This window comes from Chromohalobacter beijerinckii (assembly GCF_023061185.1).
Lineage (GTDB): Bacteria > Pseudomonadota > Gammaproteobacteria > Pseudomonadales > Halomonadaceae > Chromohalobacter > Chromohalobacter beijerinckii.
Window position 1 is genome coordinate 57525 of record NZ_JAKGAK010000007.1, and the last position, 57671, is coordinate 115195.

A 57671-nucleotide genomic window follows, 5' to 3' on the forward strand; every position below is an offset into this window, starting at 1 on the left:
AATCGGCTACCGTCCGGCACGCGTGTTGATGCAAGACTTCACCGGTGTTCCCGGGGTCGTGGACTTGGCCGCCATGCGCGACGCCGTCAAGCGTCTTGGCGAATCGGCCGACCGCATCAATCCGCTTTCCCCTGTGGATCTGGTCATCGATCACTCAGTCATGGTCGATCACTACGGCGATCCGTCATCGTTCAAGGACAACGTCGCCATCGAGATGGAGCGCAACCGCGAACGTTACGAATTCCTGCGCTGGGGCCAGCAGGCGTTCGATAATTTCCGCGTCGTGCCGCCGGGTACCGGTATCTGCCACCAGGTCAACCTGGAGTATCTCGGCAAGACGGTGTGGACGAAGGAAGAAAACGGCAAGACGTTCGCCTATCCGGACACGCTCGTGGGCACCGATTCCCACACCACCATGATCAACGGCCTGGGCGTGCTTGGCTGGGGCGTGGGCGGTATCGAGGCCGAGGCCGCAATGCTTGGCCAGCCGGTCTCGATGCTGATCCCCGAGGTCATCGGCTTCAAACTGACCGGCAAGCTGCGCGAAGGCATCACTGCCACCGACCTGGTGCTGACGGTCACTCAAATGCTGCGCCAGAAAGGCGTGGTCGGTAAATTCGTCGAATTCTACGGCGATGGCCTCAAGGATCTACCGCTGGCGGATCGTGCCACCATCGGCAACATGGCTCCCGAATACGGTGCCACCTGCGGGTTCTTCCCGGTCGACGAGGAAACCCTCAACTACATGCGCCTCACCGGCCGTGACGAGCATCAGATCGAGCTCGTCGAGGCGTATACCAAGGCGCAGGGGCTGTGGCGCGAACCCGGTGCCGAGCCGGTCTTCAGCGATGTCCTGCACCTCGACATGAACGAAGTCGAGTCCAGCCTGGCCGGGCCCAAGCGTCCGCAGGATCGTGTCGCGCTGACCGACATGAAGTCTACCTTCGAGAAGATCCTCAGTGATCGCAAGCCGGACGCTGCGCCCACCGAGCAGGGCAAGTGGCTCTCCGAAGGCGGCCAGACCGCCGTGGGCACCGACGAAAGCGTGGAGAACGAAGACAGCCAGCACTGCGAGGTCGATGGCGAAAACTTCAAGCTCAACCACGGCGCCGTGGTCATCGCTGCCATTACCTCGTGCACCAATACCTCCAACCCCAGCGTGATGCTGGCCGCTGGGTTGTTGGCGCGCAAGGCCGTCGAGAAGGGCCTCACCACCAAGCCTTGGGTCAAGACCTCACTGGCACCGGGCTCCAAGGTGGTCACCGACTACCTCGACGCCAGCGGCACCCAGAGCGACCTCAACGAACTCGGCTTCAACCTGGTCGGCTATGGCTGCACCACCTGCATCGGTAACTCCGGCCCCTTGCACGAGCCGATCGAGAAAGCCATCGACGAAGGCGATCTGACGGTGGCCTCGGTGCTCTCCGGCAACCGCAACTTCGAAGGCCGTATCCATCCGCTGGTGCCCACCAACTGGCTGGCATCACCGCCCTTGGTCGTGGCGTATGCCTTGGCCGGCAACATGCGCATCGATCTTTCCAAGGATCCGCTGGGCAATGACAAGGATGGCAACCCGGTGTACCTGAAGGATGTCTGGCCCAGCCAGGCGGAAATCGCCGAAGCCGTCGAACAGGTCCGGACCGAGATGTATCGCAAGGAGTACAGCGAGGTCTTCGAGGGTGATGAGATCTGGAAGTCGCTCGAGGTACCGGAAAGCGATGTCTATGCGTGGAACAACAAGTCCACCTACATCCAGCATCCGCCGTTCTTCGAAGGCATGGGCAAGGAGCCTGCGCCGTTGGAAGACGTCAAAGATGCCAACGTGTTGGCCATGTTCGGCGACTCGGTGACCACCGACCACATCTCGCCCGCCGGCGCGATCAAGCCGGACAGCCCCGCCGGCCGTTATCTGCAGGAAAACGGCGTCAAGCCCATGGATTTCAACTCCTATGGCTCACGGCGCGGCAATCACGAAGTGATGATGCGCGGCACCTTCGCCAACGTACGCATCAAAAACGAGATGCTCGATGACGTCGTCGGCGGCTATACCCGCCATGTGCCCAGCGGCGAGCAGATGGCGATCTACGATGCGGCGATGAAATACGTCGAGCAAGACACGCCGCTGGTAGTGGTCGCCGGCAAGGAATACGGCACCGGCTCGAGCCGCGACTGGGCGGCCAAGGGCACGCGCCTGCTGGGCGTGCGCGCCGTACTCGCCGAATCCTACGAGCGCATCCACCGCTCCAACCTGATCGGTATGGGCGTGTTGCCGCTGCAGTTCCCCGAGGGCGAGGACCGCAAGTCGCTCGGCATGACAGGCGACGAAACGATCTCCATCGAGGGCATCGCCGATATCGAGCCCGGCGCCAAGGTCAAGGTGACCATCGCCTCCGATAAAGGTGAGAAGAAGATCGAAGCGCTGTGCCGCATCGATACCGCCAACGAGATGGCCTATTACCGTCACGGCGGCATCCTGCACTACGTGCTGCGTAGCATGCTCTGATCGCCTCGCGCTGAGTTAGCGCCATGAGAAACACCCCGTCGGCATTGCCGGCGGGGTGTTTTTTGTCGATGGGTCGAGAGGCGTGCGTTTAGAAGGCGCGGCGCCGATAGGCGCGATAACGCGGATACCAGAAGTGACGTTCGATGGCATCCCACAGCGCCTCGTCACTAGAGGACAGCGCGACTTCTTCCTCCTGAGCCTGCTTGGCGACGGCGAAGGCGATGTCCTTGCTGATCTCGCGGATGTCACCCAGCGAGGGCAACAGAGCGCCCTTGCCGGTCTTGACGATGGGCGCGCCCTGGGCCAACGCATTGGAAGCCGCCATCAGCATCTTGTCGGTGACACGGGACGCATTGGTCGCCACGACCCCAAGGCCAATACCTGGGAAGATATAGGCGTTGTTGCACTGAGCGATCGCCACGTCGCGCTCGCCGACGCGCACCGGCGGGAAGGGGCTGCCCGTCGCCACCAGCGCTTCGCCCTGGGTCCAGTCGAGAAGATCTTGGGGGACAGCCTCGACCTTGGAGGTCGGGTTGGAAAGCGGCATCACCAGCGGCTGGGCACAACCGGCGTGCAGCGTCTTGATCACCTCTTCGGTGAACAGGCCGCTCTGACCGGAGACCCCGATCAACACGCTGGGCTTGGCATTGCGCACCACGTCGAGCAGGTCACGGGCCTGGGTATCCCAATCGCTCAAGGTGGCGGTCTCATGCGCCAGGCGCTGCTGGAAGTCGTAGAGCCCTTCCATGTCGCTGGTCAACAATCCGAAACGGTCGACCATGTAGACACGACGGCGCGCCTCGGCCTCACTCAGGCCTTCCATGGTCATCGCCACGACGATCTGCTCGGCGATACCGCAGCCCGCCGAGCCGGCCCCGAGAAACGCGATGGTCTGATCCTTGAGCGCCTCGCCCTTGGTCTTGCAGGCCGCCAGCAGCGTGCCTACGCACACCGCCGCCGTGCCCTGGATGTCGTCGTTGAAGCAGCACAGCTGGTCGCGATAACGCTCGAGCAACGGCATGGCGTTGGTCTGGGCGAAGTCCTCGAACTGCAACAGCACGTTGGGCCAGCGACGCTGCAACGCCTCCATGAACATGCCGATGAACTCGTCGTACTCTTCCTGACTGACCCGCGGGTGGCGCCAGCCCATGTACATGGGATCGTCGAGCAGTTTCTGATTGTTGGTGCCCACATCGAGCACGATGGGCAATGTGTAAGCCGGGCTGATGCCGCCACAGGCGGTATAAAGCGACAGTTTGCCGATGGGAATGCCCATGCCACCGATGCCCTGATCGCCCAGTCCCAGGATGCGCTCACCGTCGGTGGCTACGATCACGCGCACCTTGTCTTTGGTAGCGCTACGCAGGATGTCGTCCATGCGGTGACGATCGGGATAAGAGATGAAGAGCCCGCGGTGGTTACGGTAAATATTGGAGAACTCTTCGCATGCCTCCCCCACCGTGGGGGTATAAATGATCGGCAGCATTTCCTCGAGATGCTCTTCCAGTAGACGGAAGAACAGCGTCTCGTTGTCGTCCTGAATCGCCCGCAGATAAATGTGCTTGTCGAGGTTGTTCTGACAAAGAGTGTATTGGTGATAAGCGCGCTCGAGTTGCTCTTCGATGCTCTCGACATTCTGCGGCAACAGGCCCACCAAATTGAACTCGACACGCTCTTCACTGGTAAAGGCGCTGCCCTTGTTGAGTAGCGGCATCTCCAGCAGTGAGGGGCCGGCATAAGGAATATAAAGGGGACGCTTGGATGTTTCGCTCATCGTTTGCCTCACGCAGGTGACGGAACTCGGAGCTCTAGGGCTCCGCACGGCTCGAGCTTAACTATATCACGCCGCCTTGCCACCCGCGCACGCCACAAAGACGCACGGCGTCCCGAAGGACGCCGTGCATCATTTGCGCGTATCGATTCTATGGCTCAGCCACTGCGCGTTACGGGACGTGAAGGACCTGAGAAGAACAACGGGCGCAATTTGACGCCCAGCATGTTGCCGGCAAACGCCGCGACCAACCACAGCCAGCCGTGCAAGCTGCCCGACGAAATGCCCCCGAAATAGGCGCCGATGTTGCACCCGAACGCGAGGCGCGCCCCATAACCCAGCAGGAACCCGCCGATGGCTGCCGCTACTACGGAGCGTAACGGAATATTGAATTTCGGCGCGAAACGGCCCGCCAGCGCCGCGGCGGCCATCGCCCCCAGAATGATGCCCACGTTCATGACCGTGGTGATATCGCTCCAGACATTGGCGTTCAAGGCCGCCTCATTGCCGGCCGCCTGCCAATACCCCCAACCGCTGACATCGCCGCCCAAGGCTTCGAAGCCCTTGGCGCCCCACAGCGCGAATGCCGAGGTAATGCCCCATGGGCGTCCGGCGAGCGCCAGCGTGATGAAATTGAGCACCGCCAGTCCCACTGCGCCGGCCAATAGCGGCCAAGGGCCTTGCAGCCAGCGCGAGCGACCGGCCTCGACTTTAGGCGCGCGTTCGAGCTGACCGTGCCGGCGCTTCTCCATGGCCACCGTCAACGCCGCGATCGCGGCGAACAACGTCAGGCTGACGACGATACCGCCGCCCACGCCGAACAAGCCATGCAGCGACGTCGGCTGGAACGCCGGCAACGTCTGCCACCAGGCAAAATGCGCCGTGCCGACCAAGGAGCCGATAATGAAGAAAACCAGGGTAATCACCATGCGCGCATTACCGCCGCCCACCGTGAACAAGGTGCCCGAGGCGCAACCACCGCCCAATTGCATGCCCAGACCGAACAGGAAGGCCCCCACTAGAACCGAGACCCCGATGGGCGAGATATAACCAGAGACCGGTGTACCGAACAGCGTGCCCGCGCCGAGAGCAGGAAAGAACAGCACCACCGCCAAGGCCAACATGACCATCTGCGCGCGTAGGCCTCGCCCGCGCTGCTCGGTGATGAACACGCGCCACGCGGAAGTAAAGCCGAACGCGGCATGATAGAGCACCATGCCCAAGGCGCCCCCTACGATCATGAGCAGCCCCTTGGCCACCCCGAAAGCCGTGCCTACGGCCAGAGCGCCCAGGAGCAAGACTATCGCCGCCGCCAATGCCAACGGTGGCACGCCGCGACGAGACGTCAGCGAAGCGGACGAAACGCTAGATGCGTCAGGCATCACACCCTCCTGTCATCGTTTGAATGGAAATTGTTGTCTATCTTAGCGTCTGCCCAGACCTTTTAAAAATTCATAAAACGCATTCACGCTATAGCGTTTGGCAATATAAAAGGCCCATGTCTCACGACACGGGCCTTGGCAGCGCGCAAGATGCGCCGATAAGAAAAGCAGATGTGGCGTTACACGAAACGCCCCAGGCCAGCGACCTCTCGCACACGCTCCATGAGGGGTTGCGCCTCGGCGCGTGCCTTTTCGGCGCCCTGCTTGAGCACGTTCTCGATATGCCCGGGGTCCTCGAGCAGGGCGTTATACCGCTCGCGAGGTTCACGCAGGTGTGCGTTGAGGTATTCGAAGACCCGGTCCTTGGCTTCGCCCCAGCCGATGCCGTTCTCGTAGTCGGCCCGCATGGTGGCGGTTTCTTCGGCGGAGGCAAACGCCGAGAAGATCTGGAACAGCGTGCAGCTGTCGGGATCCTTGGGCTCGCCGGGCTCTAGGGAGTTGGTCTTGATCTTGCGCACCAGCTTCTGGAGCTTCTTCTCCGAGACGAACAACGGGATGGTGTTGTTGTAACTCTTGGACATCTTGCGGCCATCGAGCCCGTTCAATACCTCCATCTTGTCGTCGACCACCGCTTCGGGCAGCGTGAAATACTGGCCCTTGTAGAGATGGTTGAAGCGCCCGCCCATATCGCGCGCCATCTCGATATGCTGGATCTGGTCGCGCCCCACCGGGACTTTATTGGCATTGAACATCAAGATATCCGCCGCCATCAGCACCGGGTAACCGAACAGCCCCATGCTCACGCCTTTATCCATATCCTGATGGCCGAGCTCTTCGTTCTCGGCCACCGCCGCCTTGTAGGCATGGGCGCGGTTCATCAGCCCCTTGGCGCAGACGCAGGACAGCATCCAGGTCAGCTCGGGGATTTCGGGAATGTCCGATTGACGATAGAAAACGGCGTTGTCGGTATCCAGGCCCAGCGCCAGCCAGGTGGCGGCGATTTCCAGGCGCGATTGCTGCACGCGCTTAGGATCCTGACACTTGATCAACGCATGCAGGTCAGCAAGAAAGTAGAAGGAATCCACATCGGGACGCTGGCTGGCCTCGATGGCCGGTTTGATGGCCCCGACATAGTTGCCGAGATGCGGGGTACCGGTGGTGGTGATGCCGGTCAGAACGCGTGTCTTGGTCATGAAATTGGGCTGATCGCAACGAAATGTGAGAATCCGCCCAGTGTACAACGACGTCCCGGCCAAGGCGACCGGGCCTAGCCGGAACGTCCTGGTCCATCGCTATGCCATCAGGCTCTTGGGGTCGACCGCCTCCAGACCGAATGCCTGGGCCACCGCCGGATGCGTGATGTGTCCGGCATGCACGTTGAGCCCCTTGAGGAAGTGAGGATCTTCCGCCAGGGCGCCTTGCCAGCCTTTGTCGGCCAATGCCAGTACGAACGGCAAGGTGGCATTGGTCAACGCTTGAGTGGAAGTGCGCGCCACGGCGCCGGGCATGTTGGCGACGCAGTAATGCACCACACCATCCACGACATAGGTAGGATCGGCGTGGGTCGTCGCGCGGCTCGTCTCGAAGCAGCCGCCCTGATCGATGGCAACGTCCACCAACACACTGCCTGGACGCATATCGCCGAGCATCTTACGGGTGATTAGCTTAGGCGCCTGCGCGCCCGGCACTAGCACCGCTCCGACGACGATATCCGACTCGCGGGCCGCCGTTTCCAAGGCATCCGCCGTCGAGTACACGGTATTCAGACGCCCTTGATAGCGATGGTCGAGCACTTCCAGCCGCTCCAGCGACTTATCGAGCACGGTGACATCCGCGCCCAACCCCAGCGCCATGCGCGCGGCGTTCTCCCCGACCACGCCACCGCCGATCACGGTGACCTTGGCCGGCGCCACGCCGGGCACCCCTGGAATCAGAATACCCGCACCGCCTTGTGCTTTTTCCAGGCTATGCGCACCGGCCTGGACGGCCATGCGGCCGGCGACGCGACTCATCGGTGCCAACAGCGGCAAACCGCCTTCTTCGTCGGTGATCGTTTCATAGGCGATGCAGGTCGCTTCGCTGTCCATCAGCCCCCGTGTCAGCGACTCCTCGGCGGCCAAATGCAGGTAGGTGAATAGCGTATGGCTCGGCTTGAGGCGCTTGACCTCTTCCGGCTGCGGCTCCTTCACCTTGACGATCAACTCGGCGTTGTCCCAGAGCGCATCGAGATCTTGCTCGATATGGGCTCCCGCCGCTTCATACTCAGCGTCAGGGAAGCCGGCCCCCTCGCCCGCCGATGCCTGCACTGCCACGCGATGCCCGCGTGCCACAAGTTCGCGCACCACGCTTGGCGTCAAGGCGACACGATACTCATGGTTCTTGATTTCCTTAGGTACGGCGATTTTCATGGCGCCTCCGCTTAATGACGTGATCGAAATAGGCTCAACAACTATTCATTACAGCACACGCACAGGAATCGGAGGGAGAAGACAAAACGGGATGACGTGCTATAAAGCACCGCTTTTATAGAAAACTTTACGCTGACAGCGTACATGGCCGGACGATTTGCGCCGGCCATGCCGTGCACACCCTTCGCGCCTCAGACGGGACGTGCCTGGCCACATTGCCAGCAGGTATCGAAGACGCCTTCCAGCCATTCACCACAGGCAGGGCAGCACCAGTTCGGGCAATCCTCGGCGGGGCCGTTGAGAGCCTCATCGACCAACGCCTCGGCGCGTTGACGATGCCCCACCGGTACCCAGACCTCCGGCTCACACTCACCGGGGGGCAATTCACCGGCGCCACCGCCGAGGGTCATGTTGCGCAACACGGGCACCAGCCCGGCGCTGACCAGCACGTTGTGCACGTGGTTGACCAGCAACGCGTTGGGATGGCGAAAGACGCGAACGCTATCCAACGTCATGCTCAGTTGCGGAAAACCCGCACACCCATGGCCTTGAGGTAAGCGGTTTCGGGAATCGCGGGATGCACGGGATGATCAGGCCCCTGGTGGCCCTGATAGATGACCTGCCCGTGACGGTCCTGATGGCGCACCGCGCCCCGCACGCACTCCATCAAGCGCTCCGGCGCCAGGTGCATCGAGCACGACGCTGAAAGCAGCATGCCATCGCGCCCCAGCAGCCGAATCGCCTCACGATTGAGCCGCGAATAGGCGCGCTCGCCGTTGGGAATGTCCTTACGCCGCTTGATGAAGGCCGGCGGGTCGAGCACGATCACATCGAACTGCTCACCTTCCGCCTTGAGGGCTGCCAATGCCTCGAAAGCCTCACCCTCACCGACGGCCACCTGCTCGGCCAAACCATTAAGAGCGGCGTTCTCGGCCACACGCTCCAAGGCCTGGGCGGAACTATCCACGCACAGCACCTCGCTAGCGCCATGCGCGGCCGCCTGAACGCCCCAACCGCCCACGTAGCTGAACACGTCCAGCACGCGCTTGCCGGCAACCAGGCCATTGAGCCATGCCCGGTTAGCGCGATGGTCGAAAAACCAACCGGTTTTCTGGCCATCCAGCACCGGCACCACGAAGCGCACGCCGTTTTCCTCGAGCAGCACCTGGTCAGGCAACTCACCATAGGCCACCTCGACCTCATCGCCGAGCTGCTCCTGACGGCGCCCGGAGGAATCGTTCTTGAACACGATGGCGCGCGGCGCCAGCACCTTCTCGAGCGCGGCGACGATTTCTTCACGCAACCGGTCCATGCCCACGGTATTGAGTTGCACGACCAACACGTCATCGAAACGATCGACGATGAGCCCCGGTAACAGATCGCCCTCGCCATACACCAGGCGATAGAACGGCTTGGCGAACATCCGCTCGCGCAGGCTCAACGCCTGTTTGAAACGGTGGACAAATAGTGAACGATCAAGACGCACATCGACGTCCCGCGAGACGATACGCGCGCAGATCAGCGAGTGCGGATTGACGTAGGCGATGCCCATCGGCTTGCCATTGGCGGCCTCGATGACCGCCTGGGCACCCGGTTCGAAATCCTTCAGCGGCGTAGTCGCGATGTCGATCTCATTGGAATAGAGCCATAAATGGCCCGCCTTGAGACGACGATCGGCGTTTTTCTTGAGGCGTAGACGTTCGGTCACGGAAAACCTCTTGGCAAAGATATCGCGCGGCGCGAAGCGCTCAGCGCTGACAGTGGGGACAAAAAACGCTGGCCCGCTGTCCCAGCGTAGCCAAGCGTAGAAGCTCGCCGCAACGCCGGCAGGGCGCTTCTTGCCGCCCATAGACGTTGAGGCGCTGAGCGAAATAACCGGGCTCGCCGGTGCCGCTGACGAAGTCGCGAAGCGTCGTACCGCCCTGCGTGATCGCCGCCGCCAGCACCTCGCGTGCCGCCTCGGCCAGGCGCTCATAGCGCTCACGAGAGATACGTCCCGCCGCACGCCGAGGGTCGATCCCTGCCAGGAACAACGCTTCGCTGGCGTAGATATTGCCAACACCCACCACCACGGCGTTATCCATCAGAAACGGCTTGACGGCAATGCGCCGTTTGCGTGAAAGCCGATAGAGGCGATCGCCGTCGAAATCCGGCGACAACGGCTCAGGGCCCAGACGCGCCAAGCGCGGATCGTCGCCAAGCGAGCCCTGCAGCCAATCGACGATGCCGAAACGCCGAGGGTCGTGATAACGCAGGATCGCGCCATCCTCCATGACCAGATCGACATGATCGTGCTTTCTGGGCATATCGCCGAGACGCGCCACGCGCAGGCTACCGGACATGCCAAGATGCCATAACAAGGTACGCTCGCCGACAGGCATGAGCAGGTACTTGGCGCGCCGCCCTAGCGTGCCGACTCGCTGACCGACGAGCGTATCCGCCAGGTCATCCGGCACCGGGGTGCGCAGGCGCGGCTGGCGCACGATGACTTCACGGACCTCGTGCCCCTCTATATAGGGCGCAATACCGCGACGCGTCGTCTCGACTTCAGGGAGTTCGGGCATGCTGGTCTCCCGCCACTTTTCTTGCTGGCATAAAAAAACCCGGAGCGACCCGGGTTTTTCTGACAGGTGAACGTCACCTGAGGCGAAGGAGGGCCAAGATCACTTGATCTTGGCTTCCTTGTACATCACGTGCTTGCGGACGACCGGGTCGAATTTTTTCATTTCGAGCTTATCCGGCGTGTTCCGCTTGTTCTTGTCGGTGGTGTAGAAATGGCCGGTTCCGGCGCTGGACACCATCTTGATCTTGTCACGCATGACTCGTTACTCCCTGTTTGGACGCGCTGTTTAGACGCGATCACCACGCTTGCGGATATCGCTGAGCACTTCTTCAATGCCCTTCTTATCGATGATGCGCATGCCCTTGGAGGAAACGCGCAGCTTGACGAAGCGCTTTTCGGCTTCCACCCAGAAACGATGGGTGTGCAAGTTCGGCAAGAAGCGACGACGTGTTCTCCGCTGGGAGTGAGAAACATTGTTACCAGTCACCGGGCGCTTGCCGGTAACCTGACATACTTGGGACATGGAAGCCTCCAACCACTGGCGAGTTGTTCAAAACCTGTCGGGCAAACCGGGAATGGCAGGCTACCGCCTTCTGCCCTGATTCAAAGGGCGTACTTTATACCAGACGTCAAGCCTTGCCGCAAGCTTGCGGAGGCTCGACGGACGGCCAGCCTGGCATCGCAGAAACGGCCTTAAAGCCATCCGCGTTCGGCAAACGATATTACCTCACCATCGCCGACGACGAAATGATCCAGCACACGGATCTCGAACAGCCCCAATGCTTCCTTGAGCCGCTGGGTGATTCGACGATCGGCGTCGCTCGGCTCGGCCACGCCCGAAGGGTGGTTATGAGCAAAGATCAACGCCCCGGCATTGAGCGCCAGCGCCCGGCGCGACACCTCACGCGGGTAGACAGATGCACTGTCGAGCGTGCCTTCCGAGAGCGTCTCGAAGCGAATCACGCGGTGCTGCGTATCCAGAAACAATGCCGCGAATGCCTCGTGGGGCAGGTGACGCAACTGCGAGGTCAAGAACTGGCGCACCAAGGCCGGCGAAGTCAGAGCGCCGCCACGCTCCAACAAGCTCCCCAGGTGGCGCCGGGAAAGTTCCAGCGAGGCTTGAAGCTGCACATACTTGGCCTCGCCCAGGCCATGCTCCGCGCAAAAGCGCGCCTGATCGGCCTCCAGCAACGGCCGCAGACCTCCGAAAGCGACCAGCAGGTCACGTGCAAGGTCCACCGCCGAACGCCCCTTCACGCCCACACGTAGAAAAATCGCCAGCAACTCGGCATCCGACAGCACCGGCGCCCCCAGAGTGAGCAACTTTTCACGCGGGCGTTCGCCTTCCGGCCAATCGCGTATTCCCATCGCCAGTTCCCCTCAGATTGCGGATGTCACGGCATACCCAGACACAATATCAGCAATATCTCATTAATGAGCAATATCGCACACCGATCACCCCCAACCAAAGTTGCATCGCATGATTATCTAACCTGACTACCATACTAGTCAGACAACGAAACGAGGCAGGATCTTCACATGACGCCATCGCTGCTCGCGCTCTGGGACGAACAACCCGACGGTAATGTCCGTCAACGCCTCTATGCGGTCCTGCGCCAATCGATCATTCGCATGACGTTGGCGCCCAGCCAGGCACTGTCGGAGAAAGAAATCGCCGAGACCTTCGCGGTCAGCCGGCAACCCGTACGCGAAGCTTTTATTCGACTCTCGGAGTCGGGTCTGATCGAGGTACGTCCCCAGCGCGGTACTTACGTCGTGCACATTTCTCAAGCCGATGTCATGGAGGCACGTTTCGTGCGCGAAGCCATCGAGATCGCGGTCGCACGAGACGCCGCCGAACAGGGGCTCGCTCCAGTGGTACGCGATGAGCTTCATGAGCTCATCGACCGCCAGCAACGCTGCATCGAAACGCAGGACCATGACCGTTTCTACCGTCTCGACGAAGCATTCCACCGTACCCTCGCGCTAGAGACCGGACACGACGCCGCTTGGCGCGTGACACAAGAGGTCAAGGCCCAACTCGACCGCGTGCGCTACCTGAGCGTGCCGGACGCCACGCCGATCAAGAAGCTGATCGATCAGCATACCCACATTCTCGAAAGCATCATGGCGCACGATCCCGAGGCTGCTGAAAAGGCCGTGAGGGAACACCTGCGCGAAATACTCAGCTCGCTACCGGACCTGGTCGAACGCTTTCCCGAACTCTTCACGTCCACCTCGACGGGTGGTCGTCGAACCTCGCTGCTGTCTGGAGCCAGTGCATGAAGATTCAAGACGCCTATACCATCGTCACCTGCCCCGGGCGCAACTTCGTGACGCTCAAGATCGTCACCGAGTCCGGCACCTACGGCATCGGCGATGCCACCCTGAACGGCCGCGAGATGGCGGTGACGGCCTACCTCGACGAACACGTCGTGCCGACATTGATCGGCCGCGATGCCAGCCGCATCGAAGATACCTGGCAGTATCTCTATCGCGGTGCCTACTGGCGGCGTGGCCCAGTGACCATGACCGCCATTGCCGCCGTCGACATGGCGCTATGGGACATCAAGGCCAAGGCCGCGGGCATGCCGCTTTATCAGTTACTCGGCGGCAAAAGCCGTGAGCGCGTCATGACCTACGCCCACTGCACCGGCCAGGAAATCGATGACTGCCTCGAGGAAGTCGCCCGTCATGTCGAGATGGGCTATCGCGCAGTGCGCGTCCAGTCCGGCGTGCCGGGGATCAAGACCACCTACGGCGTGGCCAAGAACCCCGGCGAGCGCTACGAGCCGGCCGACTCATCACTGCCTGCCGAGCACGTCTGGAGCACCGAAAAGTACCTTAATCATGCGCCCAAGCTGTTCGCCGCAGTACGCGAGCGCTTCGGCGACGAACTGCACGTCCTGCACGACGTCCATCATCGCCTGACGCCGATCGAGGCAGCGCGATTGGGCAAGGCCGTTGAACCCTATCACTTGTTCTGGTTGGAAGACTGCGTGCCGGCCGAGAACCAGGAGAGCCTGCGCTTGATCCGCGAACACACCACCACGCCGCTGGCAATCGGTGAGGTGTTCAATTCGATCCACGACTGCCGAGAGATGATCCAGAACCAGTGGATCGACTATATCCGCATGCCGCTCACCCACGGCGGCGGCATCACCGCGATGCGCCGCGTCGCCGATTTGGCTGCGCTTTATCATGTACGTACCGGCTTCCATGGCCCCACCGACCTATCGCCGGTATGTCTGGGCGCGGCGATTCACTTCGACACCTGGGTACCCAATTTCGGCATTCAGGAACACATGCCCCACGACCCACTCACCGATGAGGTCTTCCCCCACGACTATCGCTTCGAGGACGGCCATTTCCTGGTGGGCGAGTCTCCGGGACACGGTGTCGATATCGATGAGGAGCTCGCGGCCAAGTACCCCTACAAACGCGCCAGTCTGCCGGTCAACCGTCTTGAAGACGGCACGCTCTGGCACTGGTAATCCCGTTTCCCTTTCATAGAGCGGAGTCCGTCATGAAAGCCTTTGAGGTTCGCGCCCCCCACGATTTCAGCATCGTTGACATCGATGCCCCGCAAGCCGCCGCTGGCGAGGTGAGCGTCGGCGTCGCCTTCGCCGGTATCTGCGGCTCGGACATGCACATCATTCACGGCGACAACGCCTTCGTGCGCTTCCCGCGGATTACCGGCCACGAGTTCGCCGGCGTCGTCGAAGCAGTAGGCGAGGGCGTCGAGAACGTGTCGGTGGGTGACCGAGTATGCATCGACCCGGTCATCAACTGCGGCGAGTGCTACCCGTGCCGTATCGGTCGGCCCAACGTCTGCAGCGCCATGCAGGTGATCGGTGTGCACCGCAACGGCGGCTTCGCCAACCAGGTCAGCGTTCCCGCCGCTAACGCTCATCGGCTGCCCGAGAACATCGCTCTCGATCAGGCCGCGCTGGTCGAGCCCTACACCATCGCGGCCAACGTGCTGGAGCGCATGCAGCCTCACGACGGCGATGCCCTGTTGATCCTCGGCGCCGGCGTCATCGGCCTGACGATCCTCCAGGTCGCTCGAGCCCAAGGGCTCACTGACATCACCGTTTGCGACGTCATCGACGACCGGTTGGACGTCGCCCGCTCACTGGGCGCCAGCCACACGGTGAACGGTCAGCGGGAAGATCTCGAAGCCGTGATGGCCGAGCGCACTAGCGGCGAGGGCGTGCCGTTGATCGCCGACGCCGCCTGCGTACCGGCGCTGTTCCCTCAGCTCGCACGGATCGCCTCGCCGGCCGGACGTATTGGCTTACTGGGTTTCAACACGACGCCCAGCGACCTGGTTCAACTCGAGGTTATCAAGAAGGAGCTGACGATCGTCGGCTCACGACTCAACAACCGCAAGTTCCCCGAAGTCATCGAGATGCTCGCCAGCGGGCGGCTCGATGCCACGGCGCTGGTCAGCCACCGGCTGCCCTTCGCCGAGATGGGTGAGGCGATCCATATGATCGACCATCACCCGGAACGCGTGTGCAAGGTACTCATCGAACTCGAGGCCTGAAACGCTAGGCGATTCGATCCCTCGCACGCGCCAACCATCGACTGCAAACCATTACTCAACGCTCAACAACAACAGCCATCAACAGAGTCAGGAGTGAACGTCATGCTCAAACAGCTACTCGCCAGCGCCGTCATCGGCTCAAGCATACTCGCCGCCCCGTTCGCCACAGCCACGGATTACACCCTCAAGTTCGGCCACCTGGCCAACGAAGAAAACATCTGGAACAAAGCCGCCGAGCGCTTCAAAAAAGTCGTCGAAGAGGAATCCGACGGCCGCATCGACGTACAGATATTTCCCAACGAGCAGTTGGGCACCGAGATGGAAGTCATCAACAGCATTCAACTCGGCACCGCTGATATGACCATCACCGGGGAAAGTTTGCAGAACTGGGCCCCCAAGGCAGCGATGATGGCCGTGCCCTACGCCTTCCGCGATTCCGAACATCTGCGCAAGGCAGTCGAGGGCGATATCGGCAAGCAGATCGAACAACAGATCGAGGAGAAAGCCGGCCTGGTACCGATCGCTTGGTTCGAACGTGGTCCGCGTGAGCTGACGTCCAACCAGCCGATCAAGAAGCCCTCTGATCTTGACGGCTTGCGTTTACGCGTACCCAACGTGCCACTGTTCGTCGATACCTGGCAGGCGCTCGGCGCCAAGCCCACGCCGATGGCCTTTAGCGAGGTCTTCACGTCGCTGCAGCAGGGCACCATCGACGGCCAGGAGAACCCGCTTTCGCTGATCGAGAGCGCCAGCTTCAACGAGGTTCAGGACTACGTGAACATGACCGATCACGTGCATAGCTGGATCTACGTGGTGATTGGCAAGAACAAACTCGAGTCAATGCCGGAGGACCTGCAAGAGGTAGTCCTCGATGCGGCTCAGCAGATGCAGTCCTATGAGGCGAAACTCTTCGACGAGGACCAGAAGCGTCTGCGTAATGCGCTCGAAGAAGCCGGCATGGAGTTCGTCGAAGTCGATCAAAAAGCCTTCGCCGACGAGGCCGAACCGGCTGTCAAAGCGTCGCTCAATGACGAACAACAAAAGCTCTATGAGGCGATCCAGGACCTCTGATCGGGCACTTCCCCCCACGCCGGGGCTGAGCATGACGGCCCCGGCACTCTGCCGACTCGCCGAGGAACATTCCTGATGAGCGATTCCGATTCCATATCGAGCGATCCGCTGCACGACATCGCCGAGATTCCCCCCCTCGGTGGTCTCTGGGGGCGGTTGGTCAGCGGGCTCGACCGCCTGTTCGCCCTACTCGCATCGCTGGCGCTGATAGCCATCGCCGCCGTGGTGATCCTGCAAATCGTCTCCCGAGTGGCGCTGCCTAGCTCCCCGGCCTGGACCGAGGAGCTGTCGCGCTACCTATTCATCTACATGGTGGCGCTGTCGTCCGGCCTCGTCCTTCGCCGTAATCGTCACGTCAACGTCGAACTTTTCCAGCATCTGTTAGGCCGGCGCAGCCAGTTGGTCTACCGAGCACTATGTTGTTTGGTCGTGGGTGTCTTCTCCGCATGGATGATCCCCTACGCCATGCAATTCGCGCAGGTGGGCGCCTTCCAGACCTCGCCGACGCTTGAGGTCCATATGCACTATATCTTCTTCTCGACCGTCGCCCTGTTCGGCCTATCCGCCCTGTATGCGGCGATCGGCCTGATCGAGGCCAGCGTGGCCATTGCTCGCGGCGGATCGACCCATACCGGGGAGACGCCGTAATGGAAGTCGCTGTCCTGTTCTGCGTATTTCTGGTCCTACTGCTAGTGGGTATTCCCATCGCCTTCTCGCTGGGCATCGCTTCGCTTTCGTACCTACTGCTATCGGACATCTCGCTGACCATCGTCCCGCAGCGCATGTACGGGGGTATCGACACCTTCGTGCTGCTATGCATTCCCGGTTTCGTGCTTGCCGGCAACCTGATGAATGTCGGCAACATCACCGATCACATCGTGCGTTTCGCGAACGCCCTGATGGGGCATATCCGCGGTGGACTGGGGCTCGCCAACGTGGGGGGCTCGATGATCTTCGGCGGCATCTCCGGTACCGCCGTGGCCGATGCGGCAAGCATCGGTTCGGTGATGATCCCCGGCATGTCCCGAGCCGGCTACGACAAGCCCTTCGCCGCCGCAGTGACCGCCGCCTCGTCGACAGTGGGGCCGATCATTCCCCCCAGCGTGCCGATGATCATCGCCGGGTCGCTATCCGGCGTTTCGGTCGGCCGGATGTTTCTGGCCGGCGCCATTCCGGGCTTGTTGCTGGGTCTGGCGATGATGATCACCGTGTACATCCTGGCCGTGAAGCGCGGCTACCCGCGCGAGAAGCGTTCGACCTTCAAGGAACTGATCAAGGAAGGACGCAGTGCATTCTGGGCACTGATGATGACCTTCATCATTCTCTACGGCATCATCGGCGGCTTCTTTACGCCCACCGAGGCGTCCATCGTCGCCAGCCTGTACGCCTTGGTGATCGGCATGTTCGTCTATAAGGGCATCACCTGGCGCAACCTGCCGCAGATCGTCGTCGATACGGTACTGACTTCGGGCTCGCTGATGCTGCTGGTGGGCTTGGCCAACCTGTTCGGCTGGATTCTCACCAGCCAGCAGATCCCGCAGATGATCGCCGACCAGATCCTAGGCTTTAGCGCGAATCCCATCGTCGTCATCCTGATACTCAACCTGATCCTGCTGGTGGTCGGCACCTTCATGGAGACCATCGCCGCACTGATCATTCTGTTCCCCGCGCTACTGGGAGTAGCCACCGGCGTGGGCATGGACCCAGTGCATTTCGGCCTGATGGCGGTACTTAACCTGATGATCGGACTGACCACACCACCCCTCGGGGTCTGCCTTTTCGTTGTCTCGGGTATCGGCAAGCTGCCGATGCTGCGTGTGGCGCGAGCCATCGTGCCGTTTCTGATCTGCAACCTGGTGGTGCTGCTACTGGTGTCCTATGTGCCGGCCCTTTCGCTGTGGCTGCCCAACCTGCTGATGGGAGACTGATCGACCATGACCCCGACATCGATACCCAGCACGCACGCGCCGGCCCCGGTGGGCATCGTCCATCTCGGCCTGGGCGCCTTTCACCGCGCCCACCAAGCGGTCTATCTGGAGCGTAACCTGGCCCGCCATGATGGCGGCCCGTGGGGTATCGCCAGCGCCAACCTGCGTTCCAACCGCCAGCTCGTCGAACTGATGCGCGAACGCGATCAGCGCTATCATGTCGCCGAATACACCGACAGCGACACCCTGACCCTGCGCGAAATCGCGGCGATCCGTGAGACGCTCTATGCCGGCTCCGGAGGCGAGGATCTCGAGGCCCTGCTGGCCCGCATGAGCGAACCAGGCGTGCGCATCGTCACGCTGACCGTGACCGAGAAGGGCTACCACCTCGACCCGGCGGACGGACGGCTGCTGCTCGACGCCGAGCCGATTCGCCACGACATCACCAATCCCACGCAACCGCGGACCGCACCGGGCATGCTGGTCGAAGCGCTAGCTCGACGATTCACGGCCGGCACCCCAGCGTTCACGGTGCTGTGCTGCGACAACATGCCCGATAATGGCAAGCGCACTCGCCGCGCAGTGATCGAGCTGGCCCGTCGGCGCGACGAGAAGCTCGCCGAATGGATCGCCGATGCCGTGGCCTTTCCCTCGAGCATGGTCGACCGCATCGTCCCGGCGATGAGCGAAGCCGAGTTCGAGCGCCTACGCACACTGGGTATCGACGACCCCGTCGCAGTGGCCTGCGAGTCTTTCAGCCAATGGGTGATCGAAGACGACTTCCCGCAGGGTCGCCCCGACTGGCAGCACGACGGCGTGCAGATGGTCGCCGATGTCGCACCCTTCGAGGCCATGAAGCTACGCATGCTCAACGGCAGCCATTCGCTGCTCGCCTATCTCGGCGCGCTGGCGGGTATCGAGACAGTGGCAGAAGCCGTCGGTCGTCCGGAATTCGCCGCCCTGCTGCGCGGCTACATGCGCCGCGAAGCCGCACCGACATTGGCCATGCCGGCAGACATCGATCTCGGGGCCTACGCTGACCGCCTGATCGAGCGCTTCACCAATGACAGCCTGCATCATCGCCTGCAACAGATCGCCATGGATGGGTCTCAGAAACTGCCCCAGCGCTGGCTCACCGGTGCCCAGAAACAGCTCGAAGCCGACGGCGAGATCGCCTGCACGGCGCTCGGCGTGGCGGCCTGGATCCGCTATACCGCCGCCAGCAACCTGGCAGGCGAGAGCCACCCGGTCGACGACCCAATGGCCGAAACCTTCGCTGCGTTGCATGCCAACCACGACAAGCCCGAGCCACTGATCGCCGCCTTTCTCGCCCTCGACAGCGTTTTTCCAAGCGAGCTGGCCGACGATGCCCGCTTCTCTCGCGCGGTGCTCGACGCCTACCGCACGCTGAACGAATGTGGCGTCGAGGAGGCCCTGACCATTCTCGACGTACCGATACGATAGGATACGACCATGGAACACACCTGGCGCTGGTTCGGGCCCGACGACCCGATCACCCTCGACGACATCCGCCAGACCGGAGCTACCGGCATCGTCACCGCCCTGCACGAGATCCCCAACGGCGAAACCTGGCCTTGCGAGGCAATCGCCGAGCGCAAAGCGTTGATCGAAGCCTCGGGGCTCACTTGGTCGGTGGTCGAAAGCGTGCCGGTCCACGAGGACATCAAAAAGGGGCGCGGCGACTGCGAGACCTACATCGCCCACTACCAGCAGACATTGCGTAATCTGGCGGCCTGCGGTATCGACGTGGTCTGCTACAACTTCATGCCCGTTCTCGACTGGACACGCACCGACCTGGCCTGGCCGCTACCCGGCGGTGGCACCGCGCTGCGCTTCGAGCAAACCGCCTTCGCGGCCTTCGACCTGTACCTGCTCGAACGCCCCGGCGCCGAACGCGACTACGATACCGCCGAACGCGAGGCCGCACGCCGCTATCTCGAAACGCTCGACGAAACGGCGCGCCAGCGACTGATCGACACCATCATCGCCGGGCTACCCGGCGCCGAGGAACACTACACTCTGGCGCGCTTTCGCCAGGTGATCGCCGAGTATGCCGAGATCGACGCCGCCCGCTTGCGCGCCAATCTCGGCCATTTCCTGAGCGCCATCGTGCCGGTGGCCGAGGAGGTCGGCATTCGCCTGGCGATCCATCCCGACGACCCGCCCCGCTCGCTGTTCGGCCTGCCGCGCGTGGTCTCGACGCCCGACGACGTTCAATGGATCCTCGATGCCGTGCCCAGCCCTGCCAACGGCCTGACCTTCTGCACGGGTTCTTATGGTGTCAGCGACGCCATCGATCTCGTGGCGATGGGCGAGCGCTTCGCTTCGCGCATCTACTTCGCCCACCTGCGCGCCACGAAGCGCGAGGCCGACCCGCGAACTTTCCATGAGGCGGCTCATCTCGATGGTGATGTCGACATGGTCGGCGTGATCAAGACCCTGCTCGACGAGGAACGTCGCCGCGAGGGTGACGGCGATCCACGACTGCCGCTACGCCCCGATCATGGCCATCACCTGCTGGATGACCTATCGCGCGAAACACGCCCGGGTTATCCGTTGATCGGGCGTCTCAAGGGGCTGGCAGAATTGCGAGGAATAGAGATCGCCATCAAACAGCTATGCGCTTGAAGCGGCGTCCGCTACGCAAAGCCGGGGCACGATGGTAAGGTGGAAGGCCTGCAAAACGGTCAGGATTCCCGCCATGCCAACACTCTTCGGCAAGCGCGTGTTACTCGGCATCAGTGCCGGTATCGCCGCTTACAAAAGCGCTCAGCTCGCCCGTCTATTGAAGAAGGCGGGCTGCGAGGTGCGCGTGGTCATGACCGAAGGCGCGCAGACGTTCATTACCCCGCTGACGCTTCAGGCACTCACCGGCGAAGCGGTGCGCACGTCACTGCTCGACCCCGAGGCGGAAGCTGGCATGGGGCATATCGAACTGGCGCGCTGGGCGGACGTGATCCTCGTCGCGCCGGCTACCGCCGATCTCATGGCGCGCCTGGCGCATGGCCATGCCGACGACCTGCTCACCACCCTGTGCCTGGCCAGTGAGGCGGAATGCGTCATGGCACCGGCGATGAATCAGGCCATGTGGCGCCATCCCGCGACCCAAGCCAATGCCGCGACGTTGCGCACCCTGGGTTGGCGCCTGCTGGGCCCGGATGGAGGCGAGCAGGCATGTGGCGATGTCGGCCCCGGCCGCATGCGCGAGCCGGAAGCGCTGGTCGCCGAGCTTTCGATGGCGCCCGAGGATGCGCCTAGCTCCACGGCGCCCGACGTCGCGCCGGCTGTGCGCGATGCCGAGGCGTTGCGGGTGACGATCACCGCCGGGCCGACCCATGAGGCGCTCGATCCGGTGCGTTATCTTTCCAACCATAGCTCCGGCAAGATGGGCTATGCCCTGGCCGAGGCGTGGGCCCGACGTGGCGCCCGCGTGCGCTTGATCAGCGGGCCGGTCGCCTTGGCGACGCCCCTGGAAGTCGAGCGCATCGATGTGACATCGGCCAGCGAAATGCTTGCCGCCGCCGAACACGTCGCCACCGAGAGCGATATTTTCATCGGCTGCGCGGCGGTCGCCGACTACCGCGCCGAACACGTCGCCGACCATAAGCTCAAGAAGACCGATGCCAACGAGACAATGACGCTCACGCTGGTCAAGAATCCCGATATCGTGGCCGAGATCGCCGCACGTTCATCGCGCCCGTTGGTAGTAGGCTTTGCCGCCGAGACCCGTGATGTGGAACGCTATGCACGCGATAAGCTGACCCGCAAGGGCCTGGATATGATCGTCGCCAACGATGTGTCCCAGGCCGGGCTCGGTTTCGGCGCCGACGACAACGCCGCTTTATTGCTGTGGCGTGACGGCGATGACACCGACAGCCAAGCATTGCCGCCACAGCCCAAGACCACCCTGGCCGATGCCATCGTCGACCGGGTATTGACGCTTTACGCCCACCGCGCCCCCGCGGCGCACGACTGACGGACCCACTCTCATGTCAGATGCCTCGTTGTCTGCCGACACGACCTTGTCGGTGAAGATTCTGGACGAACGCGTACACGACTTCCCGCTTCCCGGTTACGCCACCACCGGCAGCGCCGGTATGGATTTGCGCGCCTTGCTCGATGGCCCGCTGACGCTGGCCCCGGGCGACTGCGAGCTGGTGCGCACCGGCCTCGCCGTGCACATCGGCGATCCGGGACTTGCCGGCATGATCCTGCCGCGCTCCGGCTTGGGGCATAAGCATGGCATCGTGCTGGGCAATCTCGTCGGCCTGATCGACTCCGACTATCAAGGCGAGCTGATGATCTCGGTCTGGAACCGCGGCAACCAGACGTTCGTTCTGGAACCGGGCGAGCGCTTGGCACAATATGTACTTGTGCCCGTGATACAGGCCAAGCTCGACATCGTCGAGGACTTCGCCGCCAGCGAGCGCGCTGGAGGTGGCTTCGGTCACTCCGGCCGTCATTGAGTTCGGGCGGGCGACGCTGACGGTCGCCCCGATGTTCAAGGCCACACGGCCATCGACTTGAAGGGATTCACCATGAGCCAACAAGCTCCCAATACATCCATCAGCGCGTCCATTTTCCGCGCCTATGACATTCGCGGCATCGTCGACGACAGCCTGACCGAGGACGGCGTCGAGTTGATCGGTCGTGCCATCGGGGCCGAAGCCGCCAACCGCGACGAAGCCACCGTGGTCGTCGCCCGCGACGGCCGCCACTCGGGTAAGCGCCTGCAAGCGGCCCTGATCCGTGGCCTGCGCGACGCGGGACGCGATGTGATCGACATCGGCATGGTGCCCACGCCGGTGCTCTACTTCGCCACGCACACGCTGGAGGGCACCAGCTCCGGCGTCATGGTCACGGGCAGCCACAACCCGCCCGACTACAACGGCTTCAAGATCGTGCTAGGCGGCGAAACGCTCTCCGGCGACGCCATCACCGCGCTTTATCAGCGCATTCAGGACGACGCGCTCGGGGAAGGTGAAGGTAGCCTGCGGGAAATGGATGTGCGCGAGGCATATCTCGAACGCATCCTCGGCGATATCAGTCTGAGCGGGAAGATCAAGGCCGTGGTCGACTGCGGCAACGGCGTGGCTGGCGAGCTCGGCCCGCAACTGATCGAGCGCCTGGGAGCGGAAACGATACCGCTGTTCGCCGAAATCGACGGCGATTTCCCCAATCACCACCCCGATCCCGGTAAGCTGGAAAACCTCGAGGACTTGATCCGCACCGTCAAGGAAACCGGCGCGGACATTGGCCTGGCCTTCGACGGCGATGGCGACCGTCTCGGCGTGGTCACGCCCAAGGGCGAGGTAATCTACCCTGACCGCCTGATGATGGCCTTCGCCGAGGACCTGCTGCAACGTAGTCCCGGTGCGCGCATCATCTTCGACGTCAAGTGCACCGGCAACCTGGCCCAGGTGGTCGAGAATGCCGGCGGCACGCCCGAGATGTGGCGCACCGGGCACTCGCTGATCAAGGCGCGCATGAAGGAAACCGGCGCGGCGCTGGCCGGCGAAATGAGCGGCCATATCTTCTTCAAGGAACGCTGGTACGGTTTCGACGACGGCCTGTATGGCGCCGCGCGGCTGCTGGAAATCCTTGCCAAGCAACGCGCCACGCAGGGTCTGGACGCCGACGCCTTCTTTGAGCGCTTCCCGCAGGACCTCAGCACGCCAGAGCTCAATGCCAAGGTCAGCGACGAGAACAAGTTCGCCATCGTCGACAAGCTCGCTCGGGAAGGCGACTTCGGCGACGACGGCGTGAAGACCACCCTCGACGGCATCCGGGTCGACTATGCCGACGGCTGGGGCCTGTGCCGCGCGTCCAATACCACGCCCATGCTGGTGCTGCGCTTCGAGGGCAAGAGCGAGGAAGCCCTGGCACGCATTCAAGGCCAATTCCGCGACGCCCTCAAGCAGGTCGCCCCCGAGGCCGATCTCCCCTTCTGATGCTCGGCGGCCGGTGCCTGAGCACCGGCCGCTTCCAAGGAGACAACCTTCATGAATGAACACGCACGCGACCCGCGTCTAGTGGTCGAGATCCTGTCGGAGGCGCTGCCTTACATCCAGCGCTTCTCCGGCAAGACAGTGGTAGTGAAGTACGGCGGCAACGCCATGACCGAAGACACCCTGATCGACTCCTTCGCCCGTGACATGGTGCTGATGAAGGAAGTCGGCATCAATCCGGTGGTGGTGCATGGCGGCGGCCCGCAGATCGGCGACCTTCTCAAGCGTCTGAACATCGAGTCGCGCTTCGTCGGCGGCATGCGTGTCACCGATGCCGAGACCATGGACGTGGTCGAGATGGTGCTCGGTGGGCTGGTCAACAAGAGCATCGTCAACCTGATCAACCGCAGCGGCGGCAAGGCCATCGGCTTGACCGGCAAGGACGGCGCACAGATCACCGCACGCCAGTTGCGCGTCGAGCATCAAAGTCCAGAGATGACCGCCCCGGAGATCATCGACATCGGCCATGTCGGTGAGGTCGAGCACATCGCCACTGACCTCATCGAGATGCTCACCGCACGCGATTTCATTCCCGTGATCGCGCCGATCGGCGTCGATGCGGAAGGTCATAGCTACAATATCAACGCCGACCTGGTCGCCGGTAAGGTCGCCGAAGCACTGAGTGCCGAGAAGCTGATGCTACTGACCAACGTCGCCGGGCTGATGAATGCCGAGGGCGAGGTCATGACCGGCCTTTCCACCGCCCAGGTGGACGCCATGATTGGCGATGGCACCATCCATGGCGGCATGCTGCCCAAGATTCGCTGCGCGTTGGATGCCGTCAAAGGCGGCGTGGCCAGTTCGCATATCATCGACGGCCGCGTGCCGCATGCCACGCTACTGGAGATTTTCACCAACGCCGGTGTCGGCACGCTGATCACCGACATCGAAAGCACCACGGACTGACACTCTCCTCGCACCCGGGACGGTGCGCCGCGATGCGCGACGATTTGTCGGCATCCCGGCAGCCCATTAGGATGGGCTAACACGATTCCAATAGAAGAATATCGATGACGCAGGAAACACCTAAGCAAACTCGCCGGGAGCAGATCCTCCAGGCGCTGGCGCTGATGTTGCAGGAGGACAGCGGCAAGCGGATCACCACCGCCGCGCTGGCCCGCCAGGTCGGCGTCAGCGAAGCCGCCCTCTACCGGCATTTCCCCAGCAAGGCGCGGATGTTCGAAGGGCTGATCGAATTCATAGAGGAGACGCTGTTCGAGCGCATCCGTCGCATTCTCGATGAAGAGCCGCAGGCACTGGCGCGCTGTCATCATATTCTGACACTGCTGCTGGGCTTCGCCGAAAAGAACCCCGGCCTGTGTCGGCTACTCGGTGGCGATGCCTTGACCGGCGAGACCGCGCGCTTGCGCGTGCGCATGACGCAGCTCTTCGACCGCCTGGAAACCCAGCTCAAGCAGATCCTGCGCGAAGCCGAGATTCACGAAGGCTTGCGCACCACGCTACAGGTCTCGGCCGCTGCCAACCTGCTGCTGGCCACCGCCGATGGGCGCATCACGCAATACGTGCGCAGCGACTTCCGGCGCCTGCCCACCGAGCACTGGGAAGATCAGTGGCAGATGCTCTCCGCCCGCCTGCTGGTCGCTATACCGCACCCTGCCCACGTGTAGACGCTGCATACGATAATGCCCGGCACATGGCCGGGCATTATCGCTTTCGCGGACTGATCGTCTCGCGTCTATCTTTTCGAATTAGCGCTCAAACTCAGGCAGCGAAGGAGTCACCGAGCTGCTGCTTGATCTTCTTCATGGCGTTCTTCTCGAGCTGGCGAATACGCTCGGCTGAGACGCCGTACACGTCGGCCAGCTCATGCAGCGTGGACTTGGACTCGGAAAGCCAGCGACGCTTGAGGATATCCTGCGAACGCTCGTCGAGCTCACCCAGCGCCGACTGCAAGCGGTGCGAGGAATCCTCTTCCCAGTCCGCAGCTTCGAGCTGCGCGGCAGGATCGTAGCGCTCATCATCGAGGTAATGGACCGGCGCCTGATAGCCCTGATCTTCATCTTCAGAAGGCGAGGCATCGTAGCCGGCATCGAACGACGAGAGACGGCCTTCCATCTCACGCACCACCTGCGGCTTGACGTCGAGATCCTTGGCGATGGCATCGACCTCATCATTGTTGAGCCACGCCAAGCGCTTCTTGGCACCACGCAGATTGAAGAACAGCTTGCGTTGGGCCTTGGTGGTGGCGATCTTCACGATGCGCCAGTTGCGCAGCACGTATTCGTGAATCTCGGCCTTGATCCAGTGCACGGCAAACGATACCAGGCGCACTCCCTGATTCGGATCGAAACGCTTGACGGCTTTCATCAAGCCGACGTTGCCTTCCTGAATCAGGTCGGCCTGAGGCAGACCGTAGCCGGAATAGCTGCGTGCGATGTGCACCACGAAACGCAGGTGCGACATGACAAGCCGCCGCGCCGCTTCGAGATCCCCCTGTTCGTACAGACGGAAGCCCAGCTCTCGCTCCTCGTCTGATGACAGCACAGCAATACGATTGACGGCCTGAATGTAACCATTCAGGTCATGGCCGGGAGAAAGATGACCCACGGGCTGAAGACTGTTGCTCATGCAGATGTCTCCATCGGTTGTTCACCCTGCGTGCGTGGCGTATCCAACATCCACGGCTGCACGGCGAAGGAATCATGTGCCTGATAACACGTATGACCCATTAGAAGGCTAACTTGAACGAAAGTTCAATACATGCCATCAGGCTTGTCAAGCCTAGCGGGGTTTGATGTCGGCAAGATGACGGCCGACGGCTAACCAAGCACCCAGCCAGCCAAGCAGTGTACTACAAAAACATAGCAAAACCGATCCCCCGAGGCCTAGTCGCGGCAACGTGAAGTGTGCCCCGTAACTCTCGGCCAAGGCGGTGACCGGCGCTGACAACCAATGCCCCCCAGGACCAGTAGTACGATTGCCAGCACGCCTCCCCCCAGGCCGTACCAGGCACCGCTATACAGGAACGGGCGGCGTACGAACGCATGCGTAGCCCCGATCAAGGTCACCACCTCGATCTCCTGACGACGGCTCTCCACCGCCAAGCGAATGGTGTTGCCAACCACTAGCAGCACGCCCAACCCGAACAACCCCGCCAGCGCCAGCGCCAAACGCTGCCCCAATTCAGCCAGCCGCCGCAGACGCTCCAGCCAAGCGAGATCGACACGCGCCTCGTCGACGCCATCGACCGCTTCGAGGTTACTCGCCAGCACACGCACCGCATCGGGGTCGGTATCGGCCGGAGTAACCACCACCGCTGCGGGTAGCGGATTGTCTTCCAACGAAGCCAATGCATCCTCGAGTCCGACGCCTTGCTGGAATTCGGCCAGGCCTTCGGCGGCAGTCACCAGGCGCGCTCCCGCCACAGGGGTCTGATCGCGCAGTCGCGCAGCGACATCCATCGCCGCGCGCTCATCGAGGCGCGTATCGAGATAGACGGTCACGGTCGCGCTTTCATCGAGCTCGGCATCCAGCAATCGGGCGCTGTCCAGCGCCAGCCATAGCCCGCTGGGCAACACCAGAGCGATGGCGATCGCCAGCATGGTCAACAGGCTGCTCAGCGGGCGTTTGGCGAGCCGCTGAGCACTATCGAGCCACATCGCGCGATGATGACGCAGCCAGGCTCGCGTGCGACTTTCCAGACCTACCTGAGAGGCTCGGGCGCCACGACGCGCGGGACGCTGGCTTTCAGAAGACGTCGTGCGTCGGGTCATGCCGCCTCCTCGTCGCCGACCAACCGCCCCTCACGCAGACGCAGGACACGGTGCCGTAGGCGCGTGATCAGGGCCAGGTCGTGGCTTGCAACCATCACCGTGGTACCGATTCGGTTGAAATCCTCGAACAGCCGCATGATATCGGCCGAGAGCTGTGGGTCGAGGTTGCCGGTAGGCTCGTCGGCGAGCAGCAACGACGGCTTGTTGACCACCGCTCGCGCAATACCGATGCGTTGGCGTTCACCGCTCGAGAGTTCGATGGGCAGCGCCGTTTCCCGATACAGTAGACCGACCTTGTCCAATGCCGCCCGTACACGGCGCGCCGACTCGCGGGGCTCCACGCCCTGAATCTCCAACGGCAGCGCCACGTTGGCGAAAACGCTGCGGTCGAACAGCAACTGGTGGTCCTGGAACACCACCCCGATTTGGCGGCGATAGTAAGGGATTTGGCTGAGATGAAAGCGGTCGAGGTCGTGACCGGCCACTAGTACGCGACCCCGTGAAGGCTTTTCCAGGCGCATGATCAAGCGCAGCAGCGAGCTCTTGCCGGCCCCCGAATGCCCGGTGAGGAACAACATTTCGCCCCGCCCCACCCGGAAGTTGATATCGGCGAGGGCCTCGGAGCGCCCGCCGTAACGTTTGCCGACATGCTCGAAGACGATCATACCGCTACGCGTCTCCGCCCGTGTCGCGCTCGAACAGCGCTGAGACGAAGTCCTCGGCGGCGAACGGTCGCAAGTCGTCGAGGGTCTCGCCCACACCGATGAAACGAATCGGCGTGCCCAACTGCTTGGCCAGGGCGAAGATGATGCCGCCCTTGGCGGTGCCATCGAGCTTGGTCAAGGTGATGCCGGTCACCGGCACCGCTTCGTTGAAGGTCGAGGCCTGGGACAACGCGTTCTGTCCGGTGCCCGCATCCAGCACCAGCATTACCTCGTGGGGCGCCTGTTCGTCGAGCTTGGCCATCACGCGACGCACCTTCTTGAGCTCTTCCATCAGGTGGCTCTTGTTGTGCAGGCGTCCAGCGGTATCGGCGATCAACACGTCGACACCACGCGCCTTGGCGGCGGAGAGCGCATCGTAGATGACCGAAGCGCTATCGGCGCCGGTGTGCTGCGCCACTACCGGCACCTGGTTGCGCTCGCCCCATACCTTGAGCTGCTCTACCGCCGCCGCGCGAAAGGTATCACCCGCCGCCAGCATCACACTGCGTCCTTCGTTCTGGAAACGCTGAGTCAGTTTGCCGATGGTAGTGGTCTTGCCAACGCCATTGACGCCGACCATCAGGATCACGAACGGCCCTTCACCCTTGGGCGGCAACGCCAGCGGCTGGGCAACCGGGTCGAGCAGATCCTGGAGTTCTTCTTGCAAGGCTGAGTAAAGCGCCTGCGGATCCTTCAATTCCTTACGCGAGACGCGCTCAGTCAGGCGGTCGATGATCTCGGTGGTCGCCTCGATCCCCACATCCGCCATCAGCAGTTGGGTCTCGAGATCCTCCATCAATTCATCGTCGATCTGCTTCTTGCCCAGAAACAGCCCTGCCAGACCCTCGGTGAAATTGGCCCGCGTCTTGCCGAGCCCCGACTTGATGCGTGCGAACCAACTCTTCTTCTTGGGACGCTCGCGGGGTTGCGCCACGCTGGCCGACTCGTCGATCTGCGTCGAAGTTGGTGCCTGCGGCGCTGTATCGGCCGCGTCGGTGCGCGTCTCACCCTCGTCGGGCTCGGGCTCGGGCTCGGGCTCGGGCTCGGGCTCGGCAATCGTCTCCGGCTCGGCAGCCGCCTGAGAAGATTCTGGCGATGCCTCGGCGGGGGCGACGTCCTCGGCGAGTGCCTCGGCATTGGGATCGAGCGGCCGGGCATCGCCCATGGCACCATCGCGGGGCGTTACCTCGGGGTCGTCCAAGGCTTCGCGTGCGGCCTGGGTTTCATACGGCTCGGGGACAATCTCGGCCGCCTCGCCCGAGTCGGGATCGACCGTTCCAACGGCGCGACGCGCCTCATCGTCGGTCGATTCCTCGTGACCGGTGCCGTCCTCTTCCTTGTCGAGCGCCGCCGCATCCTCTTGCGACTCATCGACGTCCTGGGCAGGAGACTCTTGCTTCTTCTTACGCTTTAAAAAACCGAACATGGGCGTGATCTACGTCTACGCGGACGACGCGCGCCACGCTCCCCGCGACACGGCGGGAATGACGCCCGGCGTCCTGAAGTGTCTGAATCGCCACATCCTATCACTGTGCGGCGGGTGGCGGTACAATCCGCTCATCATGAATCGACGTCGTTCCTCCTCCTCCAAGCGCCCTGCCCGTGGCACACGCCGCGCATCGCCGTCACGCGCAAACGGACGCTTGCGCCTCATCGGCGGCGACTACCGTCGTCGCCAGCTGCCCGTGCTCGAGCGGCCCGGCCTGCGCCCCACGCCGGACCGCATCCGCGAGACGCTGTTCAACTGGCTGGCCTTCGAGCTCGCCGGCGCACACGTTCTGGACTTGTACGCCGGTACCGGTGCGCTAGGGCTAGAGGCACTCTCGCGCGGCGCCGCTCAGGCCCTTTTCGTGGAGACCGAAAGCGATGTCGCCGCCAGCCTGAGCACCAATATCGACACGCTGGGCGCCAATGGCCATGTGCAGCGCCAACCCGCCATGGCATTTCTCGCCGGCCCCGTCACGCCCTTCGATATCGTGTTCCTCGATCCGCCCTTTCGTCAGGGCCACGCCGTCGATGCCTGCCAAGCGCTAGAGGAGCACGGTTGGCTCAGTGAGGAGGCATTGATCTATCTGGAAATAGAGCACGAGAGCGTGCCTCAGGTGCCCGCTAACTGGCAACTGCATCGCGAGGTGCGCGCCGGCGATGGCATCGGGCGTCTTTATCGCCGCCACCGCGCTACCTGACGCCCTGTCGGGGCCTGGAGACGCTTGTCGCGCGCGCCGCGCGCGCGTACGCTAGCCGCCAACGGCTCGGCAAGATTCGCCCGTGCCACTCGCATCGCCCCATCCAACGTGTAGGAGAAGTCCATGAGCCTCGAACTCTTCAACCAGCTCGAGCAGAAGGTGCAGAACGCTGTCGAGACCATCGAGATGCTGAAAATGGAGGCGGAAGAGCTGCGCGAGGAGAACACGCGCCTCAAGCAGGAGCGTGATGAATGGGAGCGCCGTCTTAACGGACTGTTAGGCAAGTTCCAGGATATCGAAGACGACACCAGCGACAACGCGCAAAGCCAGTAACCCAGAACCAATACTTCAAAACGGGAAGCGTCGTCAGTCGACCGCTCGTGCTTGGAGCGACACCGACATCAGGACCGCCGCTTCCCGTTCGCTGCCTCTCGCCTCTACGGGAGGATAGTAACCACGCCGACGCCCATCTTCGCTGAAACCGTATCGACGGTACAGCGCCAGGGCGGGCGCGTTGCTTTCGCGCACTTCCAGCAGTAAGCGCTCGGCACCGCCTTGTCGGGAGCGCGTCACGAGATGTGCGAGCAACATGCCTGCTACGCCCTGACGACGCGCGTGTGGCACCACGGTGATCGCTTGCAGCTCGGCTTCGAAGGGCAACCAGGCAAGCACCGCATACCCTAGTAGGACCGCATCACGCCACGCCCCCCAGACTTCCAGGGTGTCGTCGGCGAGTGCCTGCGCGAGGGTCGCTCGCCTCCAAGGGTGTACCTGCCCTGCTTCCTCGAGCGCCGCCACGGATTCCAGATGCGCCACAGCGAGACGCTCAAGATGCATCGTCATGTCCGGCCCAGGCCTCGCGCCATGACGCAAGCTGCGGCCACAAAGCGCGCTTGGCAGCGGCGGACGACTTAAGCTCCGACAACGACGGCAGCGTCCAGCATGGCAAGCTTAAGGTCTCGCTGCGTGCTTCCTCGAGAGCCAGTACCGCGTCCAGGGTCGTATTCTGGCCGAACACCAACAGCCGCTCGGGGCGCCAGCCGCGCCGCGCCTGGCCAGCGAGATAGGCACGCAAGCCATCGCGCGCCTCGTCCAGGGGCGCTGTCGCCGGCGCGTTATCGACGAGCGGCCATTGAAAGCTGCGGAACTCGAGCGCCACATCCACGGCAATGCCGGCCGCGCGCAGCAGGTTGCCAAGCAGTTCATGCGCCACTCGATCGGGTGCGCTAGCCTCGGGCACCAGCAGCAACCAGCGCCCCTCCAAGGCCGCGACTTGCAGGTCGTAGCGCAGCGCCGTGTGCGCCTCGGTCTCGCCGACATCCGCGGTCGGCGTCGCTGGTTCGGCTTCGGTGGCAGGCTCCGGTGCCGAAGACGACGACGCGGGCGGCGCATCACCCAGCAACAATGCCCGTGCAGATGCATTCACGACCGGCTTGCCGGTATCTCGCGACGGCGTTGCTCCCGAAGACGCCTCGCTCGAAGATGGCGTCGACGGTACCTTCGCCGCGTCGTCGAGCAGCGCTTGCAAGCGCGCACCGTGGCTCGTCGGCGCTTCGACCGGTGCCGCTTCCCATTCGCACGCAGGCGTAGGCAGCGCATTGGGCAGCCGATAACGGCTGGTCCAAGCACCAAGCCCCATAGCCTCGAGATATTGCAACCGCTGGACGTCGCCTACCATGTCAGCCTGCGCCGCCGCCTCGACAATTGGGAGAATCCGGACGCGTCGCGGCACGCTGGTGCCATTCCTCGGGCGTATAGAGGTGCAAGGCCAAAGCGTGCACCGGACCGGAAAGCTCGTCGGCGAGCAACGCGTAGACCTGCTGATGGCGCTTGACCGGCATCAGGCCCGCGAAGCGCTCGGCGACCAACGTCACCTTGAAGTGCGTTTCGGAGTCCGGCGGCACATTGTGCATGTGGCTTTCGTTCTCGACCGCCGCATGCTCGGGGTCGAGTGACTGCAGCTTCTCTTCGATACGTGCCTGAACACTCATGACACCTTCCTCCTCTGTCGGATACGCGTCATTGTAACGTTTCCCGCGGTGGGGAATAAGCATCGCTCACGCCTTGGCGCGCGCCAGCGGAATCCGCCACACACTGAGTGCCAATGCCACCACCACACTGGCACAGCCCAGCCACAGCGCATACGACAGCGAGCCCCAGGAAAGTGCCAGCATCAACCCCACGGAGGCGGTCCCCAAGGCTTGGCCGAAGGTCCGTACCGAGGCCAGCACGCCCGAGGCATTGGCGCTATAGGTCAACGCCACGCTGCCGATCATCTCGCGATTGTTAGGCGCCTGGAAAAGCCCATAGCCAACCCCGCATAACACTGCCCGCCAAGCAATCGACACGGCGCCAGACTCGGCCGTCAGCGTTACCAGGCTCAGCATCCCGAGTAGGAAGATCGCCAGGCCGAGCGACGAGATCAATGTCGGATTGAAGCGGTCGGCGAGCCGCCCCGAGAGCGGCCCTATCAGCATCAGCGCTAGTGGCCAGGGGGTGAATAGCAAGGCCGCCTCGAGCGGCGTCGCGCCCATCACCGTCTGAAACATGAACGGCAGCCCTACGAAGGTGATTCCCTGGGCAACGAAGGCCATCAGCGAGATCATCGCGGCGATGCTAAAGCGCGTGGCACGAAACATGGGCAACGGCACCAAGGGCGCATTCGCGCTTCGTTGGCGCCACACGAACAGCACCAGGCACAGCACGCTGAGCAGCAACGGCAACCAGGCACTCGTACCGCGCGCACCGTGGCCGATATGATCGAGCGAAAACACGAAACCGCTGAGCATCGAGGCCGAGAGCAGTGCCCCTAGCCAATCGAATCCCCGGGACTCGATCGTCTCGCTGGGTAGCGCGCGAATCCCCAGGATCAAGGCAAGCAGCCCCAGCGGCACGTTGATCGCGAACAGCCACGGCCAACTCGCGAAATGCAGGATGATGCCGCCCAGCGATGGGCCGAAGGCGATGCCGAAGGCCACCACCAAGGCACCCATACCGATTGCCGAGCCCAACAGCCGCGAGGGAAAGATCAAGCGATACATGGATGGGCCAATGCTCAACATCGCCGCAGCGCCGATGCCTTGCAACATGCGCGATGCTACCAGCCATTCGAAACTGCGCGACAACGCACAACATAGCGAGGCCAACACGAACAACGCCAGGCCGCCCAAGTACAGGTGTCGCCGCCCAATAAGCCGACTCAAGGCAGCAAATCCCAGCAACAGGGCCGCGCATACCAGCTGATAGACGTTAGTGACCCACACCGCGCGCGACTCGCTCACCGTCAACTCTTGCGCCAGAGTGGGCAACGCGATATTGACGATGCCGTTATCAAGCACCGACATCAACGTTCCCAACACCATCACCAGCATCGCCAAGCGGCGCTGGGGGCCGGGTAGCCCTTCGTCGCCGGGACGTGTCACGAAAAGACGCCGCATCAGCACGTCAACATACCCTTGACCTTCACCGACGCTCTCATCCCGCGACACACCGGCGGCTCAATAGCCGCCGCGCACCGGTTCTCTACACTACTCACCGAACGCGTCAATCCTCGTCGGTTTCAAGCAGCAGGCTATCGTCGATCTCGGAAATCTCGAGCGGCACTTCATCATCGAGATCCAACGCCAGATAGCTGTGTTCGACAACGAGGAACTGCTCGAACAGCGCCCAGTCGAGCGGTTCCGGCCACTGGCGCGCGTCTTCTTCCCAAGCGCTCAACTCGTTCTCGAGCAGATCGAGGTGGCGCTCGCGTACGTAAGCGGCCAGAACCTCGGGCGAGTCCATTTCCGGGATCAGGTAGACGGTGCTTTCACGCTCGACATCATCGAGGGTCAAATCGTCCTCACCGACGGTGGGCTCCAGCGAGTTGATCCAGTCAACGAACGCCTGGGTCGGCTTGACGCTCAGCGCGGAGCGGTTAAGCAGTTTCATCGGGATTCTCCTGGACAGACGGGGCACGACGCCAAAACGCCGCCATTATGGGCGCTCGAAGCGCCCCTTACCAATAATTTCCGCCCCGGCCGAACAGCACCGCCATGGGCGCCTATCGCCCACCCGTGCGGAGCGCGCAGATGACGCACCATGGCCAAACGAGCAAAGCACCTTCACTCGGCGGAAGGACGCATCGCCGGGAACAACAGCACATCACGAATCGACGGGCTATCGGTCAGCAACATGACCAGGCGGTCGATACCAATGCCCTCACCCGCCGTCGGCGGCAGGCCGTATTCCAGCGCGCGGACGTAATCGGCATCGTAATACATCGCCTCTAGATCGCCGGCGTCCTTTTCGGCCGCCTGCTCAGCAAAGCGCTCGGCCTGGTCCTCGGCATCGTTGAGCTCGGAGAAGCCGTTGGCGATCTCGCGGCCGCCGACGAAGAACTCGAAGCGATCGGTGACGTGCGGATTGGTATCGTTGCGCCGCGCCAGCGGACTGACCTCGGCCGGGTATTCGGTAATGAACGTCGGACGATCGAGCTTGTCTTCCGCAACAGCCTCGAAGATCTCGGTCTGCAGCTTGCCCAAGCCCCAGTTCGGCTTGACGGGAATTCTCAAACGCTCGCAGGTCGCCTGAGCGCCGTCAAAGGTATCGATATCGCCTTCGCCGATGCCCTCGCCGTATTCCAGAATCGACTGGCGTAGGGTAAGCCGCTGGAAAGGCTCGCCGAGTTCATAGTTCGTGCCTTGATACTCAACCGTCGTCGTGCCCAGCACGTCGTGGGCGACGTCGCGAATCATCGCCTCGGTCAGGTCGAGCAGGTCACGGTAATCGGCATAGGCCCAGTAGAACTCGAGCATGGTGAACTCGGGGTTATGACGCGTCGATAACCCCTCGTTACGGAAGTTGCGGTTGATCTCGAATACCCGCTCAAAGCCGCCGACGACCAGCCGCTTGAGATACAGCTCCGGCGCAACGCGCAGGTACATGTCGATATCCAGCGCGTTGTGATGCGTGACGAACGGCCGTGCCGTGGCGCCGCCGGGAATCTGCTGCAGCATCGGCGTTTCGACTTCCATGAAACCGCGCTCGACCAAAAAGCGCCGAATGCCGCTGATCACCCGCGAGCGCACCTCGAAGACACGCCGCGACTCGGGGTTCATGATCAGGTCGACGTAGCGCTGGCGATAGCGCGCTTCGGTGTCGGTCAAGCCATGAAACTTATCAGGCAGGGGCCGCAGGCTCTTGGTCAGCAAGCGCGCCTCGCCCATCATCACGTACAGATCGCCCTTGCCGGACTTATGCACCGGACCGCGCGCCGCGACGATATCGCCGATATCCCAGCTTTTGACGTCCTCCAGCACCTCGGCGGGCAGGCCTTTCTTATCGACATAGAGTTGAATCTGGTCGGAAACGTCCTGGATGACGATGAACGGCCCGCGCTGGCGCATGATGCGCCCGGCAACGGACGCCTGACGGTCGAGCGTTTCCAGCTCGCCCTTGTCCTTGTCGCCCAGCTCGGCCTGCAGTTCAGCCGCGAGACTGTCACGGCGAAAATCGCTAGGAAAGGCGCTACCGCCCTCTTCTGCGGCTTGGGCGCGACGTGCCGCCAACTTGGCGCGGCGTTCCGCGATCAGGTGATTCTCGTCGTGCTGAGGGGAGTCTTGGTTGGCCATATCGTTACCTGTGAAGAATAAAAGAAAGCTGGAAGCTAGAAGCTAGAAGCCAAGATCAAACCACCACTCCACAACCACTCCACGGCTTTTGAAGTTTGACTTTTGATCTTTCTTCCCTCTTACAGCTTCCAGGCACGAAGTGCCGCTCTTCAGGCTTTCTTAAAGCCCTTGTTTCAGGCTCGCCTCGATGAACTGATCCAGATCGCCGTCGAGCACTTTCTCGCAGTTGCTGGACTGCACGCCGGTGCGCAAATCCTTGATACGCTGGTCATCGAGCACATAGGAGCGGATCTGGCTGCCCCAGCCGATATCCGACTTGTTGTCCTCGGCTTCCTGTTTGGCGGCATTACGCTTGTCCATTTCCAGCTCCCACAACTTCGCCCTGAGCTGCTTCATGGCGAAGTCACGGTTGGCATGCTGGCTGCGCTGGCCTTGACATGCCACCACGATCCCCGTGGGTTCGTGGGTGATACGCACCGCCGAGTCGGTGGTGTTGACGTGCTGGCCGCCGGCACCGCTGGAACGATAGGTATCGACGCGCAGATCGGACGGGTTGACCTCGATCTCGAAGTTGTCGTCGATTTCCGGCGATAGAAACACCGAGGCAAACGAGGTATGCCGACGCCCACCCGAGTCGAACGGGCTCTTGCGTACCAAGCGATGCACGCCGGTCTCGGTGCGTAGCCAACCGAAGGCGTAATCGCCTTGAATGTGCAAGGTCGCGGACTTGATACCCGCCACATCGCCGCTGGACAACTCGATAATATCGGTCTTGAAGCCGTGATGTTCGCACCAGCGCAAGTACATACGCAGCAGTATATTGGCCCAGTCCTGGGCCTCGGTGCCGCCGGAGCCGGCCTGGATATCGAGATAGGCGTTATTGGTGTCCATCTCGCCGGAAAACATACGCCGGAACTCGAGCTTGGCGAGCTGGGACTCGAGCTTGTCGAGTTCGCTTCGCACTTCGTCGATGGTGGCGTCGTCTTCTTCCATCACCGCCAGCTCAAGCAATTCCTGATGATCTGTCAGGCCTTGATCCAACGCATCGAAAGTCTCGACGACGGCCTCCAGAGTGGCGCGCTCCTTGCCCAGTTTCTGCGCGTAGTCCGGATCGCTCCACACGTCCGGGTTCTCCAGCTCGCGGGTAACTTCCTCTAGCCGTTCTTTCTTGGTGGCATAGTCAAAGATACCCCCTCAGGACGTCTGTCCGTTCGGACAGGTCCTTGAGGAGGTGGTTGATCGGGTTGATCTCTTGCATGGGAATCCTTTTCAGGCGCGCTGATTCGCACCGCAACGGCGCGCTTGCCGGTACGCGGTGAAGAAAAGAGACACATTGTAGCCAATGCACCCGCGAGCGGCTATCCCATGCCACGTTTCGCGGCATTCGCAAGCGCCCTATCGAATATGTGAAAAAGCATATACGAAATTTGCAATGGACACGTTTTGCCAAGCGGAGAGATGGTAATCCCACGATGTGGCGCCTTTCGCGGCATCCGGCACAACAACAAGCGGAATAGACAATATGCTTCGACACTCGCATACCCTACTCAGCGCCATGGCGCTGTCTTCCCTAGTCCTGGCAACACCGGCTCAGGCCGAGACCCTCAACATCGGCGTCATGGGCGAACTGGCCTCGTTCGATACTTCGCAGGTCTCCGGCGGCGTCTGGGAATCCCAAGTCCTGATGGATGTCTACGAAGGGCTGGTCAAGAAAAATCCCGAGGGCGAGGCCATCCCCGGCATGGCCACCGACTGGGACATTTCCGAGGACGGCAAGACCTACACCTTTCATCTGCGCGACGACGCCAAATGGTCCGATGGCGAACCGGTCACCGCAGCGGACTTCGTGTTCGGCTGGCAGCACCTCATCGACCCGGCCAGCGCTTCGAAATACGCGTACCTGCTCTACCCGATCCAGAACGCCGAAGTCGTCAACAGCGGCGAGAAGCCGCTCGACGCCTTGGGCGTAGAATCACTCGACGACGGCAAGACGCTCAAGGTGACGCTCAACGCGCCGACGCCTTATTTTCCGCAGTTGCTGACCCACTACACCGCTTACCCCCTGCCCAAGCATGCCGTCGAGGAATACGGCAAGCAGTGGGTCAAGATGGACAACATCGTTACCAACGGCGCCTTCACGCCGACGGAATGGGTCTCGCAATCGCGTATTTCCGTCGCGAAGAACCCCGAATACTACGAGGCCGACGAAGTCAGCCTCGATGGTGTCAACTACTTCAATACCGAGGACCGTAACGCCGGTATCTCGCGCTTTCGCGCCGGTGAACTGGATGTGCTGCGCGAGTATCCGTCGAGCCGTTACCAGTGGCTCAAGGACAATCTACCCGAGGCAACTCACCTGAGCCCGATGCTGGGCTCTTACTACTACGTGCTCAATACCCGCGACGGCCGCCCGACCGCCGACAAGCGCGTCCGCGAAGCGTTGAATCTGGTCGCGCGGCGCAAGGTACTCTCCGAGCAGATCATGGCCGGCAGTTTCAAGGACGCCTCTTCGTTAGTTCCCCCGGGCACTAGCCACTACGACGTCCAGCACATGGATGATGTCGATGGTGACTACGCCAAGCGTCTAGCCAAAGCCAAGCAACTGATCAAAGACGCCGGGTATGGCCCCGATCATCCGTTGCATCTGGAACTTCGCTACAACACCTCCGACGAGCACAAGAAGATCGCCATCGCCCTGGCGGCAATGTGGAAGCCATTGGGGGTCGAGGTCGAGATGACCAACGCCGAGGCTACCGTCCACTACCAGACGCTTCAGCAGGGAGACTTCGACATCGCCCGCGCCGGCTGGATCGCCGACTACAACGATGCCGAAAACTTCCTGACCCTGCTGCGTAGCGGTGTCGGCAATAACTACGGCGGCTACGACAATGCCGAATACGACAAGCTGCTCGACCAAGCCGCCAACACTCTGAATCTCGATAAGCGCGAGGCGCTTCTCGAGAAAGCCGAGAATGTCGCCCTCGACGACTACGCCTTGGTGCCGTTGCTCTACTACGTGACACGCAATCTGGTAAATCCCGAGATCACCGGTTGGCAAGACAACGCCGAGGATGACCATCCCTCCCGCTGGGTGGAATTTCACGACGGCGACTGAGCACTGGATGTCGAAACCGCCGCACTCGGGCACCTTCCATGGTTTGAGTGCGGCACTGCCTGATATCGATGAAGACGGCTTTCCAACACAGTGATCTGCCATGTTGAGTTATACCCTGAAGCGCCTGCTCACCGCGGTTCCTACCCTGCTGATCGTGATCACGATCTCGTTTTTCCTGATGCGCGTCGCACCGGGAGGACCGTTCGACGGCGAACGCCAATTGCCTCCGGAAATCGAGGCCAACCTCAAGGCGGCCTATCATCTGGATGAGCCCCTGCCCCAGCAATACCTGCGCTACATGGGCAACCTGCTGCAGGGCGATTTCGGACCGTCGTTCAAGTACAAGGATTTCTCGGTCACCGAGCTGATCGCCCAAGGCTTTCCGGTGAGTCTCGAGATCGGTGGCCTAGCCATTCTTGTCGCACTTTTGCTCGGACTCCCGCTGGGCATCATCGCCGCCCTACGACGCAACACGATGATCGATTACACGGTCATGGGCACGGCGCTGGCAGGTATCGCGGTGCCCAACTTCGTGATCGCGCCGATCCTGGCGCTGGTCTTCGGCGTGCTGCTCGCCTGGCTGCCGGCCGGTGGCTGGAATGGCGGTGCCCTACCCAATCTGGTGTTACCGGTGATCGCGCTGTCGATTCAGCAGATCGCCTACATCGCGCGGATGATGCGCGCCAGCATGATCGAGGTTCTGGGCAGCCATTACATTCGCACGGCACGCGCCAAGGGACTTTCCGAGCGTCAGGTGATCTGGCGCCACGCCATCCGCCCGGCGCTGCTCCCCGTCACTTCCTACCTGGGGCCGGCGATCGCCGGGATCATCACCGGTTCGGTGGTGATCGAGCAGATTTTCGGCATTCCCGGCATCGGACGTTACTTCGTTCAGGCCGCGCTCAACCGCGACTACACCCTGGTGATGGGCACGGTGGTGTTCTACGGCGCGCTGATCGTGCTGATGAACCTGCTCGTCGACCTGCTCTATTCCGCGCTCGATCCGCAAATCCGTTACGACGACTGACCGGACCTCATGCCATGACCACCGATACGCTTTCCGATAACCGTCTTTCCCTGTCAGACGCCACGGCCGGCGAGAGCCTCGGCCGCGATGCTTGGCGACGCCTCAAGCAGAACAGGGCGGCGATGGTCAGCCTGGTGCTACTGGTCGTGATCGCTGTCACCTGCCTAATCGGCCCCTACCTGCTTCCATGGGGACTGGCCGACGTCGACTGGAACGCCTTCAGCGCCGCGCCGAGCCTCGAGAGTGGCCACTTCTTGGGTACCGATGCCAACGGTCGCGACCTCTTGACCCGCACTCTCTATGGCGGCCGCGTGTCACTTTCGGTGGCCTTGGTGGCTACCTTCGTCAGCCTGGTGATCGGGGTGCTCTACGGCGCCATCTCCGGCTATGTCGGCGGGCGCCTGGACAGCCTCATGATGCGCTTCGTCGACATCATGTACTCACTGCCATTCATGTTCCTGGTCATCCTTTTGATGGTGGTCTTCGGGCGCAATATCTTCCTGATCTACGCTGCCATCGGCGCGGTCGAGTGGCTCGACATGGCACGCATCGTGCGCGGCCAGACGCTGGCGCTCAAGCAGCGCGAATTCATCGAAGCCGCCCACGCATTGGGGGTACGCGATCGCAAGATCGTCACCCGCCACCTGATCCCCAACGCCATCGGTCCGGTGATCATCTACGTCACACTCACCGTCCCCAAGGTCATCCTGCTGGAGAGCTTTTTGTCGTTTCTCGGTCTTGGCGTGCAAGAGCCGCTGACCAGTTGGGGCGTATTGATCTCCGAAGGCACCGACATGATGCAAAGCGCGCCGTGGCTGCTGCTCGTGCCATCGCTATTCCTCGCGGTGACGCTGTTCTGTCTCAACTTCCTGGGCGATGGGCTGAGAGACGCCCTGGACCCGAAAACACGCTGAGGTGACCGTGGCTGATAACCTGCTTGAAATCGACAACTTGAGCGTCGACTTCCAACTGCCCAACGGTACCGTCTCGGCCGTCAAGGAAGTGAGCTTTTCCATCCAGCCCGGCGAGACGCTGGCACTGGTCGGCGAGTCGGGCTCCGGCAAGTCGGTATCATCGACCGCCGCGATGCGGCTCTTGCCTGAGTTGGCTCAAACGTCTGGCGCCATCCGCTTCAAGGGCGAGGATCTCTTGAGCGTCACGCCCAAACGCATGCGCCGTATCCGCGGCAACGCCATCTCGATGATCTTCCAGGAGCCGATGACCTCGCTCAATCCCTTGCAACGCATCGGGGCACAGATCGCCGAGGTGCTGGAAAAGCACCTCGGTCTCAATAGACGTCAAGCGCGCCCCAAGGTCATCGAATTGCTCGAGCAGGTGGGTATCCCCGAGCCTTCTCGGCGCATCGACAGTTACCCCTACGAACTCTCCGGTGGCCAGCGCCAGCGGGTGATGATCGCCATGGCGCTGGCCTGCGAGCCGGAGTTGTTGATCGCCGACGAGCCCACCACCGCGCTCGACGTCACCGTCCAGGCGCAGATTCTGGCGCTGCTCAAGGACCTTCAGTCGCGCTACGGCATGGCGATCCTGTTCATCACCCACGACCTGGGCATTGTGCGCCACTTCGCCGACCGGGTATGCGTGATGCGCCACGGTGAGCTCGTCGAATCTGGCACCACGGGCGAGGTATTCGGCAACCCGCAACACGATTACACACGCATGCTGATCGATGCCAACCCCCGAGGTCGCAAAGCGCCCATCGATACGACGATGCCAATGCTGCTGGAGGCGGAAGACGTGCGCGTACGCTTCGCGCTCAAGAAGCGTCTATTCCGTGCCAGCGAGTACTTCGAGGCGGTACGCGGCATCGACCTGAGCATTCGCCGCGGCCAGACCGTGGGCATCGTCGGTGAGTCCGGCTCGGGCAAGTCGACGCTGGGCCGGGCGCTGTTACGACTGCTCAAGAGTCGCGGCGAGATTCGCTTCGACGGCCACGATATCGCCACGCTCGATACTGGCAGCATGCGTCCCCTGCGCTCGCGCATGCAGGTAGTCTTTCAAGACCCTTTCGGCTCACTGTCGCCACGCATGACCGTCGGCGAGGTCATCAGCGAAGGCCTGCGCGTACACCACCCCGAGCTCAATCGCCGCCAACGCGAGGCGCAGGTGATCGAGGCGCTCGAAGAAGTCGCACTGGACCCAGCGATGCGCAATCGCTACCCGCATGAATTCTCCGGTGGTCAGCGCCAGCGCATTGCCATCGCCCGGGCGCTGGTGCTCAAGCCGGAATTCCTGCTGCTCGACGAACCCACCTCGGCGCTCGACCGCTCGGTGCAGGTCACGGTAATCGACCTGCTGCGCGACCTGCAGCAAAAGCATGACCTGACCTATCTGTTCATCAGTCACGATCTCGCGGTTGTGCGTGCGCTGGCCGATACCGTACTGGTGATGAAGGAGGGTGAAGTCGTCGAACAGGGCAATACCGAGGAGATCTTCGCCAATCCGCGCGAACGCTATACCCAGGAACTGATGAGGGCCGCCTTCGTCGACGCCGCCGCTTGACCCTGACCTCCCCCATCTTCGTCTAGTCCGCTGCAAGCGTCAGTATTTGCAGCGGCAAGGAATGGGCCTGCCTTAACACATGCTAAATACACGCTCTCAGCAGAGGCGTAGCCTCAGCGCGTTCGCCTAGCAAATCTGGCGAGCTACAAAGACATACACGGCTGTGTTTGTCGGTGCCAGCCTCTCCGACTACGTTTACACGGGGGATGGCAGCAATACCGTTCCCAGCAGACTAATGGAGGAGTTTGCGATGAAAGAGACTCAAGATCTATTCCCGACGCGCCTGGAACGCAAACTGGGGATGTTCGAGCGCATCGACCCGGTGGTGCATAGCGAGGGCGAGCAACGCAAAGGGCCGCTCAGCGAAGCCGAGCTCGACGAGTTCGAACGCAAAGGCTTCCTCTCCTTCGAAGGATTCTTCGATGAAGACGAGATGGCCGCGTTCCTCGAGGAGTTGGGCGACTACGAGAACGACGATGACCTCAAGCTCTCGGAAGGTACTATCCTCGAGCCCAGCAAGCAGGAAATTCGTTCGATCTTCGGTATCCATGAGGTATCCGAGCGTTTCAGCCGCCTGACTCGCGACCCGCGCCTACTGGCGATGGTCCAGCAGATCCTCGGTGGCGATGCCTATATTCATCAGTCGCGGATCAACTACAAGCCCGGCTTCAAGGGCAAGGGCTTCGACTGGCATTCCGATTTCGAGACGTGGCACAGCGAAGATGGCATGCCACGCATGCGCTCAGTGAGCTGTTCGATCATTCTCACCGAAAACGGTGAATTCAATGGCCCACTGATGCTGGTGCCCGGCTCGCACAATTACTTCGTTCCCTGCGTGGGCCGCACGCCGGAGAACAACTATAAAGAGTCGCTGAAGAGTCAGGAAATCGGCGTACCGGATGACGCCAGCCTGCGCGACCTGATGATCCAAGGCGATATCGAGGCGCCCAAAGGGCCTGTCGGCTCGCTGGTGATGTTCGAGTGCAATACCCTGCATGGTTCGAACATCAACATGTCGTGCTGGCCACGCAGCAACCTGTTCTTCGTCTACAACAGTGTCGAGAACACGCTGCACGATCCGTACTGCGGCAACCGGCCTCGGCCCGAGTTCCTGGCCAACCGCAAGGACTGGAGCCCCCTGAAACCTGCCAAATAAGGCATCGTCAGGGAAGAAATAGCACGTGCTTCATTGGCGTTGTCACGGAAGCATCAGACGCAAGAACCCGGCCCACAGGGCCGGGTTCTTGTTCATGCGAAGGTAACGTTTAGAAGCGGTAGGTCAGTTGGGCGCCGACGCCATGGGCCGTGTTTTTATAATCACCACTGAAGGAGGTGCCCTTTTCCTCATCGACCTGTTCCACCGAGGCAGTGTCTTCCCAGAGGTAGGTGTACGCCAGATCAACAGTCATGTTGGGTATCGGCGACCAACCAGCCCCCAACGAAAAAATGGTGCGGTCGCCGGAGGGCACGCGCACAGTACGTACGTCGTCACTGATCGGTGAGTCATCATATGCCAAGCCAGAACGCAGCACCCAATCGCGATTGAGCTGGTAGGAAAGCCCCGCAGCGTATTGCCATGCATCGTCGTAGTCCTGGGCTTCGTTGATATCGACACCCGGGATGTCGTTTTCCACAACCAGCTTGTCGAAGCGACTCCAGCGTACATATGCCGCACCTGCCATGATTGTCCAGCGGTCATCCAGCTCATGAGTCACCGAGAAGTCAACCGTTTCAGGCAGCGTGATAGATAGTCCCGCCGCTGAGCTATCACTAAACGTCGATAGCGTTTGCGAATTGAAGACATCGGATGCTTTGACATCCCCTTCCAAATCGTAATCGACCTTGGAGCGATAGGTCAGGCCCAAGGTGGTGGACTCGACCGGCCGATAGAGCACGCCGACGTTGTAGCCCCAGGCCTCGTCATCACCTTGCACATTGACCGTACCGTCACTACCGCCGGGGATCGGATTCGGTGTTTTGCTCTCCAACTCGCCGTCGATCATGTTGTAGGTGATACCCAGGCCCACAGAAAGTTTGTCATTGAACTTGTAGGAAAGCGTCGGCTGCGCTGTCACCACTTCGACATCGCTGTAGTTACCGAAGTAACGTCCCTGGGATTGATTGTCGTAATCCGTGATGACACCGAAAGGCGCATATACCCCGAAACCAAAGGTCCAACGCTCATCGATAGGCTGCACGTAATAGCCGAACGGAATCGTGGTTCCCGGTACGACATCGCTATCGGAAATCCCCGGCGTTGATGCAGGACCACTAAGCGTGGGACTCATCCCTTGAGTGTTCTCTATATCGGTACTCACATCCAGATAGGTTGCCCCAGCCGTGATCTGAGCGCGGTCGAGAAACGACATGCCCGCCGGGTTGCCATACACAATGGAGGCATCAGTGACATTGGAGGTCCGTCCGGCAAAGGCGTTGCCCTGGCCACTGACACTTTGTTCGTTGAGCTGAAAGGCACCGCCCAGTGCCTGCCCCGATAGCGTGGCACTGGCGACGGCAACCGCGAGTGTGAGCTTGTTGATCTTGTTATGCATGAAAACGTCCTCTTCTGCGGAGACGTGGAGGCGAAAATTGTCTTAGGTTTTTTTACCCTTGCCCGAATAATGGCGTGCCTCTTCGTTTTGGCCGATGGGCGTTTTCAAGTCAAGAGCAAACGTTTGTTTTAATCTTAGAAACGCTCATTCTTTAGTCTTATAAGCAGTCCCTCATCTGATCTATTTCAGGGCATGAGGAATACTTCTTCAAGAATTTCAGCTTTTTATCGTAGGGCAGTGAAAATAGGCTAGGATCGACTTGACCTTTGTGTAACACACAGGTTTTAGACTTTTCTCACCATTCAGGAGAGTGCCATGAAAGTCAGCGATCTGGCCCGCACCGCTGGCGTTACCGGCGAAACGGTACGCCATTACACACGCGAGGGATTACTGCATCCGCAACGCGATCCCGACAACGGCTATCAACTCTATGATGCCGACGACCTCAATCGACTGCGTTTCATACAACGCGCTCGCACGCTGGGGTTCAGTCTTCGTGAGGTGCGCGAGATTCTCGAGCATGCCGACCATGGCGACTCTCCATGCCCCATGGTGCGCGACCTACTGGCCGAACGCTTGCCGGAAATTCGGTCGCGCATCCGTGAGTTACAGGCCCTGGCGACACGCATGGAACACGCCCTGGAGACCTGGCGCGATATGCCGGATGGCACGCCCGACGGCCACAGTTTGTGCCGGCTGATCGAGAGCCTGCCAATGGAAAGTGACGACGATTTCTCACGCCAGGCGCCATGAGCTCAGCCGAAGGAGAACGCAAGATGCGCACAACGGCTCCCCATTCTTTCACCGTGCCCGGCATGAACTGCCAGGGCTGCGTCAAACGCATGCGCGAGGCGATCCAAGCCGAAGACACGCAGGCCGAAGTCACCGGCGAGCCCGGTGAAAAGCGTCTCAGTGTCGAATCATCCCTGGACACGGCACGCCTGGGCGCGTTGCTCGAGCAGGCAGGTTACCCTCCGACAACGCATGCACCGGAAACGACGACGAGTACCACTGACGACAGCGCATCAGCGGTGACTTCGACTGCCTCAAGCGGCGACCGGCACGATGCCCAAGCAACGCGCGACGGGGCGCCAGTCCGTCTATCGTTGTCCGGGATGACCTGCGCCGGCTGCGTCAACACCATTACCCAGGCCTTGAACGCCACGCCCGGGGTGCGCTCGGCCAGCGTCAACTTCGGCTCGCACACCGCCGAGGTCTTCGGCGACGCGCGCCCCCAGCAGCTGATCGATGCCGTCGAAGCGGTCGGCTACGGCGCCGAACGCATCGAGGATCTCGGCCAGGCGGCGCGCACCCGCGAGCAAAACGAGGCGCACGAGTACCGTCAACGGCTCCGCGACACCGCATTGGGGCTTATCCCCGGTGTGCTGCTGATGGGCAGCATGCTGTTCCACCATCCACAGTTGAGCGGTCCGGAACGCTGGGTCTGGCTGCTGATCGGCGTGGCCACGCTAGGCATCATGGCCACGGCGGGCCGGCGTTTCTTCGTCAATGCCTGGAAAACCTTCCGTCATCATCAGGCCAACATGGATACCCTGATCGCTGTCGGCACTGGCACCGCCTGGCTCTATTCGATGACGGTGGTGCTGATCCCCGAGGCGATTCCAGTCGCGGCGCGCGGGCTCTATTTCGAAGCCTCGGTGATGATCATCGGCCTGATCAGCCTCGGCAATGCCATGGAGTTGCGTGCCCGGGGACGCACATCCCGGGCGCTCAATCGTCTGCTCGACCTGCAGGCGCCCACCGCCCGGGTGATTCGCGACGGTGATGAACACGATGTCCCCCTCGAGGACGTCGCCGTCGACGAGCGGATTCGCGTGCGTCCCGGCGAACGCCTGGCCGTGGATGGCCGTGTCGAGGAAGGCGACAGCCATGTCGACGAATCAATGCTGACCGGCGAGCCGCTGCCCGCCGCCAAGCATGCCGGCGACGAAGTCAGTGCGGGGACGGTCAATGGCCGTGGCACGCTGGTCTATATTGCCACCCGTATCGGCGCCGACAGTCGCCTGGGGCGTATCGTCGAGCAAGTGGCCAGCGCCCAGAACTCTCGCCCTCCCATCGGCGCCCTGGCCGACCGAATTTCCGCCATTTTCGTGCCCAGTGTGTTGATCATCGCCGTACTCACGGCACTGGTCTGGTTCAATTTCGGCCCCGCGCCGCAGTTGGTCCACATGCTGGTCACTGCCACCACCGTACTGATCATTGCCTGCCCCTGCGCTCTGGGGCTGGCAACACCGATGTCGACCATGATCGGCGTCGGCAAGGCCGCCGAGTACGGCATCCTGGTGCGCGATGGTGATGCACTGCAGACCGCCAGCAAGCTGACCACGCTGGTCGTCGACAAAACCGGCACGCTGACCGAGGGCCGCCCTCGCGTGACCACCGCTCAGTGGGCCACCGAGGATGCCCGCACCGCCTTGAGCTGGGTGGCGGCCCTCGAGCGTGGCTCCGAGCACCCCCTCGCCGAGGCTCTCGGCGACTACGCCGACCAGCAGGGCGCCACGCAAACCGCGCTTCCCGAGCTGCACGAGTTTCAAGCGCTCAGCGGGCGCGGCGTCACCGCCGTCACTGACACGGGTCAATCGCTGCGCTTGGGCAACGCCGCTCTGATGTACGAAGGCGCAGTCGAGTTGGGCCAGGCCCAAGCATGGGGCGCCGAGCTTGAAGACCAGGCACAGACACCGCTCTACCTGGCCGTCGACGGGCAGGTATTGGGCGTCTTCGGCATCAGCGATCCGTTGCGCGAGGATAGTCGCGACGCTGTCGCCCGCTTGCAGGCGGACGGCATCGAAGTCGTCATGCTGACCGGCGATAACGTGCATACCGCCCGGGCCGTAGCGAAGGCGCTGGGCATCGCGCGTGTCGAGGCCGAGCTGTTGCCCGAGGACAAACGCGAGATCGTCGTGCAGCTGCAACGCGACGGTCACCTCGTCGGTATGACCGGCGACGGCATCAACGACGCCCCGGCCCTGGCACAAGCCGATGTCGGCTTCGCCATCGGCCAGGGCACCGACGTCGCGATCGAGTCGGCCGGCATCACGCTGATGCGCAACTCCCTGCATGGCGTGGCCGATGCCATCGAGATCAGCCGCGCCACGCTGCGCAACATCAAGCAGAACCTGTGGGGCGCCTTTGGCTATAACGGCCTGGGAATTCCCATCGCCGCCGGGGTCTTCTATCCGCTGACGGGGATGCTGCTCTCGCCCATCGTCGCCGCCGTGGCCATGTCGCTGTCCTCGGTCACCGTGGTCAGCAACGCCAACCGGTTGAGGCTGTTCAAATCCACGGCACGCAGCGCCAAGACATCCCAGGAGGAGACATGACGTTTCTCATCAATCTGATTGGGTTAGCATTGATAGCTGGCATCGTCTGGTGGTTCTGGCTATCGCCACGTTGAGGTCATTGCCCCGAGATGGCTATGCTGGAAGGCATCGCGTCGCAGCAAACGGGGAGTGATATGCCACGCATTCAAGGCGTTCTCGAAACCGCCCTCTACGTCACCGATATGGCCCGCGCCCGGGCCTTCTTCGAGAACGTGATGACACTGTCGGCCTTTACTGCCGACCATCGCTTCACCGCTTACGAGGCCGGGCCAGGCAGCGTGTTGCTGCTGTTTCAACAAGGCAGCACCGACGAAACCGTGAACTTGCCGCACGGTATGGGCACCATACCGCCCCACGATGGTTCCGGACGCGTGCATCTGGCGCTGGCCATCGATCGCGATGAGTTGGAAGACTGGGAAACCCAACTCGCCGCCCACGACATTCCCATCGAGGGCCGCACCCACTGGCCGAAAGGCGGTGAGAGCCTTTATTTCCGCGACCCCGACGGCCACCTTCTGGAACTGGCCACGCCCGGCGTCTGGCCGAACTACTGAGAGGGAAGACGTCAGTACGACGCTACGCGTCTTGAAGAAGGAAGAACGGCGCTTTGCGCCTGGCAGAAATCCCAGGAAGAAGAATCGTTCTCGACTTCTAGCTTCTTCCCTCTTCCCTCTTCCCTCTTCCCTCTTCCCTCTTAAACAGGTTCGGCGTGCTCGATCATCAACTGCAACGACTCACGCCCCCGCCAGCGGTTGCGCGATAGTTTGTAGGCACAGCGCAGACGATCGCCCAGGCCGAACGGCGGCAGCTCGCCAGGCGTCAGGGCACGAAACCAGATCGCCTTGAGGCTCACCGCGCCACACGAGAGTTCGAGCATCAGATGATTGCCCTCCGCACCCACCGGGCGTAGCTGCTCGATGCGAAACTCACCGTCGAACAGCGGGGCATCAAACTCACGACCATAGGGTGCCAGGCGCGCCAGCTCATCCACCGCCGCCAGTGACAGCTGCTCGGGCAGCAAGGCACCGTCGGTGAGCACATAGGGAAATAGTTCGCGGCCACTAAGCTGTTCCTCGACCGCCGTGAGGAAGGCCTCGCGAAATTCCGCCAGACGCTCGCGCGGTACGCCAATGCCCGCCGCTCCCCGGTGGCCCCCGAAGCGTGGCAATGCCTCGGGAGCCAGTTCATGCGCGCGCTGCAATGCGTCTCGCAAGTGCAACCCTTCGATGGAACGCCCCGAGCCGGTCAGCATGCCCGGCGCAGCGGCCGGTGTAAGCACCAGCGTGGGACGTCCGAAGGCCTGGACCAGACGCGAGGCGACGATGCCCTGCACGCCGGCGTGGCCATCCTCAAGAAACACCACGATCGCCGAGGCACCCTCGGCCAGCGCGTCGAGCGCCAATGCCCGAGCGCTCTCGACCATGTCCGCCTCGATCGCCTTGCGCGACTGGTTGTCGGTATCCAGCACCTCGAGATGACGCCGTGCCGAGGCATCATCGGCGGCGAGCATGAAGTGCAGCGCCGCGTAAGGGTCATCGAGGCGCGAGCGCGCGTTGATGCGCGGCCCCATCTGAAAGGCCAGGGTTTCGGCATCGAAGGGGATGCTATCGTCCCCCAGCCGCTCGGCCATGACCCGCCAGCAGGCGGCGCCCATGCGGTTGATCAACGTCAGCCCATGGCTGACCACGGCACGGTTGGCGGGACTCGCCCCCAGCGAGACGCAATCCGCCACGGTCCCCAAGGCGACGTAAGACAGCCACGGCGACAATTTCGGGGTCGAGGGCGCGGCCACACCCTGCTCGATGAGCACCGAACGCGTCAGTGACATGGTCAACCATGCCACCATGCAACCGGCGATGGTGGGGTCCGGGTAATCGCAATCGCTGCGCGTGGGATTGACGGTGGCATACGCCGACGCCGGTGGCCCCGCCGTCGGCAAGGCATGATGGTCGGTCACCACGACATCGAGACCCGCCTCACGCAGACGCGCGATACGCGGCTCGTCGGAGCTACCGCAGTCGGCGGTGATCACCAGGCTAGGTCGTGGCGACAATGCAAGAGTACGCTCCACCAGCGGCAGACTGATACCGTAGCCATCGAAGATACGGTGGCCTATCAAGCTGTGCAGCTTATGCATCGGCACGCCGAACAGTTCGTTCAGGGTCCGCAGGATGACCACGTGCGAGGTGATACCGTCGACGTCGTAATCGGTCAAGATGCCGATATGCTCGCCCTCGGTCACCGCCAGGGCGATCCGCTCGGCAGCACGGCGCGCGTCCTGCAGACGTTCGGGGTGCGCCAGATAGCGCAAGCTGGGGTCGATCAGCGACGCGATATCGTCTGTGTAGTCGTGCAGACGCCCAGCCAGTATCCGCGCCTGCAGTTCGCTGAGCCCGACCGACTGCGCGCGGCGGTAGACACTCTCATCACGCGGACGTGACAGGATGCGACGGTTCAGCAGGCGTTGCGGATCGTGCTCGGCTACTGACACGAATGACTCCTCGGGAGACGGCGGATGGCAAGCTGGAGCGGCGCGGGTCACTACGACGCTCCGGGGCGTCAGCGGCGCTGTTCGGCGACGAAGGCCTGCACGGCCTCGAGCTCGGCCGGCAGCACGGTGTAACGCTCTTCACGCTCGAGCAAACCGGCCATGTGTGCGGGCAGCGGCACACCCTCGAAGCCCGCCTGGAGCACCGCGTCGGCGAACTTGGCCGGGTGCGCGGTCGCCAGGGTGATCATCGGCGTCGAGGCATCCGCACGCATACGCTCGGCGGCACGATAGCCGGTCGCGGTATGCGGATCGAGCAACTCCTTGGTACGCCCATGCGCGTCGCGAATCACCTCGAGGATGGTGTCGTCATCGACGCTGTGGCTGACGAATTTCTCGCGTAGCCGTGCCAGCGGTGCTTCGGCGAGAACCGCCGGCTCTTGCTGAAAGCGCTCGAGCAGATCGCGCACGGCATCGCCATCGCGGTCGTAAGCCTCGAACAGCAAACGTTCGAAGTTCGACGACACCACGATATCCATCGACGGTGCCAGGGTCGCCTTGAGCGCCTGTTTGGAGAAGTCGTTGTCGGCCAGGGTGCGATGCAGGATGTCGTTGGCATTGGTCGCGACGACGAACTGCTTGACCGGCAGTCCCATGCGATAGGCCACGTAGCCGGCGAAAACATTGCCGAAGTTGGCCGACGGCACGCTGAAGCTCACCTCGCGATGCGGTGCGCCCAACGCCACCGCAGAGGCCACGTAATAGACCACCTGCGCCATGATGCGCGCCCAGTTGATGGAGTTGACCGCCACCAGGCGCGTGCCATTCAGGAACGTTTGATCGGCGAAGCTTGCCTTGACCATCGCCTGGGCGTCGTCGAAATCGCCCTCGATGGCGATGTTGAAGACGTTGTCGGCCAGCACCGAGGTCATCTGTCGACGCTGAACCTCGGAGACACGCTTATGCGGATGCAGGATGAAGATGTCGAGGTTGTCGCAATGCCGACAGCCTTCGATCGCCGCCGACCCGGTATCGCCGGATGTTGCGCCCATGATCACCGCACGCTCGCCACGCTTGGCCAGGAAGTGATCGAGGATGCGCCCCAGCAACTGCAGGGCGACATCCTTGAACGCCAGCGTCGGACCGTGGAACAGCTCGAGCAGGAAGTGGTTGCTGGCAAGCTGGTTGAGCGGCACGACGGCTTCATGACTGAAGGTCGCGTAGGCGTCCTTCACCAGTTGCCGGAAGGTGTCGTCGTCGATCTCGCCACCGACGAAGGGCTTCATCACGCGAAACGCGATCTCGGCGTAGGAGAGTCCCGCCATCGCCTCGAGATCCTCCGTCGAGAGCGTGGGAATCGTCTCCGGCACGTAGAGACCGCCATCGGAGGCCATCCCGGTGAGCACGACATCCTCGAAGGACAACGCGGGCGAGCGCCCGCGGGTACTGATGTAACGCATACTTCACTCCGTGAGTGGCGAGCTGCGGGCTTCGAGCGGCGAGCTGGTTCTGCTCGAAGCCCGGTGCTCGCGACTCGAAGCTTGGTTTATTCGTTCTCGTCGAGGGCTTCGACACGAATCCGGGTCACCGGACCGGCGATGTCGGCCAGTGATTCGAGCTGACGGATCACCTCGTTCATGTGCTGCTCGCGGGTGCGGTGCGTCATCAGGATGATGGGCACCAGTTCGCCTTCGGTGGCTTCCTTCTGGATGATCGCTTCGATGGAAATCCCTTGCTCGGAGAGGATCGTCGCCACCCGCGCCAGCACGCCCGGGCGATCCACCGCCAACAGGCGTAGGTAATAGGCAGTGACGATGTCTTCCATGGGCAGGATCGGCAGCGAGCCGTCGGCTTCGTCGATGCCGCTGAAGGCGAGATACGGCACACGGTAATGGTGCTCGGTCGTGATGTCGCGCGCCACGTCGAGCAGGTCGGCGACCACCGCCGAGGCCGTGGGCTCAGCCCCCGCGCCGGCGCCATAGTAAAGCGTCGGCCCCACGGCATCACCCATCACCGCGATGGCGTTCTTCACGCCATGCACGCTGGCCAGCAAGCGCTCTTTAGGAATCAACGTCGGGTGCACGCGAAGTTCGAGGCCCTTTTCGGTGCGCTTGGAAATCCCCAGGTGTTTGATGATGTAGCCCAGTTGATCGGCCTGTTCGACATCGTCGGCCGTGACCCGCGAGATGCCCTCTGTGTATGCCTTATCGAACTGCAGCGGCACACCGAAGGCGATCGACGCCAGGATGGTCAGCTTATGAGCGGCGTCGATCCCTTCGACATCGAAGGTCGGGTCGGCTTCGGCATAACCCAGCGCCTGCGCCTCGGCAAGCACGTCGTCGAAGGCGCGGCCTTCATCGCGCATATGGGTCAGAATGTAGTTGCCGGTGCCGTTGATGATACCGGCAAGCCATTGAATGCGATTGGCGCCCAGCCCTTCGCGCAGCGACTTGATCACCGGGATGCCGCCGGCCACAGCCGCCTCGAAGGCCACGATCACGCCCTTTTCGTGCGCGGCCTGGAAGATCTCGTTGCCATGCACGGCGATCAGCGCCTTGTTAGCGGTGACCACGTGCTTGTCATTATCGATGGCGGTCATTACCAGTTCACGGGCCACGTCATAGCCACCGATCAACTCCACCAGCACATCGACATCGGGATTGCGTGCCACTTCGAAGACATCGCGGGTGACCTTGACCCCGGCGGTTTCGCATTGCGGGTTATCGCGACGCGTACCGACTTGCTCGACGATAATCGGTCGACTGGCGCGGCGGGCGATATCGTCCGCGTTGCGCGTCAACACATTGAAGGTACCGCCACCCACGGTCCCTAGCCCACAGATACCTACTCTCACCGGTTTCAACGTCACGCTCCCCTTGCTTAGTGTATGTGTCCAGCGGACCTCCTGCGCCTAGTGTCGGAGGTCATCATATTCATCGTCGCTCGGTCATTCCTGGATGCCGAGCATTGACGCCAGCCGCTCGGCCGGCACGTAGCCCGGCACCATACGGCCATTCGGCAACACGATGGCGGGCGTTCCCTGAATTCCCAGTTCACGTCCAAGTTCATATTGCTCGGCCACCGGTGCCTCACACTCCGCCGTGGCTTCTAGGGTTTCCCCGCGCATCGCGGCGCTGAGCGCCTCGGTGGCATTGTCGGCGCACCAGGCCCGGCTCAGCACGCGTGCCGCTTCGGAGTCGACGCCAGCACGCGGGAAGGCTAGATAGTCTACCTCGATTCCCATCCGATTGAGACGGGGGACTTCCTTATGCAATTTTTGGCAATAAGGGCACGAGGTATCGGTAAAGACGGTAATGCGCGCCTTGACCTCGCTGGCGGGCTTGTAGATGACGCGTTCCTTCTCGGGGACGTCATCGAGACGCGCCTGGCGGCGTTCGTTGGCAGCACGCTCGGTCAGGTTGACCATCTGCCCGTCGCGGTTTCGATACAGGTCACCGACCACCATGTATTCGCCATCGGCGTCTGTATATAGGGTTTCACCGCTTTCGAGTCGCACCTCATAGAGCCCCGGTAACGGCGACTCCTCGACCGACGCCACCGGCATTGGCTGCCCGTTGTGGGTCAGCTTGTCGGCCAGCCCCTCGGGGGGCGCGGCAAAGCTTAGTGGAGTAGCCAGAAGGGCCAAAACGCCCCCCATGATGGGCAGTACGGCTCTAGACATGGTCAACCTCTAGGATGATGTTGGGCGTGCAGCGCTTCCAGGCGCGCTTGGGCCACCTGGGTATAGATTTGCGTGGTCGACAGATCACTGTGTCCCAGCAGCAACTGTACGACACGTAAATTGGCCCCATGATTCAACAGGTGCGTCGCGAATGCATGGCGCAGCGTGTGTGGCGAGAGCGGTTTGTCGATGCCAGCCGCCACGGCATGCCGCTTGATACGATGCCAGAATGTCTGGCGGGTCATGAACCCATCATGGCGTCCGGGAAACAAAGGCGGTCGGGTCGGATCGTTCATCAAGTTCCCACGCCCTTGACGCAGGTAGCGCTCGAGCCATGCGCTCGCCTCCTCGCCCAGCGGGACCAAGCGTTCCTTATCGCCCTTGCCGAGCACGCGCAGCACGCCCTGGCGCAAGTTGACCGCATCCACCGTCAAACCGATCAGTTCGGAGACGCGCAAACCACACCCATACAACACCTCGAGCATGGTGCGGTCACGCAGTCCCAGCGGCGTATCCGCGTCCGGCGCCTCGAGCAAACGCTCGACTTCGGTTTCATCCAGGGTGTTGGGCAATTTGGCGATGGCCTTGGGAGCACGCGCCTCGGCCAGAGGGTCATGGGCGATATGTCCTTCGGCCAGCGCCCAGCGATAGAAGCGTCGCAGACAGGACAACAGGCGTGCCACCGAGCGAGGATGATAGTGTTCGCGACGCACCGCCAGAAATGCCTCCAGCGCGTTGTCTCCGGGAGCCAGAAGACGCTCGCTGCGCGACGTGAGGTGCGCGAGCCAAGCATCCAGATCGCGCCGATAGGCATCCAGCGTATGTCGACTCAGCCCACGCTCCAACCAGAGCCCATCGATAAAAGCATCGCGCCACTCGAGATCATCCACCGATTCTGTCCTCCCCGCGCCGCTTCGACTACCTCATATGCAAAAACCCCGCGAGCCAAGGGCCCGCGGGGTTTTCGTCGAGCGCTTCCCAAAGGGAGCGCTCATGACGTCTCGACGACGCCGCAAGCCGATTAACGAGTCAGCTTTTCCTTGATGCGCGCGGACTTGCCGCTGCGCTCGCGGAGGTAGTACAGCTTGGCCTGACGAACGTCACCGCGACGCTTGACCTCGATGGAATCGACCAGCGGGCTGTACGTCTGGAACGTACGCTCGACACCGACACCGTGGGAAATTTTGCGCACGGTGAAAGCGGAGTTGAGCCCGCGATTGCGCTTGCCAATCACAACGCCTTCGAAAGCCTGCAGACGCTCGCGGCTACCTTCCACAACCTTGACCTGAACGGTCACGGTGTCGCCCGGCGAGAATTCCGGAATCTTCTTGCTCATCTGCTCGGTTTCGAGCGCCTGGATCACCTTGTTCTTGCTACTCATGACTAAACTCCTTGATGTTTGGATGACCGTCTCTTCATGTGTCGAGAGCCGGTCGTGATCCCGGCGTCGCGAAACGCGGGAATCGACGTTGTGGGTGACGCGCGGTGCTCATTCATCGAGCATCCGTCGCTCCTCCGTCCTACCGACGTGCTGGCTCTTGGCATTTTCCGCGATGAACTCGTCAAGCAGTCGTTGCTGCTCGCGATCCAGAGCGCGACCTTCGAGAAGGTCGGGTCGCCTGAGCCAGGTGCGTCCGAGAGACTGCTTCAGCCGCCAGCGGCGAATCGCCGCGTGGTTGCCGCTAAGCAGGATGTCCGGCACACCACGCCCATCGATCGTCTCGGGACGCGTGTAGTGCGGGCAATCCAGAAGCCCCTCGCTAAAGGAATCCTCAAGTGCCGAATCGCCATGGCCGAGCACACCCGGCACCAGCCGGGAGACGGCATCGACCATCACCATGGCCGGCAACTCACCGCCGCTGAGCACATAGTCGCCGATCGACCATTCTTCGTCGATATCGGCTTCGACCACTCGCTCGTCGATACCTTCATAACGACCGGCAACGACGATCAGTGCTTCCAGGTCGGCCAGCTCCCGCACGCCACGTTGATCGAGCCGCCGCCCCTGAGGCGACAGATAAACCACACGCGTGCGCTCTGTCGCACAACCACGGCGCTCGGCGTCACGGCGTGCCTCGGCGATGGCGGGTCGCAACGTGTCGACCTTCATCAGCATGCCGGGGCCACCGCCATAAGGCCGGTCGTCCACCGTGCGGTGCTTATCCGTGGCGTAATCCCGGGGATTCCAGAAATCCACCGCTAGCAATCCCTGGTCGACGGCGCGCCCCGTTACACCGTAACGGGTAATCGCCTCGAACATCTCCGGGAACAGGGAGACAACACCAATCCACACGGCTTCATCACTCGGCCAGCGACACCGACGATACGGCGTCAGAATTCAGGATCCCAATCCACTGTCATACGCCCGGCACCGAGATCCACCTCGCGGATCACGCCGTCGGGCAGAAACGGTATCAACCGCTCCCGGTCATCGAGACTCGCCTCGTTGGGCTGGATCACCAACACATCGTTGGCGCCCGTCTCGAAGAGATAATTCACTTGCCCC

53 protein-coding genes and 1 pseudogene (2 of these 54 cut by a window edge) are annotated in these 57671 nt (G+C 62.1%); 24 read left to right on the forward strand and 30 right to left on the reverse strand.

Going from position 1 to position 57671, the window contains the following annotated elements:
* A protein-coding gene (gene acnA, locus L1075_RS07795; protein WP_246941264.1) for an aconitate hydratase AcnA crosses the window boundary here: on the forward strand, positions 1-2503 show its 3' portion. The gene continues 230 nt to the left of window position 1, outside the view; 2503 of the gene's 2733 nt are visible here — the last part of the coding sequence; its start codon lies off the left edge, out of view; its stop codon occupies positions 2501-2503.
* Between the two features lie 88 nt (positions 2504-2591).
* Here the strand turns inward: acnA and L1075_RS07800 are convergent, their stop codons facing one another.
* The 10 genes from L1075_RS07800 to radC form a co-directional block, all read right to left on the reverse strand.
* Entirely contained in the window at positions 2592-4277 is a 1686-nt protein-coding gene (locus L1075_RS07800; RefSeq protein WP_040243058.1) for an NAD-dependent malic enzyme, read from the reverse strand.
* Positions 4278-4432: 155 nt separating this feature from the next.
* Positions 4433-5656: a YeeE/YedE family protein gene (locus tag L1075_RS07805; RefSeq protein ID WP_040243059.1), complete on the reverse strand. Its 1224-nt coding sequence runs from the start codon at positions 5654-5656 to the stop codon at positions 4433-4435.
* Between the two features lie 179 nt (positions 5657-5835).
* On the reverse strand, positions 5836-6849 hold the full coding sequence (locus L1075_RS07810) for a tryptophan--tRNA ligase (protein ID WP_040243061.1): 1014 nt from the start codon (positions 6847-6849) through the stop codon (positions 5836-5838).
* A gap of 99 nt (positions 6850-6948) precedes the next feature.
* On the reverse strand, positions 6949-8064 hold the full coding sequence (ald, locus tag L1075_RS07815; protein ID WP_040243063.1) for an alanine dehydrogenase: 1116 nt from the start codon (positions 8062-8064) through the stop codon (positions 6949-6951).
* A gap of 191 nt (positions 8065-8255) precedes the next feature.
* Positions 8256-8579 carry a putative signal transducing protein gene (locus L1075_RS07820; RefSeq protein ID WP_040243064.1) on the reverse strand — a complete coding sequence of 108 codons (324 nt, stop codon included), beginning with the start codon at positions 8577-8579 and terminating at the stop codon, positions 8256-8258.
* A gap of 2 nt (positions 8580-8581) precedes the next feature.
* On the reverse strand, positions 8582-9772 hold the full coding sequence (locus L1075_RS07825; protein WP_040243065.1) for a class I SAM-dependent rRNA methyltransferase: 1191 nt from the start codon (positions 9770-9772) through the stop codon (positions 8582-8584).
* A 40-nt stretch (positions 9773-9812) separates the two neighbouring features.
* Positions 9813-10628, reverse strand: a complete 816-nt coding sequence (gene mutM, locus L1075_RS07830; protein WP_040243067.1) for a bifunctional DNA-formamidopyrimidine glycosylase/DNA-(apurinic or apyrimidinic site) lyase — start codon at positions 10626-10628, stop codon at positions 9813-9815.
* A 99-nt stretch (positions 10629-10727) separates the two neighbouring features.
* A complete protein-coding gene (rpmG, locus tag L1075_RS07835; RefSeq protein ID WP_011508261.1) occupies positions 10728-10883 on the reverse strand; it encodes a 50S ribosomal protein L33 in 156 nt (51 codons plus the stop codon).
* A gap of 30 nt (positions 10884-10913) precedes the next feature.
* The gene (rpmB, locus tag L1075_RS07840; protein ID WP_040243069.1) at positions 10914-11150 is read right to left on the reverse strand and encodes a 50S ribosomal protein L28; all 237 of its coding nucleotides are present in this window, start codon (positions 11148-11150) and stop codon (positions 10914-10916) included.
* A gap of 170 nt (positions 11151-11320) precedes the next feature.
* The gene (radC, locus tag L1075_RS07845) at positions 11321-11995 is read right to left on the reverse strand and encodes a RadC family protein (RefSeq protein WP_040243070.1); all 675 of its coding nucleotides are present in this window, start codon (positions 11993-11995) and stop codon (positions 11321-11323) included.
* A gap of 171 nt (positions 11996-12166) precedes the next feature.
* Between radC and L1075_RS07850 the strand changes: the two genes are divergently transcribed.
* The 13 genes from L1075_RS07850 to slmA all read left to right on the forward strand — a co-directional run bounded on the left by L1075_RS07850 (position 12167) and on the right by slmA (position 25832).
* Positions 12167-12913, forward strand: coding sequence for a GntR family transcriptional regulator (locus L1075_RS07850; protein ID WP_246941266.1), 747 nt, complete (start codon positions 12167-12169; stop codon positions 12911-12913).
* A complete protein-coding gene (manD, locus tag L1075_RS07855) occupies positions 12910-14121 on the forward strand; it encodes a D-mannonate dehydratase ManD (protein ID WP_246941268.1) in 1212 nt (403 codons plus the stop codon). Before L1075_RS07850 ends, manD begins: the two co-directional genes overlap by 4 nt.
* Positions 14122-14153: 32 nt before the next feature.
* Positions 14154-15176 (forward strand): Zn-dependent oxidoreductase, encoded by a 1023-nt coding sequence (locus tag L1075_RS07860; protein WP_246941270.1) that lies wholly within the window; start codon positions 14154-14156, stop codon positions 15174-15176.
* 102 nt (positions 15177-15278) lie between these two features.
* A complete protein-coding gene (locus tag L1075_RS07865; RefSeq protein ID WP_246941272.1) occupies positions 15279-16247 on the forward strand; it encodes a TRAP transporter substrate-binding protein in 969 nt (322 codons plus the stop codon).
* Positions 16248-16322: 75 nt separating this feature from the next.
* Positions 16323-16895: a TRAP transporter small permease gene (locus tag L1075_RS07870; RefSeq protein WP_246941274.1), complete on the forward strand. Its 573-nt coding sequence runs from the start codon at positions 16323-16325 to the stop codon at positions 16893-16895.
* Positions 16895-18175, forward strand: coding sequence for a TRAP transporter large permease (locus L1075_RS07875; RefSeq protein WP_040243079.1), 1281 nt, complete (start codon positions 16895-16897; stop codon positions 18173-18175). The genes L1075_RS07870 and L1075_RS07875 overlap by 1 nt, the downstream gene beginning before the upstream one ends.
* Before the next feature lie 6 nt (positions 18176-18181).
* Positions 18182-19639 carry a mannitol dehydrogenase family protein gene (locus L1075_RS07880; RefSeq protein WP_246941276.1) on the forward strand — a complete coding sequence of 486 codons (1458 nt, stop codon included), beginning with the start codon at positions 18182-18184 and terminating at the stop codon, positions 19637-19639.
* Between the two features lie 9 nt (positions 19640-19648).
* On the forward strand, positions 19649-20824 hold the full coding sequence (uxuA, locus tag L1075_RS07885) for a mannonate dehydratase (RefSeq protein WP_246941278.1): 1176 nt from the start codon (positions 19649-19651) through the stop codon (positions 20822-20824).
* A gap of 73 nt (positions 20825-20897) precedes the next feature.
* On the forward strand, positions 20898-22172 hold the full coding sequence (coaBC, locus tag L1075_RS07890; RefSeq protein WP_246941280.1) for a bifunctional phosphopantothenoylcysteine decarboxylase/phosphopantothenate--cysteine ligase CoaBC: 1275 nt from the start codon (positions 20898-20900) through the stop codon (positions 22170-22172).
* Between the two features lie 13 nt (positions 22173-22185).
* Positions 22186-22662, forward strand: a complete 477-nt coding sequence (gene dut / locus L1075_RS07895) for a dUTP diphosphatase (RefSeq protein WP_040243084.1) — start codon at positions 22186-22188, stop codon at positions 22660-22662.
* A 72-nt stretch (positions 22663-22734) separates the two neighbouring features.
* Positions 22735-24147, forward strand: a complete 1413-nt coding sequence (locus L1075_RS07900) for a phosphomannomutase/phosphoglucomutase (protein WP_040243086.1) — start codon at positions 22735-22737, stop codon at positions 24145-24147.
* Between the two features lie 51 nt (positions 24148-24198).
* Entirely contained in the window at positions 24199-25110 is a 912-nt protein-coding gene (argB, locus tag L1075_RS07905; protein WP_040243087.1) for an acetylglutamate kinase, read from the forward strand.
* 104 nt (positions 25111-25214) lie between these two features.
* Positions 25215-25832, forward strand: coding sequence for a nucleoid occlusion factor SlmA (gene slmA, locus L1075_RS07910; RefSeq protein WP_040243089.1), 618 nt, complete (start codon positions 25215-25217; stop codon positions 25830-25832).
* Between the two features lie 94 nt (positions 25833-25926).
* On the opposite strand, the gene rpoH is transcribed toward slmA, so the two are convergent.
* The 4 genes and pseudogenes from rpoH to ftsY form a co-directional block, all read right to left on the reverse strand.
* Complete coding sequence (gene rpoH / locus L1075_RS07915; RefSeq protein WP_040243090.1) at positions 25927-26793, reverse strand: RNA polymerase sigma factor RpoH; 867 nt, start codon at positions 26791-26793, stop codon at positions 25927-25929.
* A gap of 153 nt (positions 26794-26946) precedes the next feature.
* A pseudogene (ftsX, locus tag L1075_RS07920) lies at positions 26947-27938 on the reverse strand (permease-like cell division protein FtsX).
* Positions 27935-28603 carry a cell division ATP-binding protein FtsE gene (gene ftsE, locus L1075_RS07925; RefSeq protein ID WP_040243093.1) on the reverse strand — a complete coding sequence of 223 codons (669 nt, stop codon included), beginning with the start codon at positions 28601-28603 and terminating at the stop codon, positions 27935-27937. The pseudogene ftsX and the gene ftsE overlap by 4 nt, the downstream one beginning before the upstream one ends.
* Positions 28604-28607: 4 nt before the next feature.
* Entirely contained in the window at positions 28608-30068 is a 1461-nt protein-coding gene (gene ftsY, locus L1075_RS07930; RefSeq protein ID WP_246894440.1) for a signal recognition particle-docking protein FtsY, read from the reverse strand.
* 136 nt (positions 30069-30204) lie between these two features.
* Here ftsY and rsmD point away from each other — a divergent pair, with 136 nt between their 5' ends.
* Both rsmD and L1075_RS07940 read left to right on the forward strand, forming a co-directional pair.
* Positions 30205-30828 carry a 16S rRNA (guanine(966)-N(2))-methyltransferase RsmD gene (gene rsmD / locus L1075_RS07935; protein ID WP_040243365.1) on the forward strand — a complete coding sequence of 208 codons (624 nt, stop codon included), beginning with the start codon at positions 30205-30207 and terminating at the stop codon, positions 30826-30828.
* 123 nt (positions 30829-30951) lie between these two features.
* On the forward strand, positions 30952-31161 hold the full coding sequence (locus L1075_RS07940; RefSeq protein ID WP_246941282.1) for a cell division protein ZapB: 210 nt from the start codon (positions 30952-30954) through the stop codon (positions 31159-31161).
* A 33-nt stretch (positions 31162-31194) separates the two neighbouring features.
* Here the strand turns inward: L1075_RS07940 and rimI are convergent, their stop codons facing one another.
* From rimI to prfB, 7 genes are all read right to left on the reverse strand, one after another.
* Complete coding sequence (rimI, locus tag L1075_RS07945; RefSeq protein WP_246941284.1) at positions 31195-31671, reverse strand: ribosomal protein S18-alanine N-acetyltransferase; 477 nt, start codon at positions 31669-31671, stop codon at positions 31195-31197.
* Positions 31655-32560, reverse strand: a complete 906-nt coding sequence (locus L1075_RS07950) for a hypothetical protein (protein ID WP_179861092.1) — start codon at positions 32558-32560, stop codon at positions 31655-31657. The genes rimI and L1075_RS07950 overlap by 17 nt, the downstream gene beginning before the upstream one ends.
* Positions 32508-32819, reverse strand: coding sequence for a BolA family protein (locus tag L1075_RS07955; RefSeq protein ID WP_040243100.1), 312 nt, complete (start codon positions 32817-32819; stop codon positions 32508-32510). The genes L1075_RS07950 and L1075_RS07955 overlap by 53 nt, the downstream gene beginning before the upstream one ends.
* Positions 32820-32885: 66 nt before the next feature.
* A complete protein-coding gene (locus L1075_RS07960; protein ID WP_040243368.1) occupies positions 32886-34265 on the reverse strand; it encodes an MFS transporter in 1380 nt (459 codons plus the stop codon).
* Between the two features lie 106 nt (positions 34266-34371).
* On the reverse strand, positions 34372-34758 hold the full coding sequence (locus L1075_RS07965) for a hypothetical protein (protein WP_246894442.1): 387 nt from the start codon (positions 34756-34758) through the stop codon (positions 34372-34374).
* Between the two features lie 173 nt (positions 34759-34931).
* On the reverse strand, positions 34932-36440 hold the full coding sequence (lysS, locus tag L1075_RS07970) for a lysine--tRNA ligase (RefSeq protein WP_246894444.1): 1509 nt from the start codon (positions 36438-36440) through the stop codon (positions 34932-34934).
* Positions 36441-36599: 159 nt separating this feature from the next.
* A protein-coding gene (gene prfB / locus L1075_RS07975; RefSeq protein ID WP_246894445.1) for a peptide chain release factor 2 occupies positions 36600-37698 on the reverse strand; the annotation gives its coding sequence in 2 pieces (ribosomal slippage) (positions 36600-37622 and positions 37624-37698; 1098 coding nt in all).
* Positions 37699-37962: 264 nt separating this feature from the next.
* Here prfB and L1075_RS07980 point away from each other — a divergent pair.
* The 5 genes from L1075_RS07980 (at position 37963) to thpD (ending at position 44258) form a co-directional block, all read left to right on the forward strand.
* Entirely contained in the window at positions 37963-39555 is a 1593-nt protein-coding gene (locus L1075_RS07980) for a peptide ABC transporter substrate-binding protein (RefSeq protein ID WP_246941286.1), read from the forward strand.
* 100 nt (positions 39556-39655) lie between these two features.
* Positions 39656-40582, forward strand: a complete 927-nt coding sequence (gene oppB / locus L1075_RS07985) for an oligopeptide ABC transporter permease OppB (protein ID WP_246894447.1) — start codon at positions 39656-39658, stop codon at positions 40580-40582.
* 14 nt (positions 40583-40596) lie between these two features.
* The gene (locus tag L1075_RS07990; RefSeq protein ID WP_246941288.1) at positions 40597-41496 is read left to right on the forward strand and encodes an ABC transporter permease subunit; all 900 of its coding nucleotides are present in this window, start codon (positions 40597-40599) and stop codon (positions 41494-41496) included.
* A gap of 7 nt (positions 41497-41503) precedes the next feature.
* The gene (locus L1075_RS07995) at positions 41504-43102 is read left to right on the forward strand and encodes an ABC transporter ATP-binding protein (RefSeq protein ID WP_246941290.1); all 1599 of its coding nucleotides are present in this window, start codon (positions 41504-41506) and stop codon (positions 43100-43102) included.
* 250 nt (positions 43103-43352) lie between these two features.
* The gene (gene thpD / locus L1075_RS08000; RefSeq protein ID WP_040243105.1) at positions 43353-44258 is read left to right on the forward strand and encodes an ectoine hydroxylase; all 906 of its coding nucleotides are present in this window, start codon (positions 43353-43355) and stop codon (positions 44256-44258) included.
* Between the two features lie 109 nt (positions 44259-44367).
* On the opposite strand, the gene L1075_RS08005 is transcribed toward thpD, so the two are convergent.
* Positions 44368-45654 (reverse strand): OmpP1/FadL family transporter, encoded by a 1287-nt coding sequence (locus L1075_RS08005; RefSeq protein WP_246894450.1) that lies wholly within the window; start codon positions 45652-45654, stop codon positions 44368-44370.
* 315 nt (positions 45655-45969) lie between these two features.
* Here L1075_RS08005 and L1075_RS08010 point away from each other — a divergent pair, with 315 nt between their 5' ends.
* The 3 genes from L1075_RS08010 (at position 45970) to L1075_RS08020 (ending at position 49549) form a co-directional block, all read left to right on the forward strand.
* Positions 45970-46407, forward strand: a complete 438-nt coding sequence (locus L1075_RS08010; RefSeq protein WP_040243108.1) for a MerR family transcriptional regulator — start codon at positions 45970-45972, stop codon at positions 46405-46407.
* 23 nt (positions 46408-46430) lie between these two features.
* Positions 46431-48995 (forward strand): heavy metal translocating P-type ATPase, encoded by a 2565-nt coding sequence (locus tag L1075_RS08015; RefSeq protein WP_246941292.1) that lies wholly within the window; start codon positions 46431-46433, stop codon positions 48993-48995.
* A gap of 134 nt (positions 48996-49129) precedes the next feature.
* Positions 49130-49549 carry a VOC family protein gene (locus L1075_RS08020; RefSeq protein WP_246941293.1) on the forward strand — a complete coding sequence of 140 codons (420 nt, stop codon included), beginning with the start codon at positions 49130-49132 and terminating at the stop codon, positions 49547-49549.
* 140 nt (positions 49550-49689) lie between these two features.
* Here the strand turns inward: L1075_RS08020 and L1075_RS08025 are convergent, their stop codons facing one another.
* From L1075_RS08025 to rimM, 8 genes are all read right to left on the reverse strand, one after another.
* Positions 49690-51486 (reverse strand): single-stranded-DNA-specific exonuclease RecJ, encoded by a 1797-nt coding sequence (locus L1075_RS08025; RefSeq protein ID WP_246941295.1) that lies wholly within the window; start codon positions 51484-51486, stop codon positions 49690-49692.
* A 68-nt stretch (positions 51487-51554) separates the two neighbouring features.
* Positions 51555-52943, reverse strand: coding sequence for a threonine synthase (gene thrC / locus L1075_RS08030; protein ID WP_246941297.1), 1389 nt, complete (start codon positions 52941-52943; stop codon positions 51555-51557).
* Positions 52944-53029: 86 nt separating this feature from the next.
* A complete protein-coding gene (locus L1075_RS08035; RefSeq protein WP_246941299.1) occupies positions 53030-54346 on the reverse strand; it encodes a homoserine dehydrogenase in 1317 nt (438 codons plus the stop codon).
* An 84-nt stretch (positions 54347-54430) separates the two neighbouring features.
* The gene (locus tag L1075_RS08040) at positions 54431-55165 is read right to left on the reverse strand and encodes a DsbC family protein (RefSeq protein WP_246894454.1); all 735 of its coding nucleotides are present in this window, start codon (positions 55163-55165) and stop codon (positions 54431-54433) included.
* Between the two features lie 2 nt (positions 55166-55167).
* Positions 55168-56055 carry a site-specific tyrosine recombinase XerD gene (gene xerD, locus L1075_RS08045; protein ID WP_246941301.1) on the reverse strand — a complete coding sequence of 296 codons (888 nt, stop codon included), beginning with the start codon at positions 56053-56055 and terminating at the stop codon, positions 55168-55170.
* Positions 56056-56186: 131 nt separating this feature from the next.
* Positions 56187-56546 carry a 50S ribosomal protein L19 gene (gene rplS, locus L1075_RS08050; protein ID WP_040243118.1) on the reverse strand — a complete coding sequence of 120 codons (360 nt, stop codon included), beginning with the start codon at positions 56544-56546 and terminating at the stop codon, positions 56187-56189.
* Positions 56547-56654: 108 nt separating this feature from the next.
* On the reverse strand, positions 56655-57458 hold the full coding sequence (gene trmD, locus L1075_RS08055; protein WP_040243119.1) for a tRNA (guanosine(37)-N1)-methyltransferase TrmD: 804 nt from the start codon (positions 57456-57458) through the stop codon (positions 56655-56657).
* Between the two features lie 38 nt (positions 57459-57496).
* Positions 57497-57671 carry the 3' portion of a ribosome maturation factor RimM gene (gene rimM, locus L1075_RS08060; protein ID WP_246941322.1) on the reverse strand. 380 nt of this gene lie beyond the right edge of the window, so the window shows 175 of its 555 coding nt (coding positions 381-555); the start codon falls outside the window, past its right edge — the gene reads right to left on this strand; its stop codon occupies positions 57497-57499.

What these genes read in the sequence shown, in the direction of transcription:
- L1075_RS07800 (WP_040243058.1), bottom strand. Translation starts at nt 4,277, where the DNA reads ATGAGCGAAACATCCAAGCGTCCCCTTTATATTCCTTATGCCGGCCCC.
- L1075_RS07805 (WP_040243059.1), bottom strand. Translation starts at nt 5,656, where the DNA reads ATGCCTGACGCATCTAGCGTTTCGTCCGCTTCGCTGACGTCTCGTCGC.
- L1075_RS07810 (WP_040243061.1), bottom strand. Translation starts at nt 6,849, where the DNA reads ATGACCAAGACACGCGTTCTGACCGGCATCACCACCACCGGTACCCCG.
- ald (WP_040243063.1), bottom strand. Translation starts at nt 8,064, where the DNA reads ATGAAAATCGCCGTACCTAAGGAAATCAAGAACCATGAGTATCGTGTC.
- L1075_RS07820 (WP_040243064.1), bottom strand. Translation starts at nt 8,579, where the DNA reads ATGACGTTGGATAGCGTTCGCGTCTTTCGCCATCCCAACGCGTTGCTG.
- mutM (WP_040243067.1), bottom strand. Translation starts at nt 10,628, where the DNA reads ATGCCCGAACTCCCTGAAGTCGAGACGACGCGTCGCGGTATTGCGCCC.
- rpmG (WP_011508261.1), bottom strand. Translation starts at nt 10,883, where the DNA reads ATGCGTGACAAGATCAAGATGGTGTCCAGCGCCGGAACCGGCCATTTC.
- rpmB (WP_040243069.1), bottom strand. Translation starts at nt 11,150, where the DNA reads ATGTCCCAAGTATGTCAGGTTACCGGCAAGCGCCCGGTGACTGGTAAC.
- radC (WP_040243070.1), bottom strand. Translation starts at nt 11,995, where the DNA reads ATGGGAATACGCGATTGGCCGGAAGGCGAACGCCCGCGTGAAAAGTTG.
- L1075_RS07850 (WP_246941266.1), top strand. Translation starts at nt 12,167, where the DNA reads ATGACGCCATCGCTGCTCGCGCTCTGGGACGAACAACCCGACGGTAAT.
- manD (WP_246941268.1), top strand. Translation starts at nt 12,910, where the DNA reads ATGAAGATTCAAGACGCCTATACCATCGTCACCTGCCCCGGGCGCAAC.
- L1075_RS07860 (WP_246941270.1), top strand. Translation starts at nt 14,154, where the DNA reads ATGAAAGCCTTTGAGGTTCGCGCCCCCCACGATTTCAGCATCGTTGAC.
- L1075_RS07865 (WP_246941272.1), top strand. Translation starts at nt 15,279, where the DNA reads ATGCTCAAACAGCTACTCGCCAGCGCCGTCATCGGCTCAAGCATACTC.
- L1075_RS07870 (WP_246941274.1), top strand. Translation starts at nt 16,323, where the DNA reads ATGAGCGATTCCGATTCCATATCGAGCGATCCGCTGCACGACATCGCC.
- L1075_RS07875 (WP_040243079.1), top strand. Translation starts at nt 16,895, where the DNA reads ATGGAAGTCGCTGTCCTGTTCTGCGTATTTCTGGTCCTACTGCTAGTG.
- L1075_RS07880 (WP_246941276.1), top strand. Translation starts at nt 18,182, where the DNA reads ATGACCCCGACATCGATACCCAGCACGCACGCGCCGGCCCCGGTGGGC.
- uxuA (WP_246941278.1), top strand. Translation starts at nt 19,649, where the DNA reads ATGGAACACACCTGGCGCTGGTTCGGGCCCGACGACCCGATCACCCTC.
- coaBC (WP_246941280.1), top strand. Translation starts at nt 20,898, where the DNA reads ATGCCAACACTCTTCGGCAAGCGCGTGTTACTCGGCATCAGTGCCGGT.
- dut (WP_040243084.1), top strand. Translation starts at nt 22,186, where the DNA reads ATGTCAGATGCCTCGTTGTCTGCCGACACGACCTTGTCGGTGAAGATT.
- L1075_RS07900 (WP_040243086.1), top strand. Translation starts at nt 22,735, where the DNA reads ATGAGCCAACAAGCTCCCAATACATCCATCAGCGCGTCCATTTTCCGC.
- argB (WP_040243087.1), top strand. Translation starts at nt 24,199, where the DNA reads ATGAATGAACACGCACGCGACCCGCGTCTAGTGGTCGAGATCCTGTCG.
- slmA (WP_040243089.1), top strand. Translation starts at nt 25,215, where the DNA reads ATGACGCAGGAAACACCTAAGCAAACTCGCCGGGAGCAGATCCTCCAG.
- rpoH (WP_040243090.1), bottom strand. Translation starts at nt 26,793, where the DNA reads ATGAGCAACAGTCTTCAGCCCGTGGGTCATCTTTCTCCCGGCCATGAC.
- ftsE (WP_040243093.1), bottom strand. Translation starts at nt 28,603, where the DNA reads ATGATCGTCTTCGAGCATGTCGGCAAACGTTACGGCGGGCGCTCCGAG.
- ftsY (WP_246894440.1), bottom strand. Translation starts at nt 30,068, where the DNA reads ATGTTCGGTTTTTTAAAGCGTAAGAAGAAGCAAGAGTCTCCTGCCCAG.
- rsmD (WP_040243365.1), top strand. Translation starts at nt 30,205, where the DNA reads ATGAATCGACGTCGTTCCTCCTCCTCCAAGCGCCCTGCCCGTGGCACA.
- L1075_RS07940 (WP_246941282.1), top strand. Translation starts at nt 30,952, where the DNA reads ATGAGCCTCGAACTCTTCAACCAGCTCGAGCAGAAGGTGCAGAACGCT.
- rimI (WP_246941284.1), bottom strand. Translation starts at nt 31,671, where the DNA reads ATGACGATGCATCTTGAGCGTCTCGCTGTGGCGCATCTGGAATCCGTG.
- L1075_RS07955 (WP_040243100.1), bottom strand. Translation starts at nt 32,819, where the DNA reads ATGAGTGTTCAGGCACGTATCGAAGAGAAGCTGCAGTCACTCGACCCC.
- L1075_RS07960 (WP_040243368.1), bottom strand. Translation starts at nt 34,265, where the DNA reads ATGCGGCGTCTTTTCGTGACACGTCCCGGCGACGAAGGGCTACCCGGC.
- L1075_RS07965 (WP_246894442.1), bottom strand. Translation starts at nt 34,758, where the DNA reads ATGAAACTGCTTAACCGCTCCGCGCTGAGCGTCAAGCCGACCCAGGCG.
- lysS (WP_246894444.1), bottom strand. Translation starts at nt 36,440, where the DNA reads ATGGCCAACCAAGACTCCCCTCAGCACGACGAGAATCACCTGATCGCG.
- L1075_RS07980 (WP_246941286.1), top strand. Translation starts at nt 37,963, where the DNA reads ATGCTTCGACACTCGCATACCCTACTCAGCGCCATGGCGCTGTCTTCC.
- oppB (WP_246894447.1), top strand. Translation starts at nt 39,656, where the DNA reads ATGTTGAGTTATACCCTGAAGCGCCTGCTCACCGCGGTTCCTACCCTG.
- L1075_RS07990 (WP_246941288.1), top strand. Translation starts at nt 40,597, where the DNA reads ATGACCACCGATACGCTTTCCGATAACCGTCTTTCCCTGTCAGACGCC.
- thpD (WP_040243105.1), top strand. Translation starts at nt 43,353, where the DNA reads ATGAAAGAGACTCAAGATCTATTCCCGACGCGCCTGGAACGCAAACTG.
- L1075_RS08005 (WP_246894450.1), bottom strand. Translation starts at nt 45,654, where the DNA reads ATGCATAACAAGATCAACAAGCTCACACTCGCGGTTGCCGTCGCCAGT.
- L1075_RS08010 (WP_040243108.1), top strand. Translation starts at nt 45,970, where the DNA reads ATGAAAGTCAGCGATCTGGCCCGCACCGCTGGCGTTACCGGCGAAACG.
- L1075_RS08015 (WP_246941292.1), top strand. Translation starts at nt 46,431, where the DNA reads ATGCGCACAACGGCTCCCCATTCTTTCACCGTGCCCGGCATGAACTGC.
- L1075_RS08020 (WP_246941293.1), top strand. Translation starts at nt 49,130, where the DNA reads ATGCCACGCATTCAAGGCGTTCTCGAAACCGCCCTCTACGTCACCGAT.
- thrC (WP_246941297.1), bottom strand. Translation starts at nt 52,943, where the DNA reads ATGCGTTACATCAGTACCCGCGGGCGCTCGCCCGCGTTGTCCTTCGAG.
- L1075_RS08040 (WP_246894454.1), bottom strand. Translation starts at nt 55,165, where the DNA reads ATGTCTAGAGCCGTACTGCCCATCATGGGGGGCGTTTTGGCCCTTCTG.
- rplS (WP_040243118.1), bottom strand. Translation starts at nt 56,546, where the DNA reads ATGAGTAGCAAGAACAAGGTGATCCAGGCGCTCGAAACCGAGCAGATG.